We start from the raw sequence: 57,318 nt of genomic DNA, 5'->3' as shown, positions 1-57,318 counted from the left end.
TGCGTATGAGGGACATCGCACCGCGATGTCCCTTTGCGTATGAGGGACATCGCACTGCGATGTCCCTTTGCGTATCGATCGACCGCTGCGTCTCGATGTCGCGTCAGCGGGCGCGTGTCGCGGCGTCCGTTGTGGCGTTCAGGCGGCCCGCACCGTGGCGAGAAACTTCTCCACCTCCAACCGAAGATGGTTGCTCTCGTCGGCGAGCCGTCCGGCCGCGACGTGAACGTCGCCGGAGGCCGCCCCGGTCTCCTCGGCGCCGCGGCTCACCGCCGTGATGGTCTCCGCCACCTGAGTTGTTCCCGACGCCGCCTGCTGGATGTTGCGCGAGATTTCCGCCGTCGCCGCGCTTTGCTGCTCGACCGCGGCCGCGATCGCCGACGACACCTCGGCGATCTGGCCGATCGTGCCGCTGATCTCCTTGATGGCCGCGACCGACTCCTGGGTCGCCGCCTGCATGCCGGAGATCTGGGCGCCGATCTCGCCGGTCGCCTTGCCGGTCTGAGCGGCCAGCGCCTTCACCTCGTTGGCCACCACGGCGAAGCCGCGGCCGGCCTCGCCGGCGCGCGCCGCCTCGATCGTCGCATTGAGCGCCAGCAGATTGGTCTGCTCGGCGATGGCCGTGATCAGCGCGACGACGTCGCCGATGCGCTGCGCCGCGGTCGACAGCGCGCCGATGCGGGCGTCCGTCCTCGCCGCCTGGCTCACCGCCGCGTCGGCGATGCGGCTCGAGGACTGCACCTGGCGGCCGATCTCGTGGATCGACGAGGTCATCTCGTTGGTCGCCGCCGCGACGGCCTGGACGTTGACCGAGGCCTCCTCGGATGCGGCGCTCACCGTCACGGACATCTGCTGGGTCGTGTCGGCCGTGCGGGTGAGCGTGCCGGCCGTCGCCTCGAGCTCGGTCGCCGACGCCGACACCGAGCCGATGATGCCGCCGACCGCCGTCTCGAACCGATCGGCGAGCTGCACCATGTCGGCCTTGCGCTGCTCCGCGGCGCGCGCCTCGGCCTGCTTCTGCTCGGCCTCCAGCCGCTCGTGCGCGACGGCGTGCTCCTTGAACACCTCGACGGCGCGCGCCATCAGGCCGACCTCGTCGCCGCGGTCGAGCGAGGGGACGACGACGGTGTGGTCGCCGTTCTGCAGGCGTCCCATGATCTGCGCGAGCGCGGCGAGCGGCCGCGTCTGCCAGCGCAGCACCGCATAGAGGCCACCGCCGATCAGCACGGCGGCGGCGAGCGCCTGCAGGGCGATGCTGCGCAGCAGGGCGTCGAGCACGCTGAGGAACTCGCTCTGCTTCACGCCGACGAACAGCACCCCGATGGTGGTGCCGGAGGCGTCCTTGATCGGGTCGTAGGCGGCGAAATAGGGCACGCCGAGAATGTCGGCTTCGCCCCGATAGGGAATGCCGCGCACCAGCACGGCGTCATGGGCGGGGCCGACGAGCTTGGTGCCGACCGCGCGGGCGCCCTTGGCGTCGAGCACATTGGTGGTGATCCGCGTGTCGCGCTGGAACACGGTGGCGGTGCCGCCCACCAGCGTGCGGATGCGGTCGACCAGCTCGGTGTCGCCGTTGAGGGTGCGGGAGCCCGCCGTCATGGTGTCGCCGGCGAGCCGCAGCGCGCCGCTGTTGCGCAGCACCTCCCAGGCGACGCGCATGTTGGACTCCTGGCGGGTCTGTGCCTGGGCCCGCAGCTCGCGGTCGACCTGGGAGTAGACCACGCCGAGCAGGCCGATGCAGAGCAGCGCGATGCCGAGCACCGTGAGAGCGGACATCTTGGTCGGCAAAGACATGCGCGCGAGAAGATCGAAACGTTTCACAGCATGCTCCAGTGCAGACCGCCGGCCGTGGGGACGGCAGCGAGGATCGGACGGATGACGGCTGCAGGGACGGTTCGGGATCCGAAAGGCAGTCGATGGCTGGAATCAGAATCGGTTGCGGTTCGGACCCGTGCCTTCGACGAGTCCGGGACGTTTGGTCCTGTTCCGACTATTGATCCAGGGTCTGTTAAGATCGACTGAAAATGGCCGGGGAACGATCATCTGATCAGGTGATGACACGTATGCAGATTCGCCAAGGTGGCGCGCGGCGGGGCGTTCGCCGGTCTCGTCCGCTCAGGTGATCGACAGCACCAGGCCACCGTCGACCCGCACGGGCGAGCCGGTGATGGCACCGCCTTCGTGCGACACCAGGAACGCCACCACGTCGGCGATCTCCTCCGGCCGGATCAGCCGCTTGATGATCGAGGTCGGCCGCGCCTCGTCGATGAAGGCGCGCTCGCCCTCGGCCGTCATCGGCCGTCCGTCCGCCGCGAACATCGCCTCGACGCCCTCGGTGCGGGTTGGGCCGGGCAGCACGGCATTGACGGTGACGCCAGTGTCGGCGAGCGCCTGGGCGAAGCCGCGCATCAGCGCGAGGTCCGCCGACTTCGAGAAGCCGTAATGGATCATCTCGGTCGGGATCTGGATGCCGGATTCCGACGACACGAAGACGACGCGGCCGAAACCCTTTTCGCGCATGCGCGGGCCGTAATGACGGGTGAGGCGTACGCCCGACATCACATTGGTCTCGAACATCCGCTGCCAGTCCTCGTCGGGAATCGCAAAGGCGTCCTTCACCTCGAAGATCCCGACATTGTTGACCAGGATGTCGACCGCGCCGGCCGCCTGCGTGATGGCGACGATGCCGCGCGCCGTCGCGGCGTCGCCCGGTGCGGCGAAAAGCTCGGCCTCCGGCACGGCCGCCTGGATGCTGTCGATCGCCTCGGCGACGTCCTCGTCGCGGCGGCCGTTCACGGCGACCGTGGCGCCGCAGGCGGCGAGCTTCTTCGCCACGGCGTGGCCGATCCCCTTGGTCGAGCCGGTGACGAGGGCGCGCAGCCCGGAGAGGTCGACATGCATGGGGGACTCCTGAACCCTGGCTGAACTCCGCCCAGGCTGCGGGGGCATTGCGGCGCGGCCGCGGCGCGGCTGCTCAGACCCGTCCGGCCGGTGCCGCGTCGGCGCGGCGGTCGGACGCCGGATCGCGGTCCTCCGGATGGCGCGCCACATAGGCGGCGACGAACGAGCAGAGCGGCACAATGCGCAGGCCGCGGGCGCGGGCCTGGTCGAGCGCCCCGCGCACCAGCCGCGACGCCAATCCGCCGCCGCGCAGCGCCGGCGGCACCTCGGTATGGGTGAACGTGATGGTGTCGCCCGACATCCGGTAGGCGGCGACCGCCAGGTCGTCGCCGGTGCCGAGCTCGAAGCGGGAGAGGGCGGGGTTGTCGCGGACCGTGTCGCTCATCCCTGCGAGATAGGGTGTCGCCGCGCCGGCGCAAGGCAGCACTCCCAGCCGCTCCTCGGCGCGCTCCGGCTGGCCGCGCCGGGCGGCCTCTGAACCTTGGGCGGCACGACTGCGACCAACGTCCTGCGGTCCGGTTCCGCCACGGGGACGGCATGGCATTCGGATTCATTTCTATCCCGCTCGACGAGGCGCGCGAGGGCCTCGATCTCGAAGCGCATTTCGGCGACCGCACGACGCTCGACGACATCGTCATCGCGTCGCCGCGGCCGTCGCTGCTGGTGGTGCGCTACAGCGGCAACCACGCGGTGGCGGCCGGCGATCTCGACATGGACGGGCTGGTCTCGGCGAGCGTCGCCGGCATCGTGGTCGACGGCGATCTCGAGCTGTTCGGCGCCGTCGTCAACCGGCGGGCCGGCGCCCACCCGGCCTTCCTGTGGGTGCGCGGCAGCCTGCATTGCCGGGCCGTCGCGGTCGGCCGCATGGATCTGGTCGTCGACCGCAACGTCACGGCCGGCCTGATCGTGGCGACCGGCGAGGACGGCCATCTGGCGATCGGCGGCGACGTGCATGCCGAGCGCATGGTGGTCGAGGACGGCGCGGTGGCGAGCGTCGGCGGCCATATCGCGGCGCGCGGCTGGAACGGCTCGGACAACGCCCAGGTGGCGCTGCGCCGCAGCCGCTGGGCCGACGAGCTGCGCCCCGAGCTGCGCGACGAGTTCTTTCGCGGCGACGGCGCGCTCGCCTGCACGGGCGCCGAGCTGGTCCAGGCGCTGTTGGCCGGGCGCGACATTTTGCGGCCGGAGCCGTGAGGCTTCGGACCTCGGCCGGGGCGCCATCGGTCACAATCTCGGCGTATCCGCGGCCGAGAGGAGATCGTGACCATACGAGATCGTGACGGCGGAACACCGTTTGCCGCCGCGAGTCGGACAGGGGCGGGTGGTGACGGAGAGATCGGTCCGCCGGACCGTTTCGGCCGGGACGCAGTCCGGAGCACGGCGGCGGGCGGCCGCCTGGGTCTTGTCGCTTTCGGCCCTGCTGGTCGCCGCCTGCGGCCTGACTGCCTTCGACGAGACCGCATCCGCCCAAAGCGCAGAGCACGTCGACCGCAACCGGCCCGGCGCGACGGCCCGTCAACCCGTGCCGCGCGTGCCGCTTGCGCGCGTTCCGGTACGTCTGGGCGCGCAGGGGCCGGGGATGCCGGGCGCTCAGGCCCCAGTCGTTCGCGGTCCGCTCGCCCGCATCCCGCCGGCCGGCGCACCCGGGATGCGTACGCCCGCCTATGGTGCCCCGGTGACGGGGCCGGCCGCTTCGGCGTCGCCCGGCCCGGTCCCGACGATGCGTGGTCCCGCCGGCGCGCCACCGGCCGCCTCCGGGCCGCCCGGCCCGCAAGGGCCGCGTTTCGGCTCACCGCCGGCGGCCAGCATGCCGCCGTCGGTCCGGGCCTCCGCCGCTCCGTCTCCGCAGCCTGCAGCGTTCTCCCGTCCCGCCGGACTGCCGGCCCGCAATGCTTTGCCGCGTCCCGGGACGCTGCCGCAGCCCGACGCGATGCGACCGGCCGCCCGGCCGGGTCAGGGCCCCGGCCAGACGGCGGCACTGCCGCGCGGAAATGAGCTGCCGCGCGGCAACGCACTGCCGCGGCCCGGCGGTGCCTTGCCGGCAGCCAATCGACAAGGCGCGATGCCTCCCGGCGCTCGTCCCGGTACGGTGCCGGGTCCCGGCACGGTGCCGGGCCCGGGCTTCGGGCGTCCGGGATTTGCGCCCGGACCCTATCGCTCGCCCGCCGCCGCCGCGTGGGCGGGCATACGGCAGCGCTATTACGTGCCGCCGCCGCCCAGCGCCGGCCCGCCGCCCGGCCTGGGCATCGGCCGCAGCGAGCACGAGCGCGTCTACAGCGGCCTGCCGCCGGTCGGCGAGACCCGCTACATCCCGCGCGAGGTGGTGGTGCAGATCGCCGACACGGTGCCGCGCGCCGATGTCGAGGCGGCGGCCCGCCGGCTCGGTATCGCCGTGGTGGAGTCGCACAGCTTCGCGGCGGGCGGCCGCACGCTCTACCAGTTCCGCGCCGCCGACGGACGCGACGTCCGCGACGTGATCAGCGGCCTCGAGCGCGACCAGATCGTCGCCGCGGCGCAGCCGAACTATGTCTACCGGCTCGACCAGGCGGCGGCCGTTCCGGCGGGCGATCTCGCACCCGCTGCGGCGCCGGCCCCCGCCGGCGTGGCCCAAGAGTCCGCCACCCCGGCGGCTGCTGCGACCACGGCCGATGCGCCGCTGCCGGCCGGCGATCCCGGCCAGTACACGGTGGAAAAGCTGCATCTCGGCGAGGCGCACGCTTTTTCGCGCGGCCGTGCCATATCGATCGCCGTCATCGACTCCGACGTCGATGCCCGCCATCCCGACATGCACGGCGCCGTGGTCGAGCGCTTCGATCCGGCCGCCACGCCGCCGCGGCCGCATCTGCACGGCACCGGCATGGCCGGCGCGATCCTGTCGGGCTTTCGGCTGCGCGGGGTCGCCCCGGCCGCGACCGTGATCGCCATAAAAGCCTTCGACGAGCGCAACAGCGGGCCCGAGGCGACCACGTTCCAGATTCTCAAGGGTCTCGACCACGCCATCCGGCGCGGCGTGCGCATCATCAACATGAGCTTCGCCGGCCCCTACGACGTGATGATCGAGCGCAAGCTGCACGAGGCCTACGACAAGGGCATCGTGCTGGTCGCCGCGGCCGGCAATGCCGGGCCGAAATCGCCGCCGCTCTATCCGGCCGCCGACCCCGACGTGATCGCCGTGACGGCGACCGACCGAACCGACAAGCCGTTCGCCCAGGCCAACCGCGGCAAGCACGTGGCGATCGCGGCGCCCGGCGTCGACGTTCTGGTGCCGGCGCCGAACGGCGCCTATCAGCTCACCACCGGCACCTCGGTCGCGGCCGCGCATGTGAGCGGCGTGATCGCGTTGATGCTGGAGAAACGGCCGGATCTCACGCCCGACGAGGTGCGCGCCATTCTGGCCGGCAGCGCCGTGGCGCTGCCCGGCTCCACGGCGGTGCAGACCGGCGCCGGCCTGGTCGATCCGGTCAAGGCACTGACCTTCGAGCCGCCCGCGACGGCCGAGCCGGCCGTCGCCTCCGATACGCCGGCGAAGCCGGCGGCGCCCGCCGCCGCGGCTGCAGCGACCGCGGCGACGCCCCGGGCGGCGCAGCCGGCCCAGGCCTCGGGACAGGCGGCGCGATAGCGACCGGCGGGGAGAGCTCGCCGTTTGACGTGGGCTCCTGAAGGATCCGAGTGATCAGCTCGGATTCAGAAAAACTGATGTCAGCCGAACTGATCAGCCGGATCCGGTATCACACCAACCGTCTTTGTCTTCGACCTTCATCGTCATTGCCGGGCTTGACCCGGCAATCCATCGATCTTCGAAAGAACCTCTTCTTTCGAGCGATGGATGCGCGGGTCGAGCCCGCGCATGACGAGTCGGAGTGTATGAAGACTGGTCTCAGTCGTCGATCAGCTCGAGCGCGCGCGAGCGCCAGTCGAGCACGGCCGTCTGCTTGGTCATCTTGCCGGCGAGCGGGCCGAACTCCTCGCGCAGCACGCCGGCGGCGAAGCGCGACAGGAACAGCGACTTCAGCTCGGCCCGTGCCCGGTCGACGCCGATCTCGTCGTAGGGCACCGACGCCAGCAGCAGGAAACCGTCGTCGGGGATGCGGCCGGCCGCCATGTTGTCGACGATGATGGCGGCGGCCTTGCGGAGCGGGTCGGCGAGGTCCGGGCTGTAAGGGCCGATGATCAGCGCCAGATTGGGGGTGTGGAGGAAGTCGAAGCCGCGCCCCAGGCAGATCATCCATTCGCGGTGCTCGACGTCGAGCATGCGCTCCTGCCGCCGCGCCTGCTCGCGCACCTGGGCGATGTGCTCGAGGTTGCCGCGCAGCAGCGGCAGCAGGTCGGCGCGCATCTGCGCCGGCATGTCGGGGAGGAGCGCGGCGAGACGCGGCTCGAGCGTCGCCGCATCGGCGGCCGAGCAGCCGGCGAGATCGAGCGCGGCGCCGTCGGCGCCGTGGATCACCAGCGCGTCCTCGTCGGTCTCGAAGCCGCAGACCAGCGGATAGACGGTGCCGTGGCCGCGCCCGAAAATGTGCTCGACCTGGCCGCGGACCTCGCGGGTGTGGGCGATGGCGGCCGCCGTGTCGTGGCCGAAGCCGGCGCAGCCGCGGCGCGGGTCGCCCTTCGACCAGTGATAGGTGATGAGGAACAGCACGCGGCGGCCGGCGCCGGTCATGCGCGAGACGTGATGCGCCAGCACCTCGCCGAGATGCGGCCAGCCGAGGTCGAAGATGCCGCCGAGATTGCGGAACGGCATCAGGATGCCGGTCGGCGTGTTGGTGGCGACCGGGATGTTGATGCGGCCGTCCATGCATTTCAGCACCGCGATGGCGGTGGGGTGCTCGGCCAGATAGCGCTCGCGCGCCAGCCACGCCTCCGGGCTGCGAAACGCCTCGCCGTGACGGCGGGCGAGGTCGAACACCCAGTCGATGCGCTCGGCGATGGGCTTCCTGTGGATGTCCCGCATGGCGTCCTCCCGGTGGCGCTTGTCGGCCTTTTCCGGAGAGTATAATCGCACCGGTTGCGGTCGTCTCGCTCTGCGTCCGTCGGGGGAGGTGGGGCGGCGTCAGCGCCCGTCGCGCTCTCGCAGCGCCGTGCGCAGCGCGTCGGCGATGATCCGGGGCAGGGCGGCGGTGAGCGCCGCGACCTTGCCGTCGACCGCCGCCAGCCGGCGGACGGCGTCGTCGAGCTTCCTGCCGAGATCGTCGACCTTGCCGTCCATGCGGTCGAGCCGCGCCTCCAGGCCGAGCATCCGGTCGCTGGTGCGCCGCGTCTCGGCGAGGACGTGGCGCGTCACCATCTTCTCGCCGTCGACCTCGCGCTCCAGCACGTCGAGGCGTGCGGCGAGCTGGGTAAATTCGTCCCGGGTGATGATCTCGGTCATGCGGCACCTGCAAGGGTTTGTTCCCGGACTATAAGCCCGGCCGTCCGAACGACAATGATCGGGCGGAAGCCGGAGTCGCGTTGAGGTCGACCGCGCCGCGTACTATATTTTTGCCATGATCCGGTCGTGGCGGAACTCCGTGACCCGCAAGGTCTGGGACGGCGAGCGGCCGAACCAGTTGCGGGGGCTCGATTTCGATGCCGCTACGGATTTGCTGCTGGCCCTCAATGTCGCCAAGGGACCGAACGACCTCGGCCCGCTCAAGAGCCTCGGCCTGCACAGGCTCAAGGGCGATCGCAAGGGACAATGGGCCATGACGGTCAATCGACGCTGGCGGATTTGCTTCACCTTCCGAAAGGGTGACGCTTACGACGTCGAGATCGTCGATGACCACAAGGGATGAATGCCATGCCTCCTGCCGCACATCCGGGTCGGCTGCTGAAACGTGAGCTGGCGGCGCGGGGCCTCAGTGCCAATCGGCTCGCTCTCGACCTGGGCGTCCCGTCGGGTCGGATCACCGATATTTTGAACGGCCGCCGCTCGATCTCGGCCGACACGGCCGTGCGGCTCGGCCGCTGGTTCGGCAACGCCCCGCAGTTCTGGCTCGACCTCCAGAGCCAGTACGACATCGCCATCGTCGAGAAGGAGCGGGGGCCGGAGATCACGCGGCGCGTCCGCCCGGCCGATGCGGCATGAGGACGAATCGAACAGGGCATCCCGGCCGTCGGTGCCCTGGCCCGCTCGTCGCCCGTTAGTAAACCATCAACCACACCGGCGCGCTCGCCTTGCCGGGCGCCGCCGAATGGCGCAGTTTTTCGCCGTCGCGTTGACCAGGAGTAAACCATGAGCGGATCGGACGTCACGGGTATCGCGGGCGACCAGCTTCGAACCATCGTCGAGCGCATCGAGCACATCGACGAGGAGATCAAGGAGCTGAACGAGGCCAAGAAGGAGATCTTCCTGGAGGCCAAGGGCAACGGCTTCGACGTGAAAATCCTGCGGGAGGTGATCCGCATCCGCAAGCAGGACCAGAAGGAGCGCGACGAGCGCGAGACGCTGCTCGACATCTACCTCGCGGCCATCACCAACGCGGCCGTGCCGAGCGCCGGGTCGGCGAAGAAGAAGGCCGCCTGATCGTTCGAGCGATCCCGCTGCGACGACGCCAATCCCCGGCTCCGCCGGGGATTTTTGTTTGATCCTCGATAGACCGGTCGCTGAAGCAGACGAGTTGGTCCGGGGCGCGAGCCGCAGGGTCGCAAGCCCAGACTCCATATCCCCGCTGCTGATTGCTCCCGAGAGGCGTCACGCCGAAACCGGCGTCAGCACGGCCGTAGGGCGGAATAGCGAAGCGTATTCCGCCATCTCGGCGCCGTCGCCTTGATCGATGCAGCGCATGCCGTACCATGGAGGCATGCCCGAGTATCGCCGCGCGTTCGTTCCTGGCGGATGCTGGTTCTTCACGGTGGCGCTGCTCGATCGACGAAGCGCGCTGCTCGTGGAGAAGATCGAGCTTTTGCGGGCGGCGGCGGCCTGGACCTGGCAGCGCTATCCCTTCCACATCGACGCGTTCGTCGTCCTTCCCGACCACCTCCATGCGGTCTGGACCCTGCCGCCCGGCGACGCCGATTTCTCGATCCGCTGGCGCATGATCAAGACGCGGTTCGCCCGCGCCATCCCGCCGACGGAGCGGCGAAGCCGGGTGCGCGTGGCCCGCGGCGAGCGCGGCATCTGGCAGCGGCGCTTCTGGGAGCACCTGATCCGCGACGAGCGCGATTACGCCCGTCACGTCGAGTATTGCCACATCAACCCGGTGAAGCACGGCCTGGTCCGGCGCGTCCGTGACTGGCCCTATTCGTCGTTCCACCGCGACGTCCGCGCCGGCGTGTTTCCGGAGGATTGGGCCGGTGAGGTGGATGTCACGGGCGATTTCGGCGAACGCGACGAGCCGCGTCGTAGGGCGCAATAGCGCAGCGTATTGCGCCGAAGGGCCTGGCCGCGGGAAGGTGCCGAAGATGGCGGAATACGCTTCGCTATTCCGCCCTACGGCGATCCGGGCTACGCTTGCTGCGCTCGTTAGGGCTACGCTTGCTACACTATTCCGCTCTACGAAGATCCGGGCTGCGGCTGCTGGTTCTTAAGCCAATCTAGATAAGAATGTAACCAACGAAATTGGATCCGATCTCCAGCAAGTCGGCGCAGCAATTCTTCGTGACTTAATACAAACTGCAGGTGCGGGCCGAACATTGTTGCCTTTTGGCCAAGGAGGGTCGCAAGTTCGCCCTCTCCGGCTTTGTTTACACTTTCAGTTATTGCGCTGGCAACTGTATTAAATGGTTTAGACTTCTTTAGCCCTTCTATGCCAATGAGCGCTGCAATGCCGCCCAGGATTATGCCCGATACCCCACCGACAGCCCCTCCTACAATTGGTAACGCTCCGCAGGTGGCTCCCGCAATCAGCACAATTGACACGTTTCGGGTAGTGCTGACGCTGTAGGTTGTTGAACGCTCTGGGTGGTTTCCTACGTCGATCTCTTCCGCAGCTTCTTTGACAAATGCTGCCGCTTCGGGATCAATTAAGTCTGGGAACCGTTCAAGCTCGTTCCCCAGTTCAAGTGTCGCTGCCCGCATTGCGCGGTCCGCCTCCGGGCGCCTCTGATATCGTTCTGCGAGTTCGATTAGCTCCAACCCTGCCTTTGTAGAAAGGATAAACGGTCCATGAAGGCTGGTAAGGCTGTCCAATGCTTCTTTGGTTGCGTCCTCTAAGCTAGGCAATAATCGATCTGCAATTTGCCTTTCGGCAGCTGCGGCGGCACTTTGTAATCTTAATCCAAGTCCGTAAAGCTTCGCAAAATCAATATCCTCAACATCACTGCTAATCGTTTCGCCATACAGACAAACAAGTTTAAGTAAACTCGGATGTTCGTTCTCGCTTAGACTGTTTTGCAGCGCTTCGCAGGCTGTTTCGAGGAGAGGTTTTAGACTCCGTATGCGATCGACGTTGTTTCCTGTGTCATCTATTGAGCCCGGGGGTGCAAAAATAATAGCTCCATCGATCGCCATCGTGAAGTGCGGACCAGGGCCTTGTCCTGGTATGTCGGGCGGAAACTCCAATGGCTGCTCGGAGAAGTCGAAATCCGGTAGGCCCTGTTCCCTTCTCAAATGCTGTATTATCTGAATTGTTCGTTCTGGATTCTCGCGCAGCGAAAGCGTTTTCAAATACGAATCATCTAGGGGGCAATTTTCGCACCAAATTCCGCCTGCTCTTGGCCGAATAACGCTCGCTCTAGCTAGGTTTGTCAAAGTTGCAAGTGGGGATAAATCCGAAACCTTTGTGTCATCCATATCAATGCGAGTAAGTCCTGTAAATAGACTTAGAGGGGAAATTTCCTTAACCTGAGTGCCGTCAAAATTTATGATCTTAATGCGGTGCAGTCCCTTGATTGGCGTCAATGTAGTAACACGGGAGCCAGCAAGGAAAAGATTCTCAAGATCAGTAAATTTTTCGATTGGAGATAGATCCGATACTGGAGTGCCAGAAACATTTAGATAACTAATCGATGTCAAGTTTGCAATGGCAGACAGGTCCGAAACATACGTACCGCTGATATTTAATTCTTCTAGTTTAATAAGGTCTTGAAGTGCATCAATCTCGCGCACTGGGCATCCGGTCAGTGTTAGGGATTTCAAGTTCAAAAGACCCTTGAGCGGAGATATGTCGCGCACACCAGAGCGGCTTATAACTAGAAATTTCAATCTCGTTGCGGCTGATAATGCCGTGATATCTCTTAAATACGGTGAAGAAACAATTAGGGATTGAAGATTAGTTAAATCGGAAAGTGGTGAAAGGTCGTTAACTAGCGTGTCAGTTAGATACAAATGTGTCAATTGCTTTGCGTCGCGGAGAGGCTCTAGGCTTGTAATGTGAGCTCGGCTAATGTCGATGGCCCTTAAAAAGGGGAGGTCAGTCAGAGGGGGGATCTTATGTAAAGATCTCCGGCCTTTGCCAAGCGTTAAAGAATATTGTTGAAGCGACCGCGCGCGGTCAATTTGCTCGACCGCTTCTGCGTAGACTTCGTCTGGGGTTTTATTGGGTGCTCTTCTGCGTGACCTAAGCGACATGATGCGCTCATTTGGTGAGAATAACCAATCGTACAACGAAAATTGCGGCCTTGTCACTCCGCCGCCTGCGCGCCCCGCTTCCTCCGCGTCGCTGCGCTCGGCGCCGCCGCCGGCGCCTTCCTGTCCAGCACCGGCTTCAGAAACTGCCCCGTATAGCTCCGCTTCTCCTTGACGATATCCTCGGGGGTCCCGGCGAAAACGATCTCGCCGCCGCCGTCGCCGCCTTCGGGGCCGAGGTCGATGATCCAGTCGGCGGTTTTTATGACCTCGAGATTGTGCTCGATCACGGCGACCGTGTTGCCCTGGGCGACCAGCTCGTGCAGCACCTCCAACAGCTTCTCGACGTCCTGGAAGTGCAGGCCGGTGGTCGGCTCGTCGAGAATGTACAAGGTGCGCCCGGTGGCGCGCTTGCTCAGCTCCTTGGCCAGCTTCACCCGCTGCGCCTCACCGCCCGACAGCGTGGTCGCCTGCTGGCCGATATGGACGTAGTCGAGCCCGACCCGGTGCAGGGTCTTGAGCGTGTCCCGCACCCGCGGCACGGCGCGGAAAAACTCGGCGCCTTCCTCGACCGTCATGTCCAGCACGTCGGCGATCGACTTGCCCTTGAAGGTGACGTCGAGGGTCTCGCGGTTGTAGCGCTTGCCCTTGCACACGTCGCACGTGACGTAGACGTCGGGCAGAAAGTGCATCTCGATCTTGATCACCCCGTCGCCCTGGCAGGCCTCGCAGCGGCCGCCCTTGACGTTGAACGAGAAGCGCCCGGGCTCGTAGCCGCGCGCTTTCGACTCCGGCAGTCCGGCGAACCACTCGCGGATCGGCGTGAAGGCGCCCGTGTAGGTCGCAGGATTGCTGCGCGGCGTGCGGCCGATCGGCGACTGGTCGATGTCGATGATCTTGTCGATGTGCTCCAGGCCCTCGATGCGCTCGTGCGGGGCAGGGGCCTCGGCCGCGCCGTGCAGCTTTCGCGCGATCGCCTTGTAGAGCGTGTCGATCAAGAGCGTCGACTTGCCGCCGCCGGAGACGCCGGTGACGCAGGTGAACAGGCCGATCGGAATGTCGGCCGAGACGTTTTTCAGATTGTTGCCGCGCGCCCCGACGACCCGCAGCACGCGGCGCGAGTCGGGCACGCGGCGTTCCGGAATCGGAATCGCGCGGGTGCCGACCAGAAACTGGCCCGTCACCGACTTCGGGTCGGCCATGATGTCGGCCGGCGTGCCCTGCGAGACGATCTCGCCGCCATGGATGCCGGCGCCGGGGCCGATGTCCAGCACCCAGTCGGCGGTGCGGATGGCGTCCTCGTCGTGCTCGACGACGATCACGGTGTTGCCGAGGTCGCGCAGCCGTTTCAGCGTCTCGATCAGCCTTGCATTGTCGCGCTGGTGCAGGCCGATCGAGGGCTCGTCCAGCACATAGAGCACGCCCGTGAGGCCGGAGCCGATCTGCGAGGCGAGGCGAATGCGTTGGCTCTCGCCGCCCGACAGCGTGCCGGAGGCGCGGGCGAGCGTCAGATAGTCGAGCCCGACATCGATGAGAAAATTCAGCCGCTCGCGGATCTCCTTGAGGATGCGGGTGGCGATCTCGTTCTGCTTGGCGTTTAGCGTCTTCGGCAGGTCGGTGAACCAGGCGCCGGCGCGACGCACCGACATCCCCGAGACCTCGCCGATATGCAGTCCGTCCACTTTTACCGCCATGGCCTCGGGCTTGAGCCGATGGCCGTCACAGGAGGCGCACGGAATCGCGGTGAAGTATTTCGAGATCTCCTCGCGCGCCCACTCGCTCTCGGTCTCGCGCCAGCGCCGCTCGAGATTGACGACCACGCCCTCGAACGGCTTCTTGGTCTCGTAGGCCCGCATGCCGTCGTCGTAGACGAACTTGATCTCGTCGTCGCCGGAGCCGTACAGGATCGCGTCCTGGGCGCGCTTCGGAAGGTCCTTCCATTTGGTGTCGAGGGTGAAGCGATAGAACTTCGCCAGCGCCTCCAGGGTCTGGATGTAATAGGGCGACGACGACTTCGCCCACGGCGCGATGGCGCCGCGCTTGAGCGTCGCCTCCTTGTCGGGGATCACCAGGTCGGCGTCGATCTTCTGGTCGAGACCGAGGCCGCCGCAGGCCGGGCAGGCACCGTGCGGGCTGTTGAACGAGAACAGCCGCGGCTCGATCTCCGAGATGGTGAAGCCGGACACCGGGCAGGCGAACTTTTCCGAGAACATGATCCGCTGTGCGTCCGACGCGGCCGCGGCGGCGAGCTTGGTCTCTTTCGGCGGGCGGGCGGTTTGCTCTGCCTCGTCATGGCCGGGCTTGACCCGGCCATCCATCTTCTTTTGCAAGGATGGATCACCGGGTCTGGCCGCTGCGCGGCCGCCCGGTGATGACGCCGTGGGGGAGGCGCCCGACGAATCGGCGAGTTCCACCACGGCGATGCCGTCAGCGAGCTTGAGGGCGGTCTCGAACGATTCGGCCAGCCGCGTCGCGATGTCGGGCCGCACGACCAAGCGGTCCACCACCACGTCGATGTCGTGCTTGAACTTCTTGTCGAGTGCCGGCGCCGCGGCGATCTCGTGGAAGGCGCCGTCGATCTTGACCCGCTGGAACCCCTTCTTCAGCAGGTCGGCGAGCTCCTTCCTGTACTCGCCCTTGCGGCCGCGCACGAGCGGCGCCAGCAGGAACAGCCGCGTGCCCTCGGGCAGCGCCATCACCCGGTCGACCATCTGGGAGATGGTCTGGCTCTCGATCGGCAGGCCGGTGGCGGGCGAGTAGGGCACGCCGACGCGGGCCCACAAGAGCCGCATGTAGTCGTAGATCTCGGTGACGGTGCCGACCGTCGAGCGCGGGTTCTTCGAGGTGGTCTTCTGCTCGATCGAGATGGCGGGCGACAGGCCGTCGATCTGGTCGACGTCCGGCTTCTGCATCATCTCGAGGAACTGGCGCGCATAGGCGGAGAGCGATTCGACGTAGCGGCGCTGGCCCTCGGCATAGATGGTGTCGAAGGCGAGCGACGATTTTCCAGAGCCCGACAGGCCGGTGAACACCACCAGTCTGTCGCGCGGCAGGTCGACGTCGAGATTCTTGAGATTGTGCTCGCGCGCGCCGCGAATCGAGATCAGGCGGCCGTCGGGGCGTCGCGGCTTGTCGAACAGGTCGGTCATCGGTCACCGGGCTCGGTCCACGGGGCGGCAGGGGCGCGGCACGCCGCGCAGACCTGGCCCGGACGGATTGGAGGCGTGACCAGAACTTAATGAGAACGGAGCGGTTTCGCCAGCACCCCCGGGTTATCAACAGCGTCCCCGGCTGCGCACTACGGGATGCACACATCGCTTGCCATGTGTGAGAGCGTCATGCGCGGGCTCGACCCGCGCATCCATCGATTTTCGCAAAAATGCTTTGTTCGCAGGATGATGGATCGCCGGGTCAAGCCCGGCGATGACGACGGTGGGGAAGGTGCACTCTTTGCAGACCACCAGATGGTCTCGACAAAACGAGATCTGTGCATCCCGTAGCGGCTGCGCAGGGCGGGGAGCGGCGATCGCCCGGGGTCGGTGGTTTCGGCCCCCCGGCCCGCACCGGTCACCCCAAAACAGCGGAAACCCCGGACCTGAGGTCCGGGGCTCCACTGGGACTTCTAGAGGCCGTCGTTCGGGACTGACGATCAGTACCGGGCGACCAGCGGTGCGCCACCGCCGAAGCGGTAGTTCAGGCCGATCTTGGCGGTGCTGATGCCGCTGTTGTCGTGATCCCAATTGTAGCGCAGGCCATCGCCCGGGTTGATGCCCGACACGGTCTGGTTGTTCAGGGCGATGTACATGTACTCCGCCTTGACGCTCCAGTTCATGTCGAACGCCCACTCGATGCCGCCGCCGACCGTCCAGGTCGCCACGGTCTCGCTCGCCGAGGCGTTGATGGTCTGCAGGCCGAAGCCGTCGAACACCGAGTTCTGGACGTTCACGAAAGCGGCGCCGCCCTTGACGTAGATGAGGGCGCGATCGAACGAATAACCGAGACGGCCGGCAACGATGCCATACCAGTTGCCGATCTTGGTCGACGAGGCCACGCCGGGCGCCACCGCTGCGTTGTTGAGCAGGAGCGGGTCGTAGGCCGAGCCCTTGATGTTCAGGTAGCCGAGCTCGCCTTCGAGGCCGAGCACGAACGGCGAACCGACCGGCTGATAATTGCAGCCCAGCGTGCCGCCGCCGATGAAGCTGGCGTCGGTCTTGTAGCCCCAGGCGCCGACGGCCGAGTAGCCGTTACGGTCATAGGCGCTGATGTCGCCGTCGCTCCACGCGCCGCCGACATAGCCGCCGATATAGCAGCCGGTCCACGAGAACACGGGCGCGATCACGGGCGGAGCCTTCACGGGCATCCGGGCCGGGAGATCGGCAGCAGAGGCCACACTGGCCATTCCGAGTGCCGCAACAGTCGCAAGCAGGATCTTCTTCATGGGAGCCCCCCGATAGAGTCGATGGAATAAAATAGAACGGGTGGCATCCGGATTGGTGACATTTTGGCCACAACCTATGGGAAACAAGATTCACCGCTGTGCAACCAAAACAGGCTAAATCTATCGGATGAGGGGTAGAGTGGAATTAGACCAACCTTCAGAAGCTTCAATTCACCTGGGTCATGCCGGGCGTGTCCCGGCCATCCACGCTCTTCCTTTCGAAAAGCGTTGTAGACGTGGATGGTCGCGACGAGCGCGGCCATGACGGGTTGGAGGTTCTGGGAGCTGGTATTGTCGCCGAACGCGCGAGCAAGGCTGGCCGGGGTGCCGCAGCCGGTGCTTGCCGGGGCGTCGGCTCGAAGCCCTCGACGCGGTCCCCGACATGCAAAAAGCCCCGGGCGTGCCCGGGGCTTTCGCTCGACGGAGAAGTCGACGAGATCAGTAGCGAGCGACCAGCGGGGCGCCGCCGCCGAAGCGGTAGTTGATGCCCACCTTGGCGGTCTGGATGCCCGAGTTGGCATGATCCCAGTTGGCGAAGCCGCCGCCGGCGATCGGAGCCGTCACGGTCTGGGTCTGGTCGAGGCCGATATACATGTACTCGGCCTTGACGCTCCAGTTCATGTCGAGGGCGTATTCGAGACCGCCACCGACCGTCCAGGTCGCCTTGGTCTGGCTGGCGGACGCATAGGCGCCCGTGCCCGGCTGCGCGATCGAGTTCTCGACGTCGACGAAGGCGACGCCGCCCTTGACGTAGATGAGGGCGCGATCGAACGAGTAGCCGAGACGGCCGGCGACGATGCCGTACCAGTCACCGATCTTGGTGTTGGAGTAGAGCGTGGTGGCGCCGGCGGAGAGCGGGTCGATGCCCGTGCCCGTCAGGTGCATGTAGCCGACTTCGCCTTCGAGACCGAGCACGAAGGGCGAGCCGACCGGCTGCCAGTTGCAGCCCACGGTGCCGCCACCGATGAAGCTCGAATCGGTCGAGTAGCCCCACGAGCCCGGACGGACGATGACGCCGTTCCGGTCGGTGGCCACGGTGTCGTCGGAGCTCCAGGCGCCGCCGACATAGCCGCCGACATAGCAACCGGTCCACGAGAACACAGGCGCGACCATGGGCGCCGCCTTCACAGGCATGCGCGCCGGCAGGTCGGCCGCAGAGGCGGCACCGGCAAAGCCGAATGCCGCAACAGTCACGAGCAGAATCTTTTTCAAAGGAAGCCCCCCAAAGGAGTTGATGCCGCACATTAGGAGTTTCCCGGTGCCGAGGGGTGATATTTTGGTCACAACGGATAGGAATGCAACTGTCTGAAATGAGACCTAAAAATGGCAGAGCCGTGACGCTGCGGGATGGGCGTCGGCCTCTAGCCTACTGTTGTACCAACCCATATCCACCAAACCGTGCCACAACCCGAAACATTCGGACCACGTCAGCACGTCATACCAGCCGTCACATACTCCGACTCGTCATACGCGGGCTCGAACCGCGTATCCATCTCTAGAAAACACTTAAATTTCAGTAGCTTGATGGATAACCGGGTCAAGCCAGGCCATGACGCGAGGGGACGAAGCCAGTGACGGCTGGTATCAGGCGCGGTCGAGTCGTCCGGCCGGGCGGCTCGCGGCGGCGGGTGGCCGGGAGATATCGGAGAATCGGAGCCGGCCTCGCCGGAAAAGGCTTGCGCGCCGGCGCATTGGACCGAGACAGGTTCCAGAGCATCCGAGACTACCGCGCCGCGATGGCGTCGCCGCGTTGTGCGGCCGTCCGCGCCGGCCGGGATGAGCACGACAAGTGGAGACCGCGCTGGCGATCGCGGGCCTCAGGGATTCGTCAGGGCCCCGTCTGCCGGCTCCCGACATGCAAAAAGCCCCGGGCGTGCCCGGGGCTTTCGCTCGACGGAGAAGTCGACGAGATCAGTAGCGAGCGACCAGCGGGGCGCCGCCGCCGAAGCGGTAGTTGATGCCCACCTTGGCGGTCTGGATGCCCGAGTTGGCATGATCCCAGTTGGCGAAGCCGCCGCCGGCGATCGGAGCCGTCACGGTCTGGGTCTGGTCGAGGCCGATATACATGTACTCGGCCTTGACGCTCCAGTTCATGTCGAGGGCGTATTCGAGACCGCCACCGACCGTCCAGGTCGCCTTGGTCTGGCTGGCGGACGCATAGGCGCCCGTGCCCGGCTGCGCGATCGAGTTCTCGACGTCGACGAAGGCGACGCCGCCCTTGACGTAGATGAGGGCGCGATCGAACGAGTAGCCGAGACGGCCGGCGACGATGCCGTACCAGTCACCGATCTTGGTGTTGGAGTAGAGCGTGGTGGCGCCGGCGGAGAGCGGGTCGATGCCCGTGCCCGTCAGGTGCATGTAGCCGACTTCGCCTTCGAGACCGAGCACGAAGGGCGAGCCGACCGGCTGCCAGTTGCAGCCCACGGTGCCGCCACCGATGAAGCTCGAATCGGTCGAGTAGCCCCACGAGCCCGGACGGACGATGACGCCGTTCCGGTCGGTGGCCACGGTGTCGTCGGAGCTCCAGGCGCCGCCGACATAGCCGCCGACATAGCAACCGGTCCACGAGAACACAGGCGCGATCACGGGCGGCGCCTTCACAGGCATCCGCGCCGGCAGATCGGCCGCAGAGGCAGCACCGGCAAAGCCGAACGCCGCAACAGTCACGAGCAGGATCTTCTTCATAAGACGGCCCCTCCTTCCGAGAAGAAATACCGAAGTCCCAGGGCAGAACCTAAAATGAATCGCCCAACGGTTGGTGACATATATGCCACAGGACCTTGCGAAGTCGGGGTTGGGCGGCCCCCGCAGACCTTCGCGGCAAGCCCCGATTCAACGCGTGTGCAGGTCCTTGCCGGTTTCGATGCGATCAATGCAACTCTCTGAAAAATAGATTAAAATTGAGCGTGGCTGGGGGGCTTGCGGTGGTGCCTTTGAGTCGCCGTCGCATCGGCTGCCGCGCCTGCCGGGGGACGCTCGGGCGGGGCGTTCCGCGCCAGGCAAACTGTCGGCTTGCTTAAGCAATGGTTGCAGGGTATGGAACATAAGCAGAACATCAGCGTGTGGACAAACCCCGGCTCAGCCTTGTTGAGGAGTCCATAAGCTATAGGGTGTGGCCGCGCTCCGCGCCGGCGCCCGTGTTTATGTCCGGGGCCGGTGCCATGACTCGTCCGGCGATCGACCATTCGGTCCCTCGATCGGCACGGCCGGGTCGGCAGGGGCGGGTCGCCAGTGCGGCCGGACCGCGTCCACGGGGTCGGACCCGAACGGGTCGAAACGCATACGGGTCGAGATACAAGGAGCGGAGTTCAGCGATGGCGGGTTCGGTCAACAAGGTCATTCTCATCGGCAATCTCGGCGCGGATCCGGAAATCCGCCGCACCCAGGACGGGCGGCCGATCGCCAATCTGCGGGTGGCGACGTCGGAAACCTGGCGCGACAAGGCGACCGGCGAACGCAAAGAGAAAACCGAGTGGCATCGCGTCGTGATCTTCAACGAGGGGCTCTGCCGGGTGGCCGAGCAGTACTTGAAGAAGGGCTCGAAGATTTACCTCGAAGGCTCTCTGCAGACGCGTAAATGGCAGGATCAGCAGGGCCAGGACCGGTACTCCACGGAAGTCGTTCTACAGGGCTTCAATTCTGTCCTGACGATGCTGGACGGACGCCCCGGCGCCGGCGGCGAGAGCTTCGATCAGGGCGGCGGCGGCGAGGACTTCGGCGCCAGTGGACCGGCCCCGGCGCGCGAGCGCCGGCCGGCGGCGGCCGCGGCGCCGGCGCGGCGCGACGATCTCGACGACGACATCCCGTTCTGAGCCGCGGGTCCGTTTCGTCTGCTTCGCCCGTCGGGACGGGTGGCGGCGCGGCGCCGGGCCTCGAGCGGACGCCGCGCGTGCCGGTTTCCGCCGAGCGCGGGGACGCTCTAAAGTCGAGCTGATCGCGCCACCCGACTCGCCGCCGTGGGGCGGCGGCCGGTGCAGGCGCTACGCAGGCCAGCATGCAGACACTCGCCACCGCCCTGCTGCAGGGGCTGAAGGACCACGGCGCCCGGGAGATGTTCGGCATCCCGGGCGACTTCGTGCTGCCTCTCTTCAGGGTCATCGAAGAGTCGGAGATCCTTCCGTATTTCACCCTCAGCCACGAGCCCGCCGTGGGCTTTGCGGCGGACGCGGCGGCGCGCTATCACGCCGGCCTCGGCGTCGCCGTGGTGACGTATGGGGCCGGGGCGTTCAACGTGGTCAATGCGGTTGCCGGCGCCTATGCGGAGCGCTCGCCCGTGGTCGTGGTGGCGGGCGCGCCGGGCGCCCGCGAGCGATCGAGCGGCCTGCTGCTGCATCACCAGGCGCGCAGCGTCGACACCCAGCTCGCCGTGTTCAAGGAGATCACCTGCGACCAGGCGGTGCTGAACGATCCGGCCACTGCCCCGCAGGAGATCGCCCGGGTGCTGCGCAGCGCCCGCGAGCGTGCCCTGCCGGTGTATATCGAGCTGCCGCGCGACATGGTCGAGGCAAAGGTCGCCCGCGTCCCGGTGCTGCCGCGCCGCTCCGCCGACCCCGACGCGCTGGCCGAATGCGCCGACGAGGTGATGGCGCTGCTCGGCCGCGCGTCGTCGCCCGTCCTGGTGGTCGACGTCGAGGTGCGGCGCTACGGCATCGAGGCGCTGCTCGCGACGCTGGCCCGCCGGCTCGGCCTGCCGGTCGTCACCACCTTCATGGGGCGGGGCCTGCTGCAGCAGGCGCCCGACGTGCTGCGCGGCACCTATCTGGGCAGCGCCGGCGACCCCGCCGTCACCCGCCTGGTCGAGGATGCGGACGCGCTGCTGCTTCTCGGCGTCATCCTGTGCGACACCAATTTCGCTCTGTCCGAGAAGCGTTTCGACTGGCGCCGGACCGTGCTGGCGATCGACCGCGGCGTCCGCATCGGCCATCACGCCTATCCGGACCTGCCGATCGAGGATCTGGTCGAGGCGCTCTTGGCGCGGGCCGGGAGCGAGGCTGCCGCCAGGCCGCGGGCGTTGCCGCCCTTCGAGGCCTATCCGCGCGGCCTGGCGGCCGACGAGGCGACGCTCACCCCGACCGACATCGCCACCGCGGTCAACGACCTGTTCGACCGTCACGGCACCATGCCGATGACGGCCGACATCGGCGACTGCCTGTTCACCGCCATGGAGATCGACAACTCGGCGCTGGCCGCGCCCGGCTACTATGCCGGCATGGGCTTCGGGGTGCCGGCCGGCATCGGGGTGGCGGCGGCCACCGGCCTGCGGCCGCTGATTCTGGTCGGCGACGGCGCCTTCCAGATGACCGGCTGGGAGCTCGGCAACTGCCGGCGCTACGGGCTCGATCCGATCGTCGTGGTGTTCAACAATTGTAGCTGGGAGATGCTGCGGGTCTTTCAGCCTGAATCGAGGTTCAATGATTTGTCCGACTGGAATTTCGCCGCCGCTGCGCCGGCGCTCGGCGGCCACGGCGAGCGGGTGTCGACCCGGCGTGGCCTCGCCGACGCGCTGGAGCGCGCCGTGGCGCGGCGCGGCGTCTTCACACTGATCGAGGCGATGATTCCCCGCGGCGTGACCTCCAAAACCCTCGCCCGCTTCGTCTCCGGCCTGAAGACCGCCCGCGACCGCCAGTAACAATCCGTCATTCCGGGACGCGGGCCGTAGGCCCGCGAGCCCGGAATCCATACTCCCGGTGCCGGTGGCTCACGGGAGACAGGGGATATTGGTTCCGGGCTCGGCGCTCATGCGCCGCCCCGGAACGACCGAAACCGATTTGCCAGGGTTCCAGCGAACGGAGAGGCGGCCATCGTGCCGCAGGCCGTTCGAGTTGCTCACCCCCACACGGCCTTCGCCCCGTCGATCACGTATTGGACGGCGAGCGCCGCCAGCAGCACGCCGAACAGCCGCGCCAGCACGATGTTGCCGGTGATGCCGAGCCCGCGCGAGATCGCGCCGGCAAAGTGGAAGACTGCGAGGCAGAGGCCGCACACCGCGACGATGACGCCGAGCAGCAGCGCCGTCCGGGCCGGGTCGCCGGCGGCCTGGCCGGCCAGCAGGATGGCGGCCGTGAGCGCCCCCGGGCCGGCCATCAGCGGGATGGCGAGCGGGAAGGCCGCGACATGGCGCACCCGCTCCTCCACGGCTTGCTCGGCCGTGCGCGACTGGCGCTCCATCCGCACGTCCAGGACCATCTCGGAGGCGACTGCGAACAGCAGGATTCCGCCGGCGATCCGGAAGGCCGGCAGTGTGATGCCGAGATGGCTCAGCAGCCAGTCGCCGACCAGGGCGGCGCCGACCAGCACGGCCACGGCGATGAGCGTCGCGCGAAAACCGACCTGCCGGCGCGCCGCCGGCGGCAGCCCGTCGGTCAGGGCCACGAAGGCGGGGGCGAGGCCGAGCGGATCGACCACGATGAACAGCGTGACGGCGGCGGAGAGCAGGAACTCGACACTCATGGTACCGGCGTAGAGCCGGCCACGGGCGAGGTCAAATCGGGGCCGATCCGCGGCGCCTGCGTTCGCGCACCGACGCTCTCTCGGTCCGCGCGGCTTCGGATCGACCGCGACCAACGGCTCTCAGGTCGGCCGGTTGTCTCGGCTGCAGTGTCCGGGGGTCTGGTCGAAATGCTCCTGCGCCGCCCGCTCGCGGCTCTGGAAGGCCCACCTCCAGACCGAGCCGGGGCTGACGAAGGCGCCATCCTTCTGCTTCTCGTAGTAATCGACCCGATGCAGCGCGTAGCAATTCAGCTCGTTGCCCATTTCCCTGATACGTCCGAGCCTGCGCACGAGGTCGTCGTAGAGGTCCTTGCTCCAGGTCCGCTTCGTCTTGGCGTCGTCGAGAAGCGCATTCAACTGCATGAAACAGAAATGGATGCCGGCGAGCCGCAGCTTCAGGCTGTTCGGATAGAGTCCGAGGCGGGTGAGCTCGTCGGTCAGCGACTTTTCCTTGAGCGACCTCTTGCAGTCGATCCCCTCGGTTCCGGTCGACCGGTCGTTCTCGTCGGTGCCGCGCATCTGGTTGTAGTATCTTCCGAAGCCCTGATGTGTGACCTGCGGCGAGCCGTTCGCATCCAGGAAGATCGGCTGGTCGAGCGCGTAGTGGACGTCGGTCAGGAGCTGGTCGATGCCTTCGTTCCACTGCTTGAGATGGGCGTAATAGGAATCGAAGCGGCGCTTCTTCAACTCCGTGTCCCATTCGTTCAGCCGCGCCCGCGCGTCCTGCAGCCGGCCTTCGGAATCGTCTGCCAGGACCGGCGCGGCGAGCGGGACCGCTTTCGGGGGAAGCGCACGCGCCACGCTGCCGCCCGACGCGCCGCCGTTCGGTCCGGGCTTTTCGAATGTTCCCGGATGGTCCGGGCGACTCGTCCAAAGCTCGGCCGACGAGGTGACGGGTGCGACATTCGGGTTGCGCTTGGGGCCGCTGCTGTCGTCGCGAACGTTCGGCACCAGCAGGACGGACGCGCCCGGATGCGGAGGTTCGTTCGGTCGAATGAGGTCGCGCAGCGGTGGGATGAAGGTGAGAGTCGCGTAATGCCGGCGCCCGATGGCGGCCGTCACGTTTTGCGAGACCTCCAAGGCGTGCTTGGCCACGTCCGTCGCATTGTTGACCTTGACCGAATTGCTCCAGTTGATCACCTGAAACACGGCCGTGAACAGGACCGTCAGGGCCGCGAGCGTGAACGGAACGATGAAATGCGGTCGCCCGCGGAGCTTGGCGCCGACGATCTCGAGCTGGCTGCCATGGACCTTGTATTGCTCCGGTCCGTCCTGCTCGATCGACAACAGCAATTGGGGGCGAGAATCGCTTTTCGGACGTCGAGAAACCAGGGTCATCGTCACCCCCTCGGGTTGGAATCGTCCAAGAGCCACCAAATCGCCGCATTCAATCAAAAATTGAGTGAACTCGAAAATAACAACCGAGTGAAAGTCTGCCGTCGTGGAAGACCCGAACGGCGATCCGGTCCGCACCGGATCGGACCGGTCCGGCGCGCTCGTTCCGGGGCCGGCTGCCGGGCATTTCCGCCGGCCTTGCCGCAACCCTGCCGGCCGGCCCGGTAGACATCTTCTAAATTATTGTGCAGAAAGCAGAAAATCTCGCTGCCCGAAATCCCGGAACGCTGGTGTTCCGGGCTTCGATGGACTATCTAGAGGCCATCGGATTCGCCGGGATTCCACCTATTGGCTGACAACGACACTCCCTCTCCGAGCGGCTCCGGCCCATCGGACATTCGCCCCGTTTCCATCTCCGAGGAGATGAAGCGCGCGTATCTCGATTACGCCATGAGCGTGATCGTGTCGCGGGCGCTGCCGGATGCGCGCGACGGCCTCAAGCCGGTGCACCGGCGCATCCTCTACTCGATGCACGAGCAGGGGCACCTGCCGGACCGCAAATACGTCAAGTCGGCCCGCGTGGTCGGCGACGTGATGGGCAAGTATCACCCGCACGGCGACTCGGCGATCTACGACGCGCTCGTCCGCATGGCGCAGGATTTCTCCATGCGCCTGCCGCTGATCGACGGGCAGGGCAATTTCGGCTCGGTCGACGGCGATCCGGCCGCGGCCATGCGCTACACCGAGTGCCGGCTCGCCCGGCCCGCGCTGGCGCTGCTCGAGGACATCGACAAGGACACGGTCGACTTCCGGCCGAACTACGACGGCAACGAGCACGAGCCGGCCGTCCTGCCGGCGCGCTTCCCCAATCTTCTGGTCAACGGCGCCGGCGGCATCGCGGTCGGCATGGCGACCAACATCCCGCCGCACAATCTCGGCGAGGTGATCGACGCCGCGATCGCGCTGATCGACGACCCGGCGCTCGGGGTCGAGGACCTGTTGAAGATCGTGCCGGGGCCGGATTTTCCGACCGGCGGCGTCATTCTGGGCCGCGCCGGCATCCGCTCCGCCTACCACACCGGCCGCGGCTCCGTGGTGATGCGGGGCAAGGTCGAGATCGAGACCATCCGCAAGGACCGCGAAGCGATCATCGTCTCGGAGATTCCCTACCAGGTGAACAAGGCCACCATGGTGGAGAAGATCGCCGAGCTGGTGCGCGAGAAGCGGATCGAAGGCATCTCGGATCTGCGCGACGAAAGCGATCGCGACGGCTACCGGGTGGTGATCGAGATCAAGCGCGACGCCGTGGCCGACGTGGTGCTCAACCAGCTCTACCGCTTCACCCCGCTGCAATCGACCTTCGGCTGCAACATGGTGGCGCTGGACGGCGGCCGTCCGCTGACCATGTCGCTGAAGGATCTGCTGGTCGTCTTCATCGCGTTCCGCGAGGACGTGATCAAGCGGCGCACCAAGTTCCTGCTCGGCAAGGCACGCGACCGCGCCCATGTGCTGGTCGGCCTCGCCATCGCGGTCGCCAATATCGACGAGGTGATCCGCCTGATCCGCGCCTCGCGCGACGCCAACGAGGCCCGCGAGGCCCTGATGACGCGCGACTGGCCGGCCGCCGACGTGCTGCCGCTGATCGAGCTGATCGACGATCCGCGCCATCTGGTGCAGCCGGACGGCACCTTCAAGCTTTCGGAAGCGCAGGCCCGCGCGATCCTCGATCTGCGCCTGCAGCGCCTCACCGCGCTGGGCCGCGACGAGATCAAGGACGAGCTCGACAAGCTCGCCGCCGAGATCACCAACTACCTGGACATCCTCCGCTCGCGCGAAAGAATCCAGTCGATCGTCAAGGCCGAGATGATGGAGGTGCGCGAGAAGTTCGCGACGCCGCGCCGCACCGTCATCCTCGACCAGGACGGCGAGATGGAAGACGAGGACCTGATCCAGCGCGAGGACATGGTCGTCACCGTCTCGCATCTCGGCTACGTCAAGCGGGTGCCGCTGTCGACCTACCGGGCGCAGCGCCGCGGCGGCAAGGGCCGCTCCGGCATGCAGACCCGCGAGGAGGATTTCGTCGCGCGCCTGTTCGTCGCCTCGACCCACGCGCCGGTGCTGTTCTTCTCCTCGCGCGGGCAGGTTTACACCGAGAAGGTGTGGCGGCTGCCGCTGGCGGCGCCCAATGCCCGCGGCAAGGCGATGATCAACCTGCTGCCGCTCGAGCAGGACGAGCGCATCACCACCATCATGCCGCTGCCCGAGGACGAGACGACCTGGGGCGAGCTCGACGTGATGTTCGCCACCACGGGCGGCACGGTGAGACGCAACAAGCTCTCCGACTTCTCCGACGTGCGCCGCTCCGGCAAGATCGCCATGAAGCTCGGCGACGGCGAGGCGATCGTCGACGTGCAGATCTGCACCGAGCGGGACGACGTGCTGCTGACCACCGCGGTCGGCCAGTGCATCCGCTTCGCCGTCACCGACGTGCGGGTGTTCAAGGGCCGCGACTCGGTCGGGGTGCGCGGCATCGCGCTCGACGCCGACGACCGCGTCATCTCGCTGTGCATCCTGCGCCATGTCGACGCCTCCGGCGAGGAGCGCGAGGCCTATCTCAAGCGCGCCATGGCGGTGCGGCGCAGCGGCGGGGACACCGAGGGCGAGCCGGAGGTCGCGGACGCCGAGGCCGAGGTCGAGGAGACCGGTGCCGAGGGCGGCGCCGGCGAGAACATCGAGCTGGGCGAGCAGCGCTACGTCGCGCTGTCGGCGGCCGAGCAGTTCGTGCTGACGATCTCCGAGCGCGGCTTCGGCAAGCGCACCTCGTCGTTCGAGTACCGCACCACCGGCCGCGGCGGCAAAGGCATCGTCGCCATGGACAACCGCACCCGCGCCGGAATAAGGCCGCGGATCGGCAAGCTGGTGGCGTCCTTCCCGGTGGAGGAGAGCGACCAGATCATGCTGGTCACGGACGGCGGCCAATTGATCCGCTGCGGCGTCGCCGAGATCTCGATCAAGGGCCGCAGCACCCAGGGCGTCATCGTGTTCGACACCGCCGAGGGCGAGCGCGTCGTCTCGGTCGAGCGCCTCAGCGAGAGCGACGAGGCCGAGGGCGGCGAGAACGGCAACGGCCACACGAACGGCGACGGCGAGGGTGAGGCGTAGCGCCGCCGCACTCTTCACCTCTCCCCCGCGGGGAGTTTGCACAATTGGTCATTCCGGGACGCGCGCGTGAGCGCGCGGGCCCGGAATCCATACCCCCGGTGCTGATCGCTCTCGAAAGACAGGGCGTATGGGTTCCGGGCTCGGCCTTGCGGGCCGCCCCGGAACGACCAGCAACCGATCACTCGGCTCGGATTACATCGCCCGCAGCGCCGGTCCCGGTACTTCCTGGCGGATATGGGCGATGCGGTTGTGCGCGTCGACCTGGACGACGGTCGGGCGGTGGCGCTTCGCCTCCTCGGCGGTCATCTCGGCGAAGGTCGCCAGGATGACCAGGTCGCCGGGGGAATTGCCGTGCGCGGCCGCGCCGTTGATGCAGATCACGCCGGAGCCGCGCTCGCCCTCGATCGCGTAGGTCACCAGGCGGGTGCCGCGGGTGACGTTCCACACGTGCAGCTCCTGGTTCGTCAGGATCTTGGCCGCGTCCATCAGGTCGGCATCGATCGTGCAGCTTCCCTCGTAATGGAGGTCGGCATGCGTGATCGTCGCGCGGTGTATCTTCGACCAGAGCATCCGGATGTGCATGGCGCTCCTTTGGCAGATTTTTCCCGCCATGCCAACCGGCTTGGTCGAGACGCGCATGCGCCGGACGGACGTCCACGGGGACCCGTTTCGGATCCCCGTGAAGCTCGTCGGTCTCGGCTCGAGGCCGGGTCGCGCGTTCAGCCCGTCGATCAGGCGGTGAAGAGCGATCGCAGCATGCGGATATCGTCGATCTTCTCGATCGCGTTGATCCGTTCGATCAGCCTCTCGGTCTTTTCGGGGCCCAGGACGGGCGCCATCAGGTCCCGGGTCTTGGCGTTCACGGCCTCGGTGTCGATCGGGTTTTCCTTGGTGCCGGGCGGGAACTTGGTGAAGTGACTGACCTTCTTCCCGTCGGTCAGGGTCACCTCGACGAGCGCGCTGCGCGGGGCGGCGGGATCCATCAGGGCCTGATCGCCGACCAGTTGCACCTTGGCCCGCTGCGCCATGATGGCAGGGTCTTGCAGGAGCGCCGCATCGTGGCTGTCGACGAACGACACCGCACCCTTGACCAGCGCCAGCCCGACGAGGTGCTGGCAATTGACGTCCGGCATCGAGCTGTTGCCGACGATGCCGATGGCGTCGGTGGGCAGTTTGACCAGGATGCTCTGCACCTTGTCGGGCGTCAGGCCGTGCTGCTTGCGCAGCGTCAGCAACGCGTCGAGCGGCGACTGGATCGGATAGCCGACCGAGAAGGTCTTGATCGCCGTCTCGGTCACCCAGAAGCGACTCCCGAGTCCCTCGAGCATCGCCTCCGGGTTCGGTTTGGTCGACAGCGCGATGAACAGATTGTGGGACCCGTCGAGGACGTCGGCGACACCGGTCATCCCCTGCTGGACCATGGTGACGGCGGTGACGCCGTTGCGGGCGCCCATGCCGGAGAAATCGAACGCCTTCTCGACGTGATCCTCGTCTTTCACCCAGCTCCACAGGCCGGATACCTGCTGCGCGGAATAGGAGATGGCGAAGCGCATGCCCCTTTCGTCGAGCCGCGCCAGCGACGCCGCGGCGCCGAGCGCCCCGAAGGTGGAACTCGTTCCTTCTGCGCTCCGGTGCGTGCCGCGCACCAGATCCGGTCCCAGCGCCATCAGCAGATTGCAGGTGAGATCGTATCCGAGCGCCACCGCCCGGACGAACTCCTCGCCGGAGCGACCTTCCTTCTCGGCCATGGCGAGCGCGGCCGGCACCACGCAGCTCCCGGGATGCGCCTTGGTGATCGGCTCGAAGTCGTCGGTCTCGTCCGCGTGCGCGCACATCCCGTTGGCGAGCGCCGCATTCACCGCGGTGGTGCGAAAGCTCGCCCCGATCACCGAGGCCTGCTCGACGCCGCCCAGTCCGCGGACATAGTCCACGGCGATGACGCCGGGCTTCATCCTTGCCCCCGACACCATCGCGCCGAAGGTGTCCAGGATGCGATGCTTGCAGGCGACCAGAACCTCCGGCGGCAGGGCACGGTCGCGCGCCGACACCATGTAGCGCGCGAGCCGTCCGGTGACGTCGGTGGTCGTCGGGGCCGCGGCGAGGCGGACCGGCAGGGTGGCGAGGGTCGAGAGGGCGGCGGCGGAGCCGAGCAGCCCGCGGCGTGACATGAGATCGGTGGTCGACATGAGTTTTCACCAAATCCTTGAAATTGCGCCGCGCTCGACGCTAGCAGTGCGCTGGGTAGCGTCAAGGCCGGGGCGCGCTCGACGACGGGCGGCCGATTTTGCGCATCGCATCTTGTGGAGCTGATCCGCCCGGCACGGCGCGTCGTCCCGGCCCGGCCCGGACCGGCTCGCCTGCGTCACGGCGTCGGCCGCTTCGCACCCTCGGGAACCCGGAAGACACGCCCCTCGAAGACGGTGCCCCAGACCGGGATGTCTTTGAGCTTTTCCGGCGCAACGGCGTACGGATCCTGCTCCAGCACCGTGAGGTTGGCGATCTTGCCGGGCGCGATGCTGCCGATCAGATCCTCCTTCCGCCAGGAGTAGGCCGCATCGATCGTGATGGCGCGCAGCGCCGCGTCGACCGAGATGCGCTGATCGGGGCCGGCGACGCGCCCGGACGGCGTGATCCGGTTGACGCCGCACCAGGCGAGATAAAGCGGATCGCTCGGCGCCATCGGCAGGTCCGAGTGGTAGGACAACGATATGCCCTGGTCGAGCACCGACCGCGACCGCACCATCGCGTCGGCCCGCTGCGGGCCGAGCCCGAACGCGCTGTATTTGTCGGCGAACCCGACCGGGTAGTAGGGATTGGCGCTGACGATGGCACCGAGCCGCTTGATGCGCGCGACCTGGTCCTCGGTCGAGTTGGCGAAGTGCACGATCACGCAGCGATGGTCGGGGCGCGGGTGGTCCTTGGCGGCGCGCTCCAGGATGCCGAGCACCGTCTCCAGGCCGAGATCGCCGTTGACGTGGGTGTGGATCTGATAGCCGGCGTTCCAGAACAGCCGCGCCCGGCGTTCCAGCTCGTCCGGCGGAATGATCCACTCGCCGTGGTGGCCGTCCAGATAGCCGTCCGTCATCTGCATCAGTTGCGAGACGATGGCGCCGTCGGCGAACAGCTTGATCTGTCCCGGGAAGAACATCACCTTGCGGCCCGGCGCCTCCGGCGCCACGGCGATCTGCGCCTCCACGGCGTCGAGCGCCTTGTCGAGCCCGACCCGGTCGACGATGCCGCGTCCGTCGGCGATGAAGGTGCTGTACATTGGCGTGTCGGGCGCCCCGAGGATCTGCTCGTAGAGCGTCCACATGTCGGGCGTGTAGAGCGCGCCCGGCTCCATGTAGGCCGTCACGCCGTTGGCGTGCAGGTAGCCGACCATTTGCTCGAGGCCGAAGGCGAGGCGGTCCGGGGTCGCCAGCACCTTGAGCATCGGCGCCATCATCAGGTTGAGGCCGCCCTCCCAGAAATGGCCCTCCGCCCAGTTCGACTGCTCGCTGAACTGGCCCTTGTTCCGGGTCATGTCCTCGGTGAGGCCGAGCGCCTTCAACCCGGGCGTGTTGATGTAGAACTCGTGGCAGGAGCGATGCCATACGGCGATCGGCCGCGTCGCACTGATCGCATCGAGGGTCGCGCGGTCGAGCTTGCCGTGCCAGAGCGCGTGATAGCCCCAGGTCAGCAGCCAGTCGGCGGGCGTCTTCAGCTTCGCTTCGGCCGCCTTCAGCCGCGCCAGATAGTCGTCGCGGCTGGCGGAGGCCTTGTAGACCACGCCCGGCAGCACCCAGTCCTCGGGCGCGATGACCTCGACCGCCAAGGTGAGCGCGCCGAGGATCGGGTGCAGGTGCTGGTCGATCAGGCCCGGCATCACGATCTTGGCGGCGAACGAATCGTCCAGCGTGTAGGGCCGGGCGCCGATGGCCGCCTTGACCTCGTCGAGCGAGCCGACGGCGAGGATGCGCTTGCCCGAGACGGCCACCGCGGTCGCGGCCGGCGCGCCGCGCTCCATGGTGATCACCCGTCTCGCCGTGAACACCGTGATCGGCGCCGCCGTCCCTGCGGGCTCGTCGCCGCGCAGGCCCTTCGCCAGGCTCTCGTTGATGCCGCCGTCGGCGCGCGCCGCCGACATCACCGCCTCGGCGATGAACGGACCGCTGGCGGAGACGGCGGCGGCGCCCTTCAACACATGCCGGCGCGACGGAAAGGAGAGCGAGCGGAACGCGGCCTGAAAGACCGGGCTGCAAGCGATGCACATGACGTCGGCTCCCGCATCGAATCGAAAATGCGCCTCGTCTTTAGGCCGGAGCCGATGAACTTGGAATGGGGGCGCCGGCACTTTCGCCGGCCGCCGCGGGCGCCTTGCGCCGCGTCCACCCGGCGGCGCTACTTGATCGACGCCACCACCTTGCGAAAGCTCGGATGCTCGGCGGTCTCGAGCCATTCGAACAGCACCATCTCGGTGGTGACGATCTCGGCGCCGTGGCGCGCCATGCGCAGGATTGCCGTCTCCTTGCTCTCGGCCCGGCGGGAGCCGACCGCGTCGCGCACCACATAGACCTGGCGCCTGGTCCCGATCAGCCCCAGCACGGTCTGGCAGACGCACACATGGGCCTCGCAGCCGGCGACGACCAGCGCGTGGCCCGGCGCCAGCGCCGGCAGAAAGCCCGGCGCCCGCACCGCGTCGAAGGTCATCTTGGGGATGACCGGGGTGCCGTTTTTCGCCAGCCCGCGGACGGTCTGGCCCAGGCCCTTGGGGTTCTGCTCGGTGAAGAGCGTGGGGATCCCGATCATGGTCGCGGTATCGAGGAGACGCCGCGCGTTGGCGATCGTCGCGTCGCCCTCGGCGATCGCCGGCATCAGGCGCTCCTGAAAGTCCACCACGAGCAGGATCGAACGCTTCGGATCGATGGTCGGCATCGGCCTCCTCCGGCGGCGCGCGACAGCGCCGGTCACGCCATCGTCATGTCCAGCGTAACCCGCAATGCGCGTTCGGAAAATCCCCGATCGACGGGTCGGCTGCGGCTTTTTGGGTCGGATTGGCGCAGGGCTGTGTGCGGGCCGGCGCGGGACCGGCGCCGGCGTGCCGTTCGGCCACGCGCCGCCGGGGCGCTTCTATCGCGTGCGGCTGCCCTGCAAGTAGTGATCGATACTGGCCTGGATCGTGTCGGCGGGCACGCTCAGCTCGGTACAGCTCAGCACCAGGGTTCCGGTGCCGCTGCCGAGCGTGGCGATCGTCCGCTTCCAGCCGCCGGCCGTGTAATCGCTCAGGGGGGCCGACAGTCCGAGCCAGATCGATTTCTGGCCGTAGAGTCGCGCGACCGCGCTGGACGAGATCTTGCTCCAGGGAATCGGACGGTCCACCCATCGGCGATCGAGGATCCCGGTCTCGTCGACCGTCAGGACCACGTCATTGTCGAAGAAGCGCCGGACACGGGCCACGAACATTGGACCGGCGACCAGAACCAGAGGAACGAACCAGAGGATCCCGAAGTCGAACGGTCCGGTTTCTCGGCCCGTCGCTCGCAGATAGATTTCCATTACCGCGACCGCGAGCCCCGCGACGGGAAAAATCCCGGTTATGAGCGCCGTAAAGATGAGACCCAGCTTTCTGTAACGGGCGTGGATCGGCATCGTCGTGGTCCTGTCGAGAGTGTTCGATCCATCCTATGCGCTGTTGCAGACAAGGCGTGCGGCGTCGGTTCTGCCGTGGTCCGGTCGTCCGGCAACGGATCGGGCCACGCGGACGGATCGACGCCCTATGGTAACATGATATCGCAGTCCGCGCGGTCTCGAAGTGAAGATTGCCGGAGCGAGCGTATCCCGGGACAGCGGCGCCGAAATCCAAAGTCTTCGTCCGCCGGAACGGCCCGGTTGCGCCATGTGATCTGCCCGGGCTACGCGGCTGAACGTGTGGGCACGGCGCTCGGCGTGGGCGCGGCGCTCCGCGCCTTTGCCCGTGCTACGCTTGCTGCATTCAACAGATCTTACGCTCTCGTCGGCCGAGCACTCGTCGGTGGAGGGGCCAGGGCCCGTCGCAGGCCGGAGCGGCTTTTGCTAGGACCGCTCCCGGCACCGTCATCATGCCGCGGTGTCGTCTCCGCGCTCGCCGGGCGTCATCGTCTGCGCGGTGATGCGCTCGCCGGCCCGGCGGAGCCGCCGGCACAGCTCGCGATTGATGTTCTGCAGCACCATCGCATAGGCCTGGATATCGGCCTTGTAATAGGCGTAGAGGCTCGCGGCCGTGAGCTCGTACAACACGGTCGGGCTTTTCGCGAAAACCGTGGCGGATCGGTTCTGCGCCTCGATGAGCGTCATCTCGCCGAAGAAATCACCGGGACCGAGACGCGCGATGCAGACCGGGGATCCCGTCTCGCCGCGCTTGCTCACCAAAAGCTCGCCGGACACGACGATGTACATCGATTGCCCCGACGCCCCTTCCGCGACGACCGTGGCCGCGCCGTCGACGCGGCGCTCGACCAGCATCGCGATCAGGCGATCGAGTTGAGCATCGGAGAGCCCGCCGAAGAACGGCGTCGCGACCAGGAACGCCTTCAGATCGGGCGAGCTGACAGCCATCCGCGCACCATCTTCGAGTCGGACACGGCAGAAGGGTTGACCGATCGATCGCCTCGGGATGCCGGCCACCTCCGACGGCCGGATGCTACACGCTTCCGCCCGCGGACAGGAGACCCACCCGCTCGGCGGACCGGGGGCGCAATCGGCAGGCCGCACGGCGCCGGGCTCGTCTCTCCGCCCTCATCCCAAGAAGGCCGCGCATGCCGTAGGATGGGTCGAACAACGCGAAACCCATCGTTTAACACCGCGGCTGGATCGATGGGTTTCGCTGCGCTCAACCCATCCTACGCGCTTAGGCAGAACACCTCGGAAGGTTATGAGAATGAAGAGTATTATTGCCGCCTTCCGACAGCGAAGGCTCGAAATCGATTTCATCGAAATGCTCCTCGTGCAGAACAGGTCGGGGAATGGCGCTGTATCATACTCTGGAAAAGGCTTTATACGTCAAACAGATAAAGACTCGCTCATATTCAAAATATACGTCGATAAGGCTCATAATACAGATTTTGTTATTGACTTTAATAGTATTATAAAATTAAAGTCAGGCGAGATATATGATGAAGAATCATTCTATACGCTCACCGGTGTCGCCAGTGATGGATCAAAATGGTGCGCTGAGCGCATACTGCCGAATTGCACTTGGCTTGCAGAGTATCAAAACCCGGTTGTTCATGGCGATCTGCATTCATGCATGTGCGGTGATTGGTCAACGGACCAAAAAGTTCTTGTACTTCATTTTTTCGATGAGGTCGATCTTCTCGGTCTGACCGACGATGTGAGGTTTATAGCTGACTGCCGAGAGTTCCATATCCATAAGGATGAGGGAGGCTTTTTTATTTGCGTGAAGTCGGATACGTCGCTTCCGGCCCATTTCGAGGTGCGCATTGAAGAGGCGCTTCGCTTTCTCCTAGCGCGATCAGTTGCTCCGCGCGTATTCGTCCAAGGTGATAGGCTCAAGTTGATGGCGGCTGCCTCGCGTTCGCGCCGGACGGCCCTGGAGCCGCCGATCGCGCGTAATTCGCATGTAGTTATCAGCCAGTCGTGGGATTTGTTCCGCCAGTATTTAAGCTATGTAATCAATGAAACAAAAAGCCAATACTGGAATCCAGTTACTGGGCATATTCACAATGCGATAGAGGCCAGTGCAAATTCATTGGATGCCTGGGCGATTGGCATCGGTGTTGCTGTAGAAGGTTTAGCGATGATGCTTTCTATGGAGCGCGATGAACAGGAGAACGAAAATATTAAAACCCTACAACGATTCATCATCGATCAGGTGAATGGCCATGAAGAGCACAGAGTTTTCGCTGCTCGCATCCGTGGTCTCATTGGCAGTCTGACCTCGATACGGGCCATCGATCGTATGAACAAGCTGGCCGAAAAGGGTGGCGCAGATCGTGTTCACGTGGCTGCATGGAAGAAGCTGAGAAATAGGGGAGTGCATCCGACAGCAGAGAGCCAGGAAGTCGGTTCGTTGGATTACCAGAGATTCATCGACGATCTTCACCGATTAAATGTCTTACTATACCATATCGTATTTCATATTATAGGCTATCGCGGGCCATACACTGATTATGGAACTCGGAATTTTCCGATCAAGGACTATCCACTCATGGGGGTATCAAACTCGGTAAAGAGTGAGCAACCGTAGCCCGGATTGAGCGGCAGCGAAATCCGGGGGCTTCGTGCGCGGAAAAAGATCCTGGGTTTCGCTCGCGCTCAACCCAGGCTACGGCCTCTACGGCCTCGTCCCGCCCCACAAAAACTTATCCCCGCCCAAAATTCCGGCCGCATAATTGAAAAGTCCTGCTCGTCGAGGGGCGTCGACCGGTGACGTCGGGCGATGGGGCAGGCCGGCTGTTTGGCGCGACGCCGTCGCGCCGGACAGGTCGGTCGCCGGAACTCCCGGGAAATCCGGCCGGCGAACGCGGCGCCTGCGGGTCCGGCCTCGTCAGCCGGGCTCCCGGGGGCTTTTGGGGCTCCGCCCTCCGGGCACGACGACCCGGGCGCGAGGAGCATCGCTGAAAGGATCCGGCACCCGGTCGGTCCGGATCCCAAGCGCGGCCCGAAAGCCGAAAATCGCCGCAGGCGGAGCGCCGGGAGGCGGGCGTGCGACGTTTTTCGCACGCGCTGCGCTTCCACAAGCGCGGACAACAGTGTGGCGCCTGCCGGCGCTCCGCTCCCCTCGGGTTTTCCAAACAACCGAGGGCACGGGTCATGGGCACGCCCCGGGCGCAAAAAACGCGTCGCGGGATCGAGCGAACTCGGGTTTTGGGGCGGCACCGGTCTCGAACCGGGCCAGCCGGCCGCGACACCGAAAGGTTTGGGGCGAGGGGGCGCGTCGGTGGCGCAGGCGCATCGACGGGTCGGGCCGCCTCCGCCTGAAAAAATGTTTTCGCGAGCGCCAAGGATTTTTGCGGCGGCCCGCGTCCAAGCAGGGAGACACGGAGCGGGAGATGGGCGGCGGCGACCAGAATCTCGACGACGAGCGCGCGTGCAACGCGCGCCCGGACGATAAAGGTCCGGACGACGGGGCGTTGGCGCGGCGGGCCGCACGCGGCGACCGGGCGGCGTTCGAGGCGTTGCTGCGCCGCCATTACGACAGCGTCCATCGGCTCGCCCGGCGGCTCACCGGCGATCCCGGCCGGGCCGACGACATCGCCCAGCAGGTCGGCCTGAAGCTGGCCAGGACCATCGGCTCGTTCGACGGCCGGGCGCGCTTCACCACCTGGCTGCATGCCGTGGTGCTGAACACGGTGCGGGACGACGGCCGCAGGCGTCAGGCCGAGGCCCGCACGGTCGGCGCCTATGCCGAGATCGAGGCGTTGCGGCGGGCCGAGGCGGCCGACACGGCGGCGCGCCGGTCGACCGCGCTGGAGGCGGTCGCGGCCCTCTCGGACGATCTGCGCGAGACCGTGCTGCTCGTTCTCGACGGGCTCACCCATGCGGAGGTCGGCGCCGTGCTGGGGGTGAACGAGGGCACGGTGTCGTGGCGCCTCTCCGAGGTACGGCGCTGGATCGGAACGTTGCGGGAGACGGTCGATGGCTGATTTCGATGCGTTGCGCGAGGCGCTCGACCGCGAGACTCCGCGGCCCGATGCGGCCGGCCGCGAGCGCGCCATCGCGGCCGCGCTGCAGGAATTCGACCACGTCGCCCAAGGAAACCCGGCGGCGCCGCGTCTCATCGTGTCGGAGGGAGCATCGAGGCTCCGCAACGACAGGAGGCGCAGGATGAGCACGTCGGTGACATGGCGCAGGGTGACATGGCGCAGCGAGCCGGTCCGATGGGCCGCGGTCGCGGCCCTGCTGGTCGCGGTGGTCAGCATTCCGCTGGCGCTGCGCGTCGCCGATCCGGGGGTTTCGCCGGTGCCGCAGATCGCGTCGACGCCGCCCGGCGCGACCTCCGTCGCTTCGACGCCGCCGACGCCGCGCCAGGACGTGACGGCCGACAGCGTGATCGCGCGGCTGCTGCCGCCTGCTCCGGCCGAGCCCGAAGCGCGCGACGAGGCCGCGGTCCGCGGCAACGTGGTCGAGCAGGATGCCAGGCGGCAGGCCGAAGCAGCGGCCCGCAAGGCGCAGGACAGCACGACCATGGCGATGGTCGCGCCGCCCGCATCCGCCGGCGCGGCCGCGGTCGGTCACGCCGCCCCGTCGCGCATGACGGAGGCGCTGCGCGCGCCCGTGCACCGCGCTCCGACTGTCGCCTCGGTCCTGCCGTCGCCGCCGCGGCCGCCCGGCCTCGACATGGTCCCGCCGCGTGAAAATCCCGGCACGGCGCGCTATCCGGCGGTGGAGACCGGCGGCTTCAAGCGCGTCGCCGAGGATCCGGTGTCGACCTTCTCGATCGACGTCGACACCACCTCCTATGCGGTGGTGCGGGCGCATCTCAATCGCGGCCGGCTGCCGCCGGCGAGCGCCGTGCGCACCGAGGAGCTGGTCAACTATTTCCCCTATGCGTATGCGCGGCCGACCTCGCCCGACCTGCCGTTCGCCATCACCACCACGCTGGTGCCGAGCCCGTGGGCGGCGCAGCGCCGGCTCCTGCATGTCGCCGTGCAGGGCTACGAGATCCCGGCGGCGGAGCGAAAGCGCGCCAATCTGGTGCTGCTGGTCGACGTCTCCGGCTCGATGGGCTCGCCGAACCGGCTGCCGCTGGCCAAGAGCGCGCTGGCGCTGCTGATCGACACGCTGCGTCCCGACGACACGGTGTCGATCGTCACCTATGCGGGCCAGGCCGGCGTCGCGCTGGAGCCGACCCGGGTGGCCGAGCGGTCGCGCATCCGCGCCGTGGTCGACCGCCTGCAGGCCGGCGGCTCCACGGCCGGCTTCGACGGCATCGCCACCGCGTATCGGCTGGCGCGCGAGCACTTCGCCGACGGCGGGGTGAACCGGGTGCTCTTGATGACCGACGGCGACTTCAATGTCGGGCCGGTGAGCGGAGAAGCGTTGAAGAGCCTGGTCACGGACGGGCGCAAGGCCGGGATCTATCTCTCGGTGCTCGGCTTCGGCATGTCGAACTACCAGGACACGACCATGCAGACGCTGGCCCAGAACGGCAACGGCAACGCGGCCTATATCGACACGCTGTCGGAGGCCCGCAAGGTGCTGGTCGACGAGGCGAACGCCACCGTGTTCCCGATCGCCGACGACGTGAAGATCCAGGTCGAGTTCAATCCGGCCGCCGTCTCGGAATATCGGCTGCTCGGCTACGAGACCCGCATGCTCCGTCGCGAGGATTTTTCCGACGACAAGGTCGATGCCGGCGAGGTGGGGTCCGGCTCCGTCGTCACGGCCATCTACGAGATCGTGCCGGTCGGCGGACCTGCGACCGTCGATCCGCTGCGCTATGCGCCGCGCACCGCCACGGTGGCGCCCCCGCCCGCGCCCGCCAAGGAGCTCGCTTTCCTGCGGCTGCGCTGGAAGCGGCCGGGCGAGCCGACCAGCCGCCTGATCGAGCGGCCGATCGAGACGGCGTCGCTGCAGGACGTCGCCAAGGCCGGCAGCGAGCCGCGCTTCGCCATCGCGGTCGCCGGCTTCGCCGAGCTTTTGCGCGGCGGGCGGCATCAGGGAAGCTTCGGCTATGGCGACGTGCTGAAGATCGCCGGCGCGGCGCGCGGCGAGGATCCGTTCGGCTGGCGCAGCGAGTTTTTGGGTCTCGTCCGCCTCGCCGACAGCCTGTCGCGGTCGGGCGCGGCATCGCCGACGGCGGAGCGACCGTAGCATGGCGGTCCCGCAGCGAGGCGGCGTCGACCGTCGTGGCTTTCGGGACCTGGGCGCTTCGGCTAGTCTGCCGGCTTCCTCCAGCCGGCAGACACATCCGATGACCTGGTTCGCGTCGCCCACCGACATCGAGAGCCGCGTCTATGCGCGCCTGCCGGACACGTTCCGTCATGCGCGGCAGACCGAGTGGGGCGCCGCCAACAAGCCGGGCGTCGCCGTCGACAGCTTCCTCGAGGGACCATGCCTCACCCCCGACGGAACCCTCTACGTGGCCGATATCCCGTACGGCCGCATTTTCGCAGTCGATCCGAGCCACCATTGGAGCCTGGTGCACGAGTACGACGGCTGGCCGAACGGCATGAAGCTGTCCCGCGACGGCAGCCTGACGGTCGCCGACTACAAGCGCGGGCTCTTACGGGTCGATCCGGAGAGCGGCACCATCCACGCGATCTGCACCACGGTGAACAGCGAGAGCTTCAAGGGGCTGAACGACCTCGCCATCCTGTCCGACGGCTCGATCCTGTTCACCGACCAGGGCCAGACCGGCATGCACGATCCGACCGGGCGGCTCTATCGGCTGTGGCCGGACGGGCGACTCGACCGGCTGGTCGGCAACGCCGCCTCGCCGAACGGCGTCGCCGTCAACCCGGCCGGGACCCATGCCTATCTGGCGCTGACGCGGGCCTGCCAGATCTGGCGCCTGCCGCTGGCGCCGTCGGCGCTCGCTTCGAAGACCCAGGTGTTCGCCCAGCTCCCCGGCGGCCTCTCCGGGCCGGACGGCCTGGTGATGGACGCCGCCGGCCGGCTGATCGTCTGCGATCCCGGCCACGGCTGTGCCTGGGTGCTGTCGCCGCTCGGCGAGCCGCTCTTCCGGGTGCGCTCCTGCGCCGGCCGGACGCTCACAAACGCGGTGCTGCGCCCGGACGGCCGCACGCTGCTGATGACCGAATCGGAGAGCGGCCAGATCCTCGAAGCGGTTTTGCCGGAGTGAATCGCCGCCTACGCCTCTCCCATCTGCTTGGCCCGGGCCAAGAGGGCTGCGGCGCGGGCGAGGTGAGGGCGGTCGTACATGACGCCGTCGATGCCGACGACGCCGGCGCCCGGTGCCGCCGCGAAGGCGTCGACGATCGCCTGGGCGCGGGCGATCACCTCGGGCCGCGGCGTGAACACGGCGTTGATCACCGGCACCTGGGCCGGGTGGATCGCCATCTTGCCGGTGAAGCCGTCGCGGCGCGCCTCCTCGCATTCGCGCGCCAACCGCGTCTCGTCGCGGAAGTCGATCGAGACGGTGTCGATCGCCTGCACGCGCGCCGCCGCTGCCGCCGCGAGGCAGAGCGTTCGGGCCAGCCGGTAGGGATCGAGGAAGCGGCCGTCGGCATCGCGATTTGCCTCCGCGCCGAGCTCGACCGAGAGATCCTCGGCGCCCCAGGTGAGGCCGGCGAGGCGGCGGGTGGCGCCCTGATAGGAGCCGGCAAGGAACAGCGCCTGGGCCGTCTCGGTGGCGATGGCCACCACCGTCACGTGCCCCTCCGACAGGCCGGCGGCCGCCTCGCGCACCGCCAGCTTGGCGTCGAGATGGATCACGGCCGGGCCGCCCTCCGCCTTCGGCAGCATCACGGCGTCGGGCCGCGCCGGAATGACGGCATCGAGGTCGGCGTCGGTGAGGCCGGTCTCGAGCCCGTTGACGCGCACCAGCAGGCGTGGCCGGGACGACCACTCCGACACGGCGGCGATGAACTCGGCGGCGGCGATGCGGGCCTCCGCCTTGCGGTCGGGGGCGATCGAGTCCTCGAGGTCGACGATGACGGCGTCGGCGCCGGATTCCATCGCCTTGGCGAGCTTCTTCTCGGCATCGGCCGGAACGAACAGCAGGGATCGCATGGGTGGCCTCAATTGGGACGTTTGAGTATGAAGACTTGGCGGCGGCACTCCGCCACCAGCTTGTCGTTCTGATTGAAGGCGCGGTGGTGGAGCTCGACGATGCCGGCGTTCGGCCGCGACGCCGATTCGCGCTTGTTGATCACCTCGGTCTGGGCCCGCAGCGTATCGCCCTCGAACAGCGGGTGCGGAAAGACCACGTCGGTCATGCCGAGATTGGCGATGGTGGTGCCGCAGGTGAGGTCCGACACCGACATGCCGATCATCAGGCCGAGCGTGAACAGCGAGTTCATCAGCGGGCGTCCCCACTGGGTTTCGTTCTCGCAGAAATGCCGGTCGATGTGGAGCGGCTGCGGGTTCAGCGTCATGTTGGAGAACAGCATGTTGTCCATCTGGGTCACGGTGCGCCGATAGCGGTGCTCCACGACCTCGCCGATGACGAAGTCATCGAAATACAGTCCGCCGCGCGGATGGCGAACGGCCGTCGTGTGCGACATTCCTCTGCTCCCTGGGCCTCGTGCTCCCTGAATCTCGGACGGTGGCGGCCCGGCCGCGCAACAACCGATTCACCAATTGTTTACCATAACGAGCGCAGGCTCGATGGGTCGTCATGGGCCGATTCTGGCCCGGCTCCGCAGGCTGATCTTGGCTGTTCCCGCCGCAACCTCACCGACCTCCGGATGGGCGGTCAACGACGCGATCAAGACCGCCTCGCGCGCGACCGGGGCGAGCTTCACCTATCTGCTCGCCACTGCGAAGGTCGAATCGGACTTCAACCCCAATGCCAGCTCGGTCAGCTCCTCGGCCCGCGGCCTGTTCCAGTTCATCGACCAGACCTGGCTGACCATGCTGAAGGAGGCGGGGGCGGCGCTCGGCTACGGGCGCTATGCCGACGCCATCACCAAGAACGCCTCCGGCCGCTACGAGGTGAGCGACCCCAGCCAGCGGCAGGCCGTGATGAGCCTGCGCAGCGACCCCCAGGCGAACGCCGCCATGGCGGGGGCCTTCACGCAGCGCAACGCGGCGCAGCTCGAGGCCCGGATCGGTCGCACGGCGAGCGACGGCGAGCTCTATATCGCGCATTTCCTCGGCGCCGGCGGCGCCGGCAAGCTGATCACCCAGGCCGGCCGCAACCCGACCGGCATCGCCGCCGATGCGTTTCCCAACGCGGCGGCCGCCAACCGCTCGATCTTCTACGACAAGAGCGGATCGCCCCGCACCTTCGCCCAGGTCTACGGCGTGCTGGTCGGCCGCTTCGACCAGGCCCGCACCGGCGCCACCCAGACGGCGACCGCCGCGGCGGTGCAGTCGACCAAGGCGACCGCCGCCGCCGACCGGCTCGACCCGGCTCTCTTCACGCCGACGACCTATCAGGGCGACGCCAGCCGCAAGGCGGACTCGCCGCTGTTCCACAGCCTGTTCCAGAGCGAGCCCGAGCGGGCCGGCGTGTCGCGCTTCATCACCGAGCTGTGGACCTCGCGTCCGCATGTCGCCGCCGCGCTGAGCGGGGCGGTGGCCCAGGCCGCGCCCGGCTCGATCGCCTCGAGTGACCCGACCCGCGCGGCCGAGCTGTTCGCCGCCCCCGGCGTCGGCGCCAGCGCCGGCGGATTGTTCGGCAATCGGGGGTAGGGGCGCGGGGAGTGAACGTGTCTGCGAGCCGCCTTCGGGCGGCAATGAAGATCACGCGGCGATAGAATTTTGGCGTTTCAGCGCGGCCTTCAAATCGTATGCCTCATCGACTCTTTCCTGCAGACTGGGTTCGGTGGCGGTTCGAAACCGGTTAATCAGGTCATTGCAAGCCAGAATCGCCTCCTCGAAGCGCATCAGATCACGCAATATCTTAGCCTTGTTGAGTAGCGCCCAGGCAACATCCTCCCGTAAAGGGAGTTCGGGGTCGGAAAAGAAACGGCAAATCAAACGGTCGTTCGTATCGATGGCGTCATCAAGTAGTCCAAGACGCTCCAAGGAATTTGCTTTGTTCAGAAGTGCTATTGAAGAGTATTTTTGCAATCCCGATTCCTTATTGGTTTCGAAGCGACTGATAACGTCATCATACACTGTAATCGCCTCGGCAAATTTCAGTTTTTCGCTAAGCGCAATACCTTTGTTGACGAGTGCCCTCGCGACTGCTTCCCGAATTACTGGCAGTGTGGAAGTCCCGAACCGACTGACGATATCGGTGTGAGTGGCAATCTCTTCGTCGATGCGTCCGAGAGTGCTGAAACTTGAGCCTTTGTTCGAGAGGGCGATCGCGACCTGTTCCTGAAGCGCCGAATCAGTTGAACAGCCGAAACGAGTAACCACATCGTCGCATACAAAAATCCTATCTTCGTGACGCCCGAGCGCCGCGAGCGTAACGCCCTTGTTAACTAAAGCGTCGGCCAGGATTCGTTTTTGATCAATACCTGTTGAGTTCAACAGTTTTCCGATGATCGCGTTGAAACTCTCCATCGCACCGGCTAAGTCGCTTAGTTGATGGCGTGCAATTCCGCGCAGATTTTCTGCCGAGGCCCATTCCGATTCTGTTGTGGCGGCTCTAAAGGCGCGGTTTGCGAATACTAACACGCCTTGCGCATCCCGATTTGATGGCATCAGAAGCTGTTTCGCCTCGTTCAGCCAGAACCCATAGTCGGGCCTAAGCGACCGGTATCCCAGATCCTCTGTCGTGCTCGACGAGAGTGGCACGGTAGGACCAAGCGACAAATGATCTGACTGGTTTCTTGAGTGGCTATCTTTCCATTCTGCAAGGAGTTCTTCAAGTTTATTGCAAAAATCGCTGACATGTGGATATGAATTAAAAAGGTACTTTCGTCCGGTCTCAATGGCTTCTTTAAACTCCTTCACCCTTTGATATTGAGGTCCGGGGTCGCGCTGCCGGCCCGAGTCGACATCTTTGAAGAACAAATGAATATTTCGGATCCTTTTCTCCTCGTAAAGCTGTTCGGCAACCTCCCATTCCTCCTCGGTCCCTGATGACTTGCCACTCCCAGTTGGGGAGCCCCAACGGTCATGAAATAAAAAAACAGCGTAATCGCATGTGCATAAATCCTTGTTGATAAGTTCTTGTGGGCGGCCTGCGCTGCTCCGCGCATCCTCCCAGCCAACGGCGGAGAAAATTACCCCGCTTGGATTGCCGTGTACTTTATTGAATCGATCGATCTTCTTTCGAAAGCTATCTCTCTCCTCTTCGAGGCCACTTGGTGATCCGATGAAAACTCGGTACTCGACCAGGGTCCGAGGCATGGGGCGCTCAGTTCGTCCAATATGCTGCCGTGAACGAAATATTGCCGAGTGAAGGATAGCCAAAACGCGTTGAGGTAGCAATGTGCGGTATTGGTGGGTCGCGAGGCCCAGGATCCCTTTGAAGCAAAATCCGCTGGATTCAAGCCGCGATAAGCGAACTACGCAGTAGGCAGCCGCCAGTTCAGGGGGGAGGCTCGAGCGTCATCGCCGATTCGCCGCGTTAACATTTCGGCAATAAACACAAACATTTATGGTGAACCCTTTGTTAAGGCCGCGACGCTAGGCTGATGCTTGTGGGGAGAGTGGCGTCGGAGGCAGGTGCCGATCCGTCCCCGCAGTCCCCGGTGTGATCCGGACACCTGTCCGGGTCGGGTCCATCGGGCGAGTTCATCAGCGAGTTCTGCGGACGCGTCCGATCCGGACGTTTCCGGTCAGGACGAGTCCTGTCCCCAGTCGCGTCGGGTCTCAGCATGATCGTTCGCCAGTTCCTTCAGTGGGTCCGCACCGCGCCCGCCGGTGAGCGGGCGGAGGCCACCAGCGCACTCGCCCGCGCCTATCTGTTCTCCGATCTGCCGGAGGAGGAGCGCGACGCCGTCGCCGGCGTGCTGGTGATGCTCGCCGACGACGTCTCGCCGCTGGTGCGCGCCGCGCTCGCCGAGGCGCTCGGCGCGAGCGAGGAGGCGCCGGCGACCGTCGTCCACATGCTGGCGCATGACCGGCCCGACATTGCCGCCGTGGTGCTGGCGCGCTCACCACTGTTCATCGACGCCGAGCTGGTCGATTTCGTCGCCACCGGTGGCGACGTCGTGCAGACGGCGATCGCCGGGCGTCTGCCGGTGCCGTGCGCGGTCGCCGCCGCGGTCGCCGAGGTGGCGGGCGCCGAAGCCTGCCTGGTGATGATCGAGAATTCACGGGCCGAGATCGCGCCCTTGTCCTTTGCCCGCCTGGTCGAGCGTTTCGGTCATCTCGGCGCAATACGCGAGGCGCTGCTGGCGCGGCCCGACCTGCCGGTGGAGAGCCGGCAGGCGTTGATCGCGCGGCTCTCGGCGACGCTGGCGAGCTTCGTCTCGGGGCGCGACTGGATGGACGGCAACCATGCCCGCATGGTCGCCCGCGAGGCCTGCGAGAAGGCGACGGTCGTGCTCGCCGCGACGGCCGGGGAGGGCGGGGCCGGCTCGCTCGTCCGCCATTTGCGCCGAAGCGGCCAGCTCACCGCTGGCCTCATCCTCCGCGCGCTTCTGTCGGGCAACATCGCGCTGTTCGAGGAGGCGCTGGCCGAGCTCTCCGGTCTGCCGCTGCGGCGCGTGCGCCTGCTGATTCACGACAAGACCGGCGTCGGCTTCCGGGCGATCTTCTCACGCGCCGAATTGCCGGCCTCGACCTTCGCGGCGTTCCGCTTCGCCCTCGAGGCGTGGCGCGAGGGGCCGGATCTCGACGGCGCGTGGCGCCTGCAGCGGCGCATGGTCGAGCGGGTGCTGACCGCCTGCGGCCAGACCGACATCGGCGAGGTTGCGCCGCTGCTGGCGCTGCTTCGCCGCTTCGCCGCCGAGGCGGCGCGCGAGGAGGCCCTGATCGCCTGCGAAAAGCTCGAGCAGACCGTGGTGGCCGAGCTGATGCGGGTGCGACTGGCGGCGTGAGGTCTTCACGGGTCGGTCATTCCGGGGCGCGCTGAAAGCGCGATCCCGGAATGACGTTGTTAAATACCTATCGCGGCCCCAGGCCCGGCACGGTCGGCGGGCTCAGAATGTCGTCGTCGTCCGGCAGCAACCCGCCGTTCTCGGCGCGCAGGAAATCGTCCGTCACCTCGCGCAGCCGTGTCGTCAGGGCGTCGGCGACCACGTCGGCGCGCGCCTCGGCGCGCTCGCGCACGATCGCCCGTACGGCGTCGACATGCTGGTCGATCAGCTCGAGCGGGATGCGGCGGGCGTCGGGCGTGCGCTCGATCAGCCGGCACAGGCTGGCGGCGGCCGCGGCGGCGTGCGGATAGCCGAAGGTGGCGGCGTGGCCCTTGATGTCGTGGGCGGCGTGATGGATCGTCTGCCGGGTCTCCTGGTCGAAACCCTTGGCCCGCACGGCGCCGCGCGCCGCATCGAGCCGCTCGCACTCGCTCTCCATCCAACCGGCGAACTCGCCCGACAGGGCGGCCAGCGCGCGCTCGGCGTCGGCGACCGGGTCGCTGCCACCGGCCAGGGGCTCCGCCCAGGCCTTGCGCAGCGTGTTCTGCGGCACGATCACGTCGTGGTCGCGGAATTGCGTGACCTTCGGCTCGCTGCCCCGGCCGGTCTTCCGCGGGCCGTCTCGACGCCCGGACGTCATCGGCGGTCTCCGCTCACTCGCTGATCTTGACGCGCTCGAACAGCGCCTGCTGCGGGATGATCTCGGCCTTGCCGGATCCCTTGCGGCGCTCGACCCCGACATAGTTCGGGTTGACCAGACGGCGCCGATCGGGCCCGAAGAACGTCTTGGTCTTGATGAAGGGCCGCGGGTTCACCACCACGGTCAGGATACGCTGATAGAGGGCGTTTGCCGAGATCGGCTTGACCAGGAACTCGGTGACGCCGCAGTCGCGCGCCGCCATCACGCGTTTCTTCTCGGAGTGGCCCGTCAGCATGATGATCGGCACGAACGGGTTGGCGTTGGCGCCCGGCTGGCGAATCATCTGGGTCAGCTCGAGCCCGTCGAAGATCGGCATCGCCCAGTCGGAGATGACGATGTCGGGGATGTTGTGCGTGAAGGCCTCGAGCCCGGCGGCGCCGTCCTCGGCCTCGTAGACCTCGCGTGAGCCGAAGCCATGCAGCAACGTGCGCAGGATGCGCCGCATATGCGCATTGTCGTCGATCAGGAGAAACCGCAGCCGGTTGAAATCGATACGGACCATGGCTCACGCACGCGGAACACGACGAAGGATCGTGCCGATCCTGGCACCGGACCGCTTAAGGAAGGGTTTAGGTTAACTCGGCGGGTCACCGGATGACTCGGACGCGATTCTGATCATCAGGTCTCGGTCTTTCGGGGCGCCGTCGCTTCGGGTCGACCCTGGCCATTCCCGATGCGCGATGGCGGCTCCTGGAAAGTGAAACGGGCGGCTCCGAGGAGCCGCCCGCCCTCGGCGCCACGCACCCGCACGGGGCAGCCCGGCACCAAGCCGCGTGTCAGATGCCCGGCTCGATCGATTGCAACGATACCGGCGGCCGCATATCGGGCGACGCACGAACGGGTGAATCAGACGTGAGCCCGGATCACGCGCCCGAGTGGTCGTGATAGGCTAAGGGCTTAGCCGACATGCGGTGTGGTATTTTTCGTCACGCGATTCCCCTGACGAGCAGTGATCGTCGCTGCGAGCCTGCGGCTTCTACATCTGGTTTTGTAGATGAGAACACGGATTTGGTGACGGAGAGCGGAACAGTACTGAATATTGGTGGAATCAATTCGCTGGCGCAGCATCACGATCGGTAGAAACACTATTAGTTTATTTGACCATGCGACGGCCGCGAGAGCAGTCTCCGCGCCATCGTGTTCCGTGTTTGCCGACCTCCCTCAACGCCGTGACCACGATCGAAAATGGATCGGGCACGCAAGGCAACTGGAGCAATACAATGAAGCACGCGACCAAGACGATCCTGGTGATCGCGATCGCAACGACCATGGCCGGCACTGCGTTTGCCGCGTCCAGGGCGCAGGCGGTCCGCGGTGCCATGGCGGCCAGCGACGGCTGGACCTTCACCCAGTCCTACGAAGATCCGGCTCTGGGCGATCAGGCCAAGGGCAGCATCCACTGAGCTTCGCCCTTCGACCCGGCTCGCCTTCGGTGAAGTCGGGCCGACACCCCGCAATCGAGACATCATCAACGGCTCAAGCACGACTCCTCGCTTCCGAGGGGCCGCGAGGGCGCCACTATGGGGAGGTCCCCCATGCCGCATCTCGTTGCATCGGCCATCGTCATCGGCGTCTTGACCACCACGGCAGGCGTCGCCTCGGCCGCGTCGATCAAGACAGACTGGCACGACGAGTCGCTCACGAGCGACCGCATACGACAGGATGCCGAACGGACGATCTTCCTCCCGTTGTATCTGAGCCCGGGCTGCGGCGACGTTGCTGACGCCCGCGTGTTCTGAGCGCGTCCGATACGCATCATCCACGACGGCGCCCGGCTTGTCCGGGCGCCGGATCGTGCCGCCGGTGACGCCTTGCGACGATTCCCGAGAACCCGAGCGCCTTCCTTCGCCGAACTCGATCAGTGGCTGAACTGCTCGCGCAGGATCCGCTCGTCGAGGCTGTGGCCGGGATCGAACAGCAGCTTCATGTCGATCGCATGGTCCATGCGGACATCGACATGCTGGACCGAACGGACCTCGTCGTGGTCGGCGACCGCGGCGACGGGGCGCTTGTCGGCCTCCAGCACCTCGATGGTGACGACCGCGCTGTCCGGCAGCAGCGCGCCGCGCCAGCGGCGTGGCCGGAACGGGCTGATCGGCGTCAGCGCCATGAGGGGGGAGCCGATCGGAATGATCGGGCCGCCGGTCGAGAGATTGTAGGCCGTGGAGCCGGCCGGGGTCGCCACCATGATGCCGTCGGCCGTGAGCTCGCGCAGACGTTGCTTCCCGTCCACCATGATGTTCAGCCGCGCCGCCTGGTAGGTCTGGCGGAACAGCGACACCTCGTTGATGGCGCGGTGCTCGTGCCCCTTGCCGCTCGCATCGATGGTGTGCATCACCAGCGGGTGGATGACGGTCGCCTCGGCGGCGTGCAGCCGCTCCTTCAGGCCGTGCTCGCGATAGTCGTTCATCAGGAAGCCGACGGTGCCGCGATGCATGCCGTAGATCGGCTTGCCGGTGCTCATGAAGACGTGCAGGGTTTTGAGCATCAGGCCGTCGCCCCCGAGCGCGACGATGATGTCGGCGTCCTGCGGGTCGACATTGCCGTAGCGGTGGACCAGCTTCTCCAGGGCCGTGTTCGCCTCTGGAGTCTGGCTGGCCACGAAGGCGATCCGCTCGATCTCGGCGGGGAGGCGGCTCATTCGGGCGGCTCGTGCGCTGTGGCGCCGCAACGCCGCCGGCGAGAAGGATGCGGCGATGGAACGCGCGGTGTTCGTCTATACGACCTTTCCAGGCCTTGTCGAGGCGGAGGACGCCGGCCGGGCCCTGATCGAGCGTCGGCTCGCCGCCTGCGTCAACATCCTGCCGGGCATGATCTCGCTCTATCGGTGGGAGGGGGTGATCGAGCGCGCCGCCGAGGTGGTGATGATCGTCAAGACGCGCGCCTCGCTGGCCGAGGATGTGCGGGCCGCCGTCAAGGCGCGTCATTCCTACACGACGCCGGCCATCGTGGTGATGCCGATCGAGAGCGTCGACCAGTCGTACCTCGCTTGGCTGCTGGCCGAGACGGCGCCGGCCGCAGGCGACTGAGCGGCGCGGGGCCGGGCTCCGCGCATCCTCGCGACGTGTAAGCTTCACGCGAGGAACATGACCTAACTTTCACGTAGGTGAACGAAATCCGTCTTCCGACTTCAGTCGCGGTTCAGCCGCTCGACGGCATCCTCTGCGCATCGGCCGGACCGAACCGGTCTACGGCCGGAGCAACGGCTCCTACCGAGCCGGCTCGTTTCGAGAGGACAGAGCATGTTGAAGACCATCGCCGTCGCTCTTCTCGCCGCCAGCGTCGCCGCCGGCGGTGCCCTCGCCCAGGGCGGTCCGGCGTCCGCCGGGACCAATCCGGCCGGCAAGACCCCGGCCGCGACAACCCCGGCGATCCGCACGGCTCCGGCCCCGCTGGCCCAGCCGACCGCCGCTCACGTGAAGCGTGTCACCCATGTCCGTCACGTGAAGCACGTGCGGTCCGTCAAGCACCTGCGGTCGGTCGAGCACGTCCGCCACGTGAAGCGCATCAGGCACGTCCGCCACGTGACCGACGTCCGGTCGGTGCGCCACGTGAAGCGGGTCCGCCACGTCACCACGATCCGGTCCCGCGACCTGCGTGTCGGCCACCATGTCCGTCACGCCGGCGTGTCCGGTCCCGCGGCCATGACGGCGCGCCCGCACCGCGCGAACTGAGGCGACGCAACGCCTTCTGATGCACCTGTGGAAGGCCGGCAACACCAGCCGGCCTTCTGCATGCCCAGCGGAACCCTTCGTATTGACGAGCCTCGGACGTGGCCGGATGGTCAGCCCGTGCTGGTTCTCCGCGGGCGACCGCGGAGAGGAAAGAGGGAACACGGAACGGGGCCTTCGGGCCGCGAAGCCGTGGCTGGTCCCGCAACTGTGAGCGGCGAGCCGCATCCGACACGGCCACTGGGAAACTGGGAAGGCCGGGTGCAGCGACGACCCGCAAGCCAGGAGACCTGCCTGCACAGTCACCCAACCGGTGGGCGGGGAGCCCCACACGGAGCGGTCTTTCGCAGCGGTGACATCGTGACCGGCGCGAGGACCATGGTGTTTCGATTCGACCCGCGACCCGACGATGATCGGTCCGTCCGGCTTCCGCCGGGGGCGCCGCCTATCGTTCGTCCGCGGCGTCCTTCGCGTCGGCTCATGCATCTCGAACCGCATGATCCACACAACGCGAAGGACACCGGGCATGACCCGCACGCTTAGCCGAAATCTTCTCGGCTCCACCACGCTCGTTCGCACCACGCTCGCCGCCGGCCTCTCGGCGCTGCTCGGCAGCGCCGCCTACGGGCAGAGCACCACGCTCCCCGACCTCACCGTGACGGCGACCCGGCTCGACTCCGGCATCACGGGCGCGTCGACCAGCATCATCACGGCGGACGACATCGCCCGCTCGCCAGAGGCGACCATCCCGGGGATTCTCGCACGCGAGCCGGGCGTGCAGGTCCGCAGCCTGTTCGGCGGCGTCAACGGTGCCAACGCGGTCGTCGATTTGCGCGGCTTCGGCGCCACCGGCGCCTCGAACACCCTGGTGCTGGTCAATGGCCGCCGCCTCAACGATCTCGACCTGCAGGGCGTCGACTGGGCCGCGATCCCGCGCGACAGCATCGCCCGCATCGAGATCACCCGCGGCAACAGCGGCGCCGTGCTGTACGGCGACGGCGCGGTCGGCGGCGTCATCAACATCGTCACCAAGACGGGCGCCGGGCTGCCCAACAAGCTGCGGGTCGAGACGGCGGTCGGCTCCTACGGGCAGGTCGAAGGAAACTACTCGGCCAATCTCGCCTCCGGCCCGCATGCGCTGAGCGTTTTCGCCAACGGGGTGCGGTCGGACGGTTTTCGCGCCAACAACGACTACCGGCAGTTCAACGGCGTCGGCAACTACACCTATGCGACCGAGTGGGGCAGCCTCTACGCCAACGTTTCGGCCGACGACCAGCATCTCGGGCTGCCGGGCGGCCGCACCGTCGATCCCACCCTCGGCATCAACCAGCTCGCCACCGACCGGCGCGGCACCAACACGCCGTTCGACTATGCCGACAAGCAGGGCCTCAACGGCACGGCCGGCATCACGGTCAGCTTGATGCCGGGTGCCGAGCTGATCGTCGACGGCGGCGTGCGCCACAAGGAGCAACAGGGCGGCTACTTCACCACCGTGAACGTGCCGACCTATTTCTACGAGGCGGCCCTGACCACCGCCTCGGTGACGCCGCGCCTGAAGGTCGACACCACGGTGGCGGGCCTGCCGTACCGGTCGATAAGCGGCGTCGACTTTTACGACTCCACCTATGCGTCGCCGCGCGGCCAATTCTCCGGCGCCGCGCCGGTGCATCGCTACGACCTCGACCAGGCCTCGCTCGCCGCCTACACGATGAACACCGTGACGCTGTTCGGCTCGACCGACGTTTCCGCCGGCGGCCGCGCGCAGCGTACGGCGATCCGTGCCCGCGACCGCTTCGACGCGTCGGCGCCGGGTGGCGCGTTCGACTCGGGCTCGAGTCCGTACGACGCCGCCGCCACCAACACGGCCTGGCATGTCGGGCTGGAGCATCGGCTCAACGGCATGATCACGCTGTTCGGCCGCGCCGCCCAGAGCTTTCGGGTCCCGACCGTCGACGAGCGGCTGTCGCTCACCGCCTACCCGAGCGACTTCAACCTGAAGACCCAGACCTCACACGACGCCGAGGCCGGCGTGCGGGCGCATGTCGGCATCTTCGACATGCAGTGGAGCCTGTACGACATGTATCTGGAGAACGAGATCCACTACCGGCCCGACATCTTCGCCAACGTCAATCTCGACCCGACGCGACGCTATGGCAGCGAGGCGATGGCGAGCGCCCAGGTGACCGAGACGATCCGGCTGAAGGCCGGCGTCGCCTATACGCGCTCGGTGTTCCGCGAGGGGCCCTATGCGGGCAACGACGTGCCGCTGGTCGCCCACAACACCGCGAGCGTGGGCGTCGCCTGGACCATTCTCGACAAGCGCCTCGTGTTCAACGGCGACATCCGCTATGTCGGCTCGCGCCGCATGGACAACGATCAGGCCAATGTGCAGCCGACGATCTCGCCCGTCACGCTGGTCGACGTGCGGCTCGGCGGCGAGCTCGACCGGTACTTCTGGTCAGTGTCGGTGCAGAACCTGTTCAACACGGAGTACTTCGACTACGCCGCGGCCAGCACTGTCACGCTCGGCCGCTACAGCGCCTATCCGCAGACCGGCCGGACGTTTCTGGTCAGGGCGGGGGCGACGTTCTGATGTCCCGTCATTCCGGGCCGGCGCAAAGCGCCGGACCCGGAATCCAGCCCGGCAACGGGCTTTCGTGACAGCGTCTGGATTCCGGGTTCGCGCCTCCGGCGCGCCCCGGAATGGCCATCAGCTCACGCCACCCCTTCGAGCTTGAAGCGCTCGCGCACCATCTGGACCACGGCGAGGTTGTCGACCTTGCCGGAGCCCAGCATGGGCAGCTTCTCCAGCACCACGAACTCGGCCGGGATCAGCATCTCGGAGGCGCCGCGCTTGCGGGCGAAGGCGATGAAGTCGGAGCGGTTGGCGCCGTGCTGGGTGGTCAGCAGCACCAGCTTCTCGCCCTTGCGGGCGTCCGGAATCGGCGCCACCGCATGGATCGCGTCCGGCCACAGGTCGAAGGCCAGCGTCTCGACGGCGGCGAGCGAGATCATCTCGCCGCCCACCTTGGCGAAGCGCTTGGCCCGGCCCTTGATGGCGATGAAGCCGTCGGCGTCGATCGTCACGATGTCGCCGGTGTCGTGCCAGCCCTCGGGCGGCCGCTCGATCACGCCGGGATTTTCGACCCGCAGATAGCCGACCATCACGTTGGGGCCGCGGATGAACAGCCGGCCGCCCTCGTCGACGCCCGGCACCGGGTCGAGCCGTGCCTCCATGCCCGGAAACAGCCGGCCGACCGTGCCGAACTTGTTGAACATCGGCGTATTGAGGGCGAGGGCGGGCGCCGCCTCGGTGACGCCGTAGCCCTCGAGGATCCGCAGTCCGAACTTCTCCATATAGGTGCGCCGCGTCGCCTCCTTGACGGCCTCGGCGCCCGCCATGACGTAGCGCAGCGAGCGAAAGTCGTACGGGTTGGCCGAGCGGGCATAGCCGTTGAGGAACGTGTCGGTGCCGAACAGGATGGTCGAGTTGGTCGCGTAGACCATCTCGGGGACCAGCCGGTAGTGCAGCGGCGATGGATACATGTAGACGGTGACGCCGTGCACCAGGGGCAGGATGAAGCCGATGGTGAGGCCGAAGGCGTGGAACACCGGCAGCACGTTGAACACCTTGTCGCCGTAGCCGAAGTCGACGATCGCCTTGGCCTGCGCCGCATTGGCCAGGATGTTGCGGTGGGCCAGCACGACGCCCTTCGGCACGCCTTCGGAGCCGGAGGTGAACAGCACCGCGGCGGGATCGTCCGGGCTGCGGGCGACCAGCGGCGTCTTGTACTCCATCATGCCGCGCAGCTTGTCGGTGAAGGTCACGGTCTGGCGGACGTCCTCCAGAAAGACGAGCCGATGGTCGGGGGCGAGCGCCGCGACCAGGTTGTCGAGCCGGCCCTTCTCGATGAAGGTGCGCGACGTGACGATGGTGGTTAGCTTCGCCGCCTTGCAGGCGGCCCGCACATTGGTCGGTCCGGCGCTGAAGTTGAGGATCGCCGGAACGCGGCCCGCCCACATCAGGCCCAGCAGGGTGACGACCGCGCCATTGGCGTTCGGCAGCAGCACGCCGATGTATTCGCCAGGTTGCGCGAGCGGCGCGAGCTTGCGGCCCAGCACGGCGGCGCCGATCAGCATCTTGCGATAGGTGAGCTCGCCGGAGACCGGATCCTCGACTGCGACGCGATTCGGGCCGTGGGCCTCGGCCGCCTCGATCATCGCCTCGGGAATGGTGCGATCCATCGAGGTGGTGCGGAAGACGAGGTCCGACATCACCCGGTAGAGCGCGGCGCCGGCGGCGACGCGCCGCTTTTTTCCGCGCAGCGTCGGATCCACGGAGAGCTTCACCGGCTCCAGGATGTCGACCGTCACCTTGGGAAACAGCCGGCGACGCACCTGGTGGCGCTCGAGGCGCGAGAACGGCGTCTGCTCCAGGCCCTGGATGCGCACCGGCAGCACGAAGGCGTCCGACTTGTCGGCGATCAGGCCAGCCCCGTCATAGACCTTCATCAGGCTGCCCGTGACCGTGATGCGGCCCTCCGGGAAGATGATCAGGCTGTCGCCGCCCTGCACGGCGTGGATGAGGGCGCGGGTGCCCCACGGCTTGGTCGGGTCGATCGGCATCGCCCGGGTGAAGCGCAGGAACGGCTTCACCCACCAGCGCGTCGCGATGGTGCTGTCGACGGCGAAGACCGGATCCTTGGGCAGGATCGACAACGCCAGCGGCGCGTCGAGGAAGCTCAGATGGTTGAGCGCGATGATGGCGTTCGGCCCGGCCTTCGCGACGTTCTCCAGCCCGTGCACCTCGGCACGGAAGAAGGCGCGGAACACGATGGAGAGGAAGTCGCGCACCGGGTTGGTCGGCAGCGTCTTGAAGATCACCCAGCCGACCACGAGATTGGCGGCGCCGAGCACCATGAACAGAACCGCCGGCGTCAGCCCGGCGATCTGCAGCACGGCGACGAACACGGCGGCCGCGACCATGAACGCGGCGTTGAGCACGTTGTTGGCGGCGATCACCCGGGCGCGGTGGTCCTGGCCCGCCCAGGCCTGCATGGCCGAGAAGGCCGGGACGATGAACAGGCCGCCGGCGACCGCCATGCCGAACAGGTCGAAGGCGACATGGACGCCGCGCACCGAGCCGAACACGTCGCCGAGGCCGTGGCCCGTGGTGGCGCTCGCCACGCCCGACATCCACCAGCCGAGGTCGATGCAGAGGATGCCGAGCATCGCCGCGCCCAGCACGGTCGGCAGCAGCACGATGCGGCCGTGGGCGAGCCAGGCGGCGAACGCCGAGCCGATGGCGATGCCGATCGAGAACACGGCGAGATAGACCGTGATGACCTCCTCGGCGGCACCGAGCGTCGACTTGATCAGCGGCGGCATCAGCGACAGCGCGATGGCGCCGGTGAGCCAGAACCAGCTCACCACCAGGGCCGACCACCACAGCCGGCGATCCGCCTTCAGCTCGCGCAGCAGCCGCGCCGTCGAGCGGGCGATATTGGTATCGATCTTCAGGCCGGGGGCGCCTTCGCCGGTTTTCGGGATCATCAGGGCCGAGAGCCAGCACAGGATCGCGACCACCATCATCAGGCCGGCGAAGGAGGCCGGGTCGCCGCCGTCCTTGGCGGCGAGGCCGCCCACGATGGTGCCGAGCAGGATGGCCAGGAAGGTCGCGCCTTCCACGAGAGCGTTGCCGGCCGGCAGCTCCGTCTGCGCCAGATGGTCGGGCAGGATGCCGTACTTGATCGGGCCGAACAGCGCCGCGATCACGCCGATCAGGAACAGCGCGACGAACAGCAGCGGCAGCGAGTGCAGCCAGAAGCCGAGGATCGCGAACAAGGCGACGGCGATCTCGACGAGCTTGAGCCAGCGCGCCACGATCGCCTTGTCGTAACGGTCGGCGATCTCGCCGCCGAGCGCCGACAACAGGAAGAAGGGCAGGATCAGCGTCGCGCCGGCCAGCGTGATCAGCGCCTCGGAATTCGATCCCGTCATCCGGTAGAGAATCAGAAAGACGAGCGAGTTCTTGAGGAAGTTGTCGTTGAAGGCGCTGAAAAACTGGCACCAGAACAGGGGGGCGAACCGTCTGGTGGTCATCAGGTGAGAGAACATCGGCGGTCCTGCTGCGCTGGCACGGCCGCCGGTCGATCGGGGGCGACGGCCGGGCCCTTGGTCGGGGCGAGGAGTTAGCCGGGTTTTACGGCGTTCGGCAATACCGGGAGCGTGGTCGCGACCGGGCCGCGATGCGCGGGACGCGGTCGTCCGGAGGGGCTGGGGCGGATGCGTGCGGGAAGGCCGTGCCGACGCGATCCGGATGCCTAGCTTTTGATCATGCCCGGAGTCAGGCGACGCCCAGGAACGACGGCGCCCCCCGACGAATCACGGACGCGGTACGGATTGGCCGGATGCCAGGGGAGCGGGAGGGTCGTCGTGCTATCGTCGACGCCTGCCCAGGGGCGGGGCCGACATATGTCGCCACCGACCAGGCTCGCCACCGACCAGGCTCGCCACCGACCAGGCTCGCCACCGACCAGGCTCGCCAC

General features: G+C 66.9%; 45 protein-coding genes and 1 riboswitch. Of the genes, 20 read left to right on the top strand and 25 right to left on the bottom strand.

What is annotated here, in order from left to right:
• Positions 1 to 138: 138 nt before the first annotated feature.
• The 3 genes from HXX10_RS24140 to HXX10_RS24130 all read right to left on the bottom strand — a co-directional run bounded on the left by HXX10_RS24140 (position 139) and on the right by HXX10_RS24130 (position 3,328).
• A complete protein-coding gene (locus HXX10_RS24140; RefSeq protein WP_296525821.1) occupies positions 139 to 1,776 on the bottom strand; it encodes a cache domain-containing protein in 1,638 nt (545 codons plus the stop codon).
• A 339-nt stretch (positions 1,777 to 2,115) separates the two neighbouring features.
• Positions 2,116 to 2,901, bottom strand: coding sequence for an SDR family NAD(P)-dependent oxidoreductase (locus tag HXX10_RS24135; RefSeq protein WP_296525820.1), 786 nt, complete (start codon positions 2,899 to 2,901; stop codon positions 2,116 to 2,118).
• Positions 2,902 to 2,974: 73 nt separating this feature from the next.
• On the bottom strand, positions 2,975 to 3,328 hold the full coding sequence (locus HXX10_RS24130; protein ID WP_367142022.1) for a GNAT family N-acetyltransferase: 354 nt from the start codon (positions 3,326 to 3,328) through the stop codon (positions 2,975 to 2,977).
• A 110-nt stretch (positions 3,329 to 3,438) separates the two neighbouring features.
• Here HXX10_RS24130 and HXX10_RS24125 point away from each other — a divergent pair, with 110 nt between their 5' ends.
• Together HXX10_RS24125 and HXX10_RS24120 are read left to right on the top strand one after the other, a co-directional pair.
• A complete protein-coding gene (locus tag HXX10_RS24125) occupies positions 3,439 to 4,095 on the top strand; it encodes a hypothetical protein (RefSeq protein WP_296525819.1) in 657 nt (218 codons plus the stop codon).
• An 868-nt stretch (positions 4,096 to 4,963) separates the two neighbouring features.
• Positions 4,964 to 6,520, top strand: a complete 1,557-nt coding sequence (locus HXX10_RS24120; RefSeq protein WP_296525818.1) for a S8 family serine peptidase — start codon at positions 4,964 to 4,966, stop codon at positions 6,518 to 6,520.
• 258 nt (positions 6,521 to 6,778) lie between these two features.
• Here the strand turns inward: HXX10_RS24120 and HXX10_RS24115 are convergent, their stop codons facing one another.
• Together HXX10_RS24115 and HXX10_RS24110 are read right to left on the bottom strand one after the other, a co-directional pair.
• A complete protein-coding gene (locus HXX10_RS24115) occupies positions 6,779 to 7,852 on the bottom strand; it encodes a carboxysome shell carbonic anhydrase domain-containg protein (protein ID WP_296525817.1) in 1,074 nt (357 codons plus the stop codon).
• A 99-nt stretch (positions 7,853 to 7,951) separates the two neighbouring features.
• Positions 7,952 to 8,269: a hypothetical protein gene (locus HXX10_RS24110; protein WP_296525816.1), complete on the bottom strand. Its 318-nt coding sequence runs from the start codon at positions 8,267 to 8,269 to the stop codon at positions 7,952 to 7,954.
• Positions 8,270 to 8,408: 139 nt separating this feature from the next.
• Between HXX10_RS24110 and HXX10_RS24105 the strand changes: the two genes are divergently transcribed.
• The 4 genes from HXX10_RS24105 (at position 8,409) to HXX10_RS24090 (ending at position 10,235) form a co-directional block, all read left to right on the top strand.
• Positions 8,409 to 8,672, top strand: a complete 264-nt coding sequence (locus tag HXX10_RS24105; RefSeq protein ID WP_296525815.1) for a type II toxin-antitoxin system RelE/ParE family toxin — start codon at positions 8,409 to 8,411, stop codon at positions 8,670 to 8,672.
• 5 nt (positions 8,673 to 8,677) lie between these two features.
• Complete coding sequence (locus tag HXX10_RS24100; RefSeq protein ID WP_296525814.1) at positions 8,678 to 8,965, top strand: HigA family addiction module antitoxin; 288 nt, start codon at positions 8,678 to 8,680, stop codon at positions 8,963 to 8,965.
• A gap of 147 nt (positions 8,966 to 9,112) precedes the next feature.
• On the top strand, positions 9,113 to 9,403 hold the full coding sequence (locus HXX10_RS24095) for a DUF2312 domain-containing protein (protein ID WP_296525813.1): 291 nt from the start codon (positions 9,113 to 9,115) through the stop codon (positions 9,401 to 9,403).
• Positions 9,404 to 9,680: 277 nt separating this feature from the next.
• Entirely contained in the window at positions 9,681 to 10,235 is a 555-nt protein-coding gene (locus HXX10_RS24090) for a transposase (RefSeq protein ID WP_296525823.1), read from the top strand.
• 137 nt (positions 10,236 to 10,372) lie between these two features.
• Here HXX10_RS24090 and HXX10_RS24085 read toward each other — a convergent pair whose 3' ends face one another.
• The 5 genes from HXX10_RS24085 to HXX10_RS24065 all read right to left on the bottom strand — a co-directional run bounded on the left by HXX10_RS24085 (position 10,373) and on the right by HXX10_RS24065 (position 19,508).
• Positions 10,373 to 11,926 carry a hypothetical protein gene (locus tag HXX10_RS24085; RefSeq protein ID WP_296525812.1) on the bottom strand — a complete coding sequence of 518 codons (1,554 nt, stop codon included), beginning with the start codon at positions 11,924 to 11,926 and terminating at the stop codon, positions 10,373 to 10,375.
• A 515-nt stretch (positions 11,927 to 12,441) separates the two neighbouring features.
• Complete coding sequence (uvrA, locus tag HXX10_RS24080) at positions 12,442 to 15,534, bottom strand: excinuclease ABC subunit UvrA (RefSeq protein ID WP_296525811.1); 3,093 nt, start codon at positions 15,532 to 15,534, stop codon at positions 12,442 to 12,444.
• 500 nt (positions 15,535 to 16,034) lie between these two features.
• On the bottom strand, positions 16,035 to 16,823 hold the full coding sequence (locus HXX10_RS24075) for an outer membrane beta-barrel protein (protein WP_296525810.1): 789 nt from the start codon (positions 16,821 to 16,823) through the stop codon (positions 16,035 to 16,037).
• A gap of 438 nt (positions 16,824 to 17,261) precedes the next feature.
• Complete coding sequence (locus HXX10_RS24070) at positions 17,262 to 18,017, bottom strand: outer membrane beta-barrel protein (protein ID WP_296525809.1); 756 nt, start codon at positions 18,015 to 18,017, stop codon at positions 17,262 to 17,264.
• Positions 18,018 to 18,734: 717 nt separating this feature from the next.
• Positions 18,735 to 19,508 (bottom strand): outer membrane beta-barrel protein, encoded by a 774-nt coding sequence (locus HXX10_RS24065; protein ID WP_296525808.1) that lies wholly within the window; start codon positions 19,506 to 19,508, stop codon positions 18,735 to 18,737.
• Between the two features lie 629 nt (positions 19,509 to 20,137).
• On the opposite strand from HXX10_RS24065, the gene HXX10_RS24060 reads away from it, so the two are divergent.
• A complete protein-coding gene (locus HXX10_RS24060) occupies positions 20,138 to 20,635 on the top strand; it encodes a single-stranded DNA-binding protein (RefSeq protein WP_296525807.1) in 498 nt (165 codons plus the stop codon).
• 182 nt (positions 20,636 to 20,817) lie between these two features.
• On the top strand, positions 20,818 to 22,452 hold the full coding sequence (gene ipdC, locus HXX10_RS24055) for an indolepyruvate/phenylpyruvate decarboxylase (protein ID WP_296525806.1): 1,635 nt from the start codon (positions 20,818 to 20,820) through the stop codon (positions 22,450 to 22,452).
• Positions 22,453 to 22,649: 197 nt separating this feature from the next.
• Here the strand turns inward: ipdC and HXX10_RS24050 are convergent, their stop codons facing one another.
• Together HXX10_RS24050 and HXX10_RS24045 are read right to left on the bottom strand one after the other, a co-directional pair.
• Positions 22,650 to 23,273, bottom strand: coding sequence for a MarC family protein (locus HXX10_RS24050; RefSeq protein ID WP_296525805.1), 624 nt, complete (start codon positions 23,271 to 23,273; stop codon positions 22,650 to 22,652).
• A gap of 120 nt (positions 23,274 to 23,393) precedes the next feature.
• Positions 23,394 to 24,785: a hypothetical protein gene (locus tag HXX10_RS24045; RefSeq protein ID WP_296525804.1), complete on the bottom strand. Its 1,392-nt coding sequence runs from the start codon at positions 24,783 to 24,785 to the stop codon at positions 23,394 to 23,396.
• Positions 24,786 to 24,995: 210 nt separating this feature from the next.
• On the opposite strand from HXX10_RS24045, the gene gyrA reads away from it, so the two are divergent.
• Positions 24,996 to 27,809 (top strand): DNA gyrase subunit A, encoded by a 2,814-nt coding sequence (gyrA, locus tag HXX10_RS24040; protein ID WP_296525803.1) that lies wholly within the window; start codon positions 24,996 to 24,998, stop codon positions 27,807 to 27,809.
• 192 nt (positions 27,810 to 28,001) lie between these two features.
• On the opposite strand, the gene panD is transcribed toward gyrA, so the two are convergent.
• The 6 genes from panD to HXX10_RS24010 all read right to left on the bottom strand — a co-directional run bounded on the left by panD (position 28,002) and on the right by HXX10_RS24010 (position 34,382).
• Positions 28,002 to 28,391, bottom strand: coding sequence for an aspartate 1-decarboxylase (gene panD, locus HXX10_RS24035; RefSeq protein ID WP_296525802.1), 390 nt, complete (start codon positions 28,389 to 28,391; stop codon positions 28,002 to 28,004).
• A 149-nt stretch (positions 28,392 to 28,540) separates the two neighbouring features.
• Positions 28,541 to 29,995 (bottom strand): MmgE/PrpD family protein, encoded by a 1,455-nt coding sequence (locus tag HXX10_RS24030; RefSeq protein WP_296525801.1) that lies wholly within the window; start codon positions 29,993 to 29,995, stop codon positions 28,541 to 28,543.
• Between the two features lie 176 nt (positions 29,996 to 30,171).
• The gene (locus tag HXX10_RS24025) at positions 30,172 to 32,061 is read right to left on the bottom strand and encodes an amidohydrolase (protein WP_296525800.1); all 1,890 of its coding nucleotides are present in this window, start codon (positions 32,059 to 32,061) and stop codon (positions 30,172 to 30,174) included.
• A gap of 128 nt (positions 32,062 to 32,189) precedes the next feature.
• The gene (locus HXX10_RS24020; protein WP_296525799.1) at positions 32,190 to 32,723 is read right to left on the bottom strand and encodes an isochorismatase family protein; all 534 of its coding nucleotides are present in this window, start codon (positions 32,721 to 32,723) and stop codon (positions 32,190 to 32,192) included.
• Positions 32,724 to 32,918: 195 nt separating this feature from the next.
• Positions 32,919 to 33,437, bottom strand: a complete 519-nt coding sequence (locus HXX10_RS24015; protein ID WP_296525798.1) for a hypothetical protein — start codon at positions 33,435 to 33,437, stop codon at positions 32,919 to 32,921.
• Positions 33,438 to 33,884: 447 nt separating this feature from the next.
• On the bottom strand, positions 33,885 to 34,382 hold the full coding sequence (locus HXX10_RS24010) for a cyclic nucleotide-binding domain-containing protein (protein ID WP_296525822.1): 498 nt from the start codon (positions 34,380 to 34,382) through the stop codon (positions 33,885 to 33,887).
• A 322-nt stretch (positions 34,383 to 34,704) separates the two neighbouring features.
• On the opposite strand from HXX10_RS24010, the gene HXX10_RS24005 reads away from it, so the two are divergent.
• From HXX10_RS24005 to HXX10_RS23990, 4 genes are all read left to right on the top strand, one after another.
• Complete coding sequence (locus HXX10_RS24005) at positions 34,705 to 36,033, top strand: hypothetical protein (RefSeq protein ID WP_296525797.1); 1,329 nt, start codon at positions 34,705 to 34,707, stop codon at positions 36,031 to 36,033.
• Between the two features lie 805 nt (positions 36,034 to 36,838).
• The gene (locus HXX10_RS24000) at positions 36,839 to 37,432 is read left to right on the top strand and encodes a sigma-70 family RNA polymerase sigma factor (RefSeq protein ID WP_296525795.1); all 594 of its coding nucleotides are present in this window, start codon (positions 36,839 to 36,841) and stop codon (positions 37,430 to 37,432) included.
• Positions 37,425 to 39,602 (top strand): VWA domain-containing protein, encoded by a 2,178-nt coding sequence (locus HXX10_RS23995; protein WP_296525794.1) that lies wholly within the window; start codon positions 37,425 to 37,427, stop codon positions 39,600 to 39,602. The genes HXX10_RS24000 and HXX10_RS23995 overlap by 8 nt, the downstream gene beginning before the upstream one ends.
• A 100-nt stretch (positions 39,603 to 39,702) precedes the next feature.
• The gene (locus HXX10_RS23990; protein ID WP_296525793.1) at positions 39,703 to 40,593 is read left to right on the top strand and encodes an SMP-30/gluconolactonase/LRE family protein; all 891 of its coding nucleotides are present in this window, start codon (positions 39,703 to 39,705) and stop codon (positions 40,591 to 40,593) included.
• A gap of 8 nt (positions 40,594 to 40,601) precedes the next feature.
• Here the strand turns inward: HXX10_RS23990 and HXX10_RS23985 are convergent, their stop codons facing one another.
• Together HXX10_RS23985 and HXX10_RS23980 are read right to left on the bottom strand one after the other, a co-directional pair.
• Entirely contained in the window at positions 40,602 to 41,483 is an 882-nt protein-coding gene (locus HXX10_RS23985; RefSeq protein ID WP_296525792.1) for a CoA ester lyase, read from the bottom strand.
• An 8-nt stretch (positions 41,484 to 41,491) separates the two neighbouring features.
• Positions 41,492 to 41,977: a MaoC family dehydratase gene (locus tag HXX10_RS23980; protein ID WP_296525791.1), complete on the bottom strand. Its 486-nt coding sequence runs from the start codon at positions 41,975 to 41,977 to the stop codon at positions 41,492 to 41,494.
• A gap of 148 nt (positions 41,978 to 42,125) precedes the next feature.
• Here HXX10_RS23980 and HXX10_RS23975 point away from each other — a divergent pair, with 148 nt between their 5' ends.
• A complete protein-coding gene (locus tag HXX10_RS23975) occupies positions 42,126 to 43,109 on the top strand; it encodes a transglycosylase SLT domain-containing protein (RefSeq protein WP_296525790.1) in 984 nt (327 codons plus the stop codon).
• 51 nt (positions 43,110 to 43,160) lie between these two features.
• On the opposite strand, the gene HXX10_RS23970 is transcribed toward HXX10_RS23975, so the two are convergent.
• Complete coding sequence (locus tag HXX10_RS23970) at positions 43,161 to 44,723, bottom strand: DUF4062 domain-containing protein (RefSeq protein WP_296525789.1); 1,563 nt, start codon at positions 44,721 to 44,723, stop codon at positions 43,161 to 43,163.
• Between the two features lie 470 nt (positions 44,724 to 45,193).
• Between HXX10_RS23970 and HXX10_RS23965 the strand changes: the two genes are divergently transcribed.
• A complete protein-coding gene (locus HXX10_RS23965; protein WP_296525788.1) occupies positions 45,194 to 46,360 on the top strand; it encodes a DUF2336 domain-containing protein in 1,167 nt (388 codons plus the stop codon).
• A 67-nt stretch (positions 46,361 to 46,427) separates the two neighbouring features.
• Here HXX10_RS23965 and HXX10_RS23960 read toward each other — a convergent pair whose 3' ends face one another.
• Positions 46,428 to 47,039, bottom strand: coding sequence for an Hpt domain-containing protein (locus tag HXX10_RS23960; RefSeq protein ID WP_296525787.1), 612 nt, complete (start codon positions 47,037 to 47,039; stop codon positions 46,428 to 46,430).
• Between the two features lie 13 nt (positions 47,040 to 47,052).
• Positions 47,053 to 47,601 (bottom strand): response regulator, encoded by a 549-nt coding sequence (locus HXX10_RS23955; RefSeq protein WP_296525786.1) that lies wholly within the window; start codon positions 47,599 to 47,601, stop codon positions 47,053 to 47,055.
• 718 nt (positions 47,602 to 48,319) lie between these two features.
• Between HXX10_RS23955 and HXX10_RS23950 the strand changes: the two genes are divergently transcribed.
• Positions 48,320 to 48,502: a hypothetical protein gene (locus HXX10_RS23950; protein ID WP_296525785.1), complete on the top strand. Its 183-nt coding sequence runs from the start codon at positions 48,320 to 48,322 to the stop codon at positions 48,500 to 48,502.
• 132 nt (positions 48,503 to 48,634) lie between these two features.
• Positions 48,635 to 48,838 (top strand): hypothetical protein, encoded by a 204-nt coding sequence (locus tag HXX10_RS23945; protein WP_296525784.1) that lies wholly within the window; start codon positions 48,635 to 48,637, stop codon positions 48,836 to 48,838.
• A gap of 119 nt (positions 48,839 to 48,957) precedes the next feature.
• On the opposite strand, the gene HXX10_RS23940 is transcribed toward HXX10_RS23945, so the two are convergent.
• Positions 48,958 to 49,740, bottom strand: coding sequence for an NAD kinase (locus HXX10_RS23940; RefSeq protein ID WP_296525783.1), 783 nt, complete (start codon positions 49,738 to 49,740; stop codon positions 48,958 to 48,960).
• A 55-nt stretch (positions 49,741 to 49,795) separates the two neighbouring features.
• On the opposite strand from HXX10_RS23940, the gene cutA reads away from it, so the two are divergent.
• The 3 genes from cutA to HXX10_RS23925 all read left to right on the top strand — a co-directional run bounded on the left by cutA (position 49,796) and on the right by HXX10_RS23925 (position 53,363).
• Positions 49,796 to 50,128: a divalent-cation tolerance protein CutA gene (gene cutA, locus HXX10_RS23935; protein ID WP_296525782.1), complete on the top strand. Its 333-nt coding sequence runs from the start codon at positions 49,796 to 49,798 to the stop codon at positions 50,126 to 50,128.
• Positions 50,129 to 50,341: 213 nt separating this feature from the next.
• The gene (locus tag HXX10_RS23930) at positions 50,342 to 50,773 is read left to right on the top strand and encodes a hypothetical protein (RefSeq protein WP_296525781.1); all 432 of its coding nucleotides are present in this window, start codon (positions 50,342 to 50,344) and stop codon (positions 50,771 to 50,773) included.
• A 104-nt stretch (positions 50,774 to 50,877) separates the two neighbouring features.
• A riboswitch (cobalamin riboswitch) is annotated at positions 50,878 to 51,083 on the top strand.
• 213 nt (positions 51,084 to 51,296) lie between these two features.
• Positions 51,297 to 53,363: a TonB-dependent receptor gene (locus HXX10_RS23925; protein WP_296525780.1), complete on the top strand. Its 2,067-nt coding sequence runs from the start codon at positions 51,297 to 51,299 to the stop codon at positions 53,361 to 53,363.
• 122 nt (positions 53,364 to 53,485) lie between these two features.
• Here the strand turns inward: HXX10_RS23925 and HXX10_RS23920 are convergent, their stop codons facing one another.
• Positions 53,486 to 56,887, bottom strand: coding sequence for an acyl-[ACP]--phospholipid O-acyltransferase (locus HXX10_RS23920; RefSeq protein ID WP_296525779.1), 3,402 nt, complete (start codon positions 56,885 to 56,887; stop codon positions 53,486 to 53,488).
• Positions 56,888 to 57,318 lie beyond the last annotated feature (431 nt).

It is taken from the genome of Rhodoplanes sp. (assembly GCF_013377085.1).
Classification (GTDB): domain Bacteria; phylum Pseudomonadota; class Alphaproteobacteria; order Rhizobiales; family Xanthobacteraceae; genus Rhodoplanes.
This window is presented reverse-complemented; position numbering and strand designations above follow the sequence as displayed.

Bases quoted from the DNA above. Each gene is read 5' to 3' on its own strand.
- HXX10_RS24050 (WP_296525805.1), bottom strand. From the start codon at position 23,273: ATGAGTGTCGAGTTCCTGCTCTCCGCCGCCGTCACGCTGTTCATCGTG.
- HXX10_RS24015 (WP_296525798.1), bottom strand. From the start codon at position 33,437: ATGCCGATCCACGCCCGTTACAGAAAGCTGGGTCTCATCTTTACGGCG.
- uvrA (WP_296525811.1), bottom strand. From the start codon at position 15,534: ATGACCGACCTGTTCGACAAGCCGCGACGCCCCGACGGCCGCCTGATC.
- HXX10_RS24020 (WP_296525799.1), bottom strand. From the start codon at position 32,723: ATGCCGACCATCGATCCGAAGCGTTCGATCCTGCTCGTGGTGGACTTT.
- HXX10_RS23920 (WP_296525779.1), bottom strand. From the start codon at position 56,887: ATGTTCTCTCACCTGATGACCACCAGACGGTTCGCCCCCCTGTTCTGG.
- HXX10_RS24100 (WP_296525814.1), top strand. From the start codon at position 8,678: ATGCCTCCTGCCGCACATCCGGGTCGGCTGCTGAAACGTGAGCTGGCG.
- HXX10_RS23965 (WP_296525788.1), top strand. From the start codon at position 45,194: ATGATCGTTCGCCAGTTCCTTCAGTGGGTCCGCACCGCGCCCGCCGGT.
- HXX10_RS24090 (WP_296525823.1), top strand. From the start codon at position 9,681: ATGCCCGAGTATCGCCGCGCGTTCGTTCCTGGCGGATGCTGGTTCTTC.
- HXX10_RS23930 (WP_296525781.1), top strand. From the start codon at position 50,342: ATGTTGAAGACCATCGCCGTCGCTCTTCTCGCCGCCAGCGTCGCCGCC.
- HXX10_RS23960 (WP_296525787.1), bottom strand. From the start codon at position 47,039: ATGACGTCCGGGCGTCGAGACGGCCCGCGGAAGACCGGCCGGGGCAGC.
- ipdC (WP_296525806.1), top strand. From the start codon at position 20,818: ATGCAGACACTCGCCACCGCCCTGCTGCAGGGGCTGAAGGACCACGGC.
- HXX10_RS23995 (WP_296525794.1), top strand. From the start codon at position 37,425: ATGGCTGATTTCGATGCGTTGCGCGAGGCGCTCGACCGCGAGACTCCG.
- HXX10_RS23970 (WP_296525789.1), bottom strand. From the start codon at position 44,723: ATGCCTCGGACCCTGGTCGAGTACCGAGTTTTCATCGGATCACCAAGT.
- HXX10_RS24075 (WP_296525810.1), bottom strand. From the start codon at position 16,823: ATGAAGAAGATCCTGCTTGCGACTGTTGCGGCACTCGGAATGGCCAGT.
- cutA (WP_296525782.1), top strand. From the start codon at position 49,796: ATGGAACGCGCGGTGTTCGTCTATACGACCTTTCCAGGCCTTGTCGAG.
- HXX10_RS23990 (WP_296525793.1), top strand. From the start codon at position 39,703: ATGACCTGGTTCGCGTCGCCCACCGACATCGAGAGCCGCGTCTATGCG.
- HXX10_RS24125 (WP_296525819.1), top strand. From the start codon at position 3,439: ATGGCATTCGGATTCATTTCTATCCCGCTCGACGAGGCGCGCGAGGGC.
- HXX10_RS23940 (WP_296525783.1), bottom strand. From the start codon at position 49,740: ATGAGCCGCCTCCCCGCCGAGATCGAGCGGATCGCCTTCGTGGCCAGC.
- HXX10_RS24120 (WP_296525818.1), top strand. From the start codon at position 4,964: ATGCCTCCCGGCGCTCGTCCCGGTACGGTGCCGGGTCCCGGCACGGTG.
- HXX10_RS24010 (WP_296525822.1), bottom strand. From the start codon at position 34,382: ATGGCTGTCAGCTCGCCCGATCTGAAGGCGTTCCTGGTCGCGACGCCG.
- HXX10_RS24135 (WP_296525820.1), bottom strand. From the start codon at position 2,901: ATGCATGTCGACCTCTCCGGGCTGCGCGCCCTCGTCACCGGCTCGACC.
- HXX10_RS24065 (WP_296525808.1), bottom strand. From the start codon at position 19,508: ATGAAGAAGATCCTGCTCGTGACTGTTGCGGCGTTCGGCTTTGCCGGT.
- HXX10_RS24060 (WP_296525807.1), top strand. From the start codon at position 20,138: ATGGCGGGTTCGGTCAACAAGGTCATTCTCATCGGCAATCTCGGCGCG.
- HXX10_RS24095 (WP_296525813.1), top strand. From the start codon at position 9,113: ATGAGCGGATCGGACGTCACGGGTATCGCGGGCGACCAGCTTCGAACC.
- HXX10_RS24115 (WP_296525817.1), bottom strand. From the start codon at position 7,852: ATGCGGGACATCCACAGGAAGCCCATCGCCGAGCGCATCGACTGGGTG.
- HXX10_RS24110 (WP_296525816.1), bottom strand. From the start codon at position 8,269: ATGACCGAGATCATCACCCGGGACGAATTTACCCAGCTCGCCGCACGC.
- HXX10_RS23945 (WP_296525784.1), top strand. From the start codon at position 48,635: ATGCCGCATCTCGTTGCATCGGCCATCGTCATCGGCGTCTTGACCACC.
- HXX10_RS24030 (WP_296525801.1), bottom strand. From the start codon at position 29,995: ATGTCGACCACCGATCTCATGTCACGCCGCGGGCTGCTCGGCTCCGCC.
- HXX10_RS23980 (WP_296525791.1), bottom strand. From the start codon at position 41,977: ATGTCGCACACGACGGCCGTTCGCCATCCGCGCGGCGGACTGTATTTC.
- HXX10_RS24140 (WP_296525821.1), bottom strand. From the start codon at position 1,776: ATGTCCGCTCTCACGGTGCTCGGCATCGCGCTGCTCTGCATCGGCCTG.
- HXX10_RS24005 (WP_296525797.1), top strand. From the start codon at position 34,705: ATGAAGAGTATTATTGCCGCCTTCCGACAGCGAAGGCTCGAAATCGAT.
- HXX10_RS23985 (WP_296525792.1), bottom strand. From the start codon at position 41,483: ATGCGATCCCTGCTGTTCGTTCCGGCCGATGCCGAGAAGAAGCTCGCC.
- HXX10_RS24025 (WP_296525800.1), bottom strand. From the start codon at position 32,061: ATGTGCATCGCTTGCAGCCCGGTCTTTCAGGCCGCGTTCCGCTCGCTC.
- HXX10_RS23925 (WP_296525780.1), top strand. From the start codon at position 51,297: ATGACCCGCACGCTTAGCCGAAATCTTCTCGGCTCCACCACGCTCGTT.
- HXX10_RS24000 (WP_296525795.1), top strand. From the start codon at position 36,839: ATGGGCGGCGGCGACCAGAATCTCGACGACGAGCGCGCGTGCAACGCG.
- panD (WP_296525802.1), bottom strand. From the start codon at position 28,391: ATGCACATCCGGATGCTCTGGTCGAAGATACACCGCGCGACGATCACG.
- HXX10_RS23955 (WP_296525786.1), bottom strand. From the start codon at position 47,601: ATGGTCCGTATCGATTTCAACCGGCTGCGGTTTCTCCTGATCGACGAC.
- HXX10_RS23950 (WP_296525785.1), top strand. From the start codon at position 48,320: ATGAAGCACGCGACCAAGACGATCCTGGTGATCGCGATCGCAACGACC.